General features: G+C 73.8%; 38 protein-coding genes, 7 tRNA genes, 3 pseudogenes and 1 riboswitch (1 of these 49 only partly in view). Of the genes and pseudogenes, 26 read left to right on the forward strand and 22 right to left on the reverse strand.

Annotated features, from left to right (window positions below; translation table 11 throughout):
• Positions 1 to 616: the 5' portion of an RNA polymerase sigma factor SigJ gene (sigJ, locus tag ACFVFR_RS10510; protein ID WP_383699556.1), read on the reverse strand. Its footprint begins 320 nt before the window's first position; only the first 616 of its 936 coding nucleotides appear in the window; the start codon lies at positions 614 to 616; its stop codon lies beyond the left edge, outside the window.
• A 384-nt stretch (positions 617 to 1,000) separates the two neighbouring features.
• On the opposite strand from sigJ, the gene ACFVFR_RS10515 reads away from it, so the two are divergent.
• The 5 genes from ACFVFR_RS10515 to purM all read left to right on the forward strand — a co-directional run bounded on the left by ACFVFR_RS10515 (position 1,001) and on the right by purM (position 7,715).
• Entirely contained in the window at positions 1,001 to 1,474 is a 474-nt protein-coding gene (locus ACFVFR_RS10515) for a carboxymuconolactone decarboxylase family protein (RefSeq protein WP_383699558.1), read from the forward strand.
• 161 nt (positions 1,475 to 1,635) lie between these two features.
• The gene (locus tag ACFVFR_RS10520; protein ID WP_383699560.1) at positions 1,636 to 2,181 is read left to right on the forward strand and encodes a YceI family protein; all 546 of its coding nucleotides are present in this window, start codon (positions 1,636 to 1,638) and stop codon (positions 2,179 to 2,181) included.
• Between the two features lie 863 nt (positions 2,182 to 3,044).
• A complete protein-coding gene (locus tag ACFVFR_RS10525) occupies positions 3,045 to 3,977 on the forward strand; it encodes an aldo/keto reductase (RefSeq protein ID WP_383699562.1) in 933 nt (310 codons plus the stop codon).
• 1,065 nt (positions 3,978 to 5,042) lie between these two features.
• The gene (gene purF, locus ACFVFR_RS10530; RefSeq protein ID WP_383699564.1) at positions 5,043 to 6,599 is read left to right on the forward strand and encodes an amidophosphoribosyltransferase; all 1,557 of its coding nucleotides are present in this window, start codon (positions 5,043 to 5,045) and stop codon (positions 6,597 to 6,599) included.
• A gap of 36 nt (positions 6,600 to 6,635) precedes the next feature.
• Complete coding sequence (purM, locus tag ACFVFR_RS10535) at positions 6,636 to 7,715, forward strand: phosphoribosylformylglycinamidine cyclo-ligase (RefSeq protein ID WP_383699566.1); 1,080 nt, start codon at positions 6,636 to 6,638, stop codon at positions 7,713 to 7,715.
• A gap of 101 nt (positions 7,716 to 7,816) precedes the next feature.
• On the opposite strand, the gene ACFVFR_RS10540 is transcribed toward purM, so the two are convergent.
• Both ACFVFR_RS10540 and ACFVFR_RS10545 read right to left on the reverse strand, forming a co-directional pair.
• Positions 7,817 to 8,065, reverse strand: a complete 249-nt coding sequence (locus tag ACFVFR_RS10540; protein WP_383699568.1) for a DUF3073 domain-containing protein — start codon at positions 8,063 to 8,065, stop codon at positions 7,817 to 7,819.
• Between the two features lie 937 nt (positions 8,066 to 9,002).
• The gene (locus ACFVFR_RS10545; RefSeq protein ID WP_383699570.1) at positions 9,003 to 10,148 is read right to left on the reverse strand and encodes a Leu/Phe/Val dehydrogenase; all 1,146 of its coding nucleotides are present in this window, start codon (positions 10,146 to 10,148) and stop codon (positions 9,003 to 9,005) included.
• 192 nt (positions 10,149 to 10,340) lie between these two features.
• Between ACFVFR_RS10545 and ACFVFR_RS10550 the strand changes: the two genes are divergently transcribed.
• Together ACFVFR_RS10550 and bldC are read left to right on the forward strand one after the other, a co-directional pair.
• Entirely contained in the window at positions 10,341 to 11,177 is an 837-nt protein-coding gene (locus ACFVFR_RS10550; RefSeq protein WP_383699572.1) for a hypothetical protein, read from the forward strand.
• A gap of 555 nt (positions 11,178 to 11,732) precedes the next feature.
• The gene (gene bldC, locus ACFVFR_RS10555; RefSeq protein ID WP_003949541.1) at positions 11,733 to 11,939 is read left to right on the forward strand and encodes a developmental transcriptional regulator BldC; all 207 of its coding nucleotides are present in this window, start codon (positions 11,733 to 11,735) and stop codon (positions 11,937 to 11,939) included.
• Positions 11,940 to 12,477: 538 nt separating this feature from the next.
• Here the strand turns inward: bldC and ACFVFR_RS10560 are convergent.
• The 4 genes and pseudogenes from ACFVFR_RS10560 to ACFVFR_RS10575 all read right to left on the reverse strand — a co-directional run.
• On the reverse strand, positions 12,478 to 12,714 hold the full coding sequence (locus ACFVFR_RS10560) for a DUF6274 family protein (RefSeq protein WP_383699574.1): 237 nt from the start codon (positions 12,712 to 12,714) through the stop codon (positions 12,478 to 12,480).
• Positions 12,715 to 13,390: 676 nt separating this feature from the next.
• Positions 13,391 to 13,465 (reverse strand) — tRNA-Asp (locus ACFVFR_RS10565).
• A 264-nt stretch (positions 13,466 to 13,729) separates the two neighbouring features.
• Positions 13,730 to 17,218 (reverse strand): annotated as a pseudogene (gene hrpA / locus ACFVFR_RS10570) (ATP-dependent RNA helicase HrpA); the annotation flags it as partial.
• 261 nt (positions 17,219 to 17,479) lie between these two features.
• Positions 17,480 to 18,226, reverse strand: a pseudogene (locus tag ACFVFR_RS10575) (DEAD/DEAH box helicase); the annotation flags it as partial.
• 588 nt (positions 18,227 to 18,814) lie between these two features.
• Between ACFVFR_RS10575 and ACFVFR_RS10580 the strand changes: the two are divergent.
• Positions 18,815 to 19,918, forward strand: coding sequence for an ABC transporter permease (locus ACFVFR_RS10580; protein ID WP_383699576.1), 1,104 nt, complete (start codon positions 18,815 to 18,817; stop codon positions 19,916 to 19,918).
• Positions 19,919 to 20,106: 188 nt separating this feature from the next.
• The gene (locus ACFVFR_RS10585; protein WP_383699578.1) at positions 20,107 to 21,033 is read left to right on the forward strand and encodes an NADP-dependent oxidoreductase; all 927 of its coding nucleotides are present in this window, start codon (positions 20,107 to 20,109) and stop codon (positions 21,031 to 21,033) included.
• A 129-nt stretch (positions 21,034 to 21,162) separates the two neighbouring features.
• Here the strand turns inward: ACFVFR_RS10585 and ACFVFR_RS10590 are convergent.
• A tRNA-Phe gene (locus ACFVFR_RS10590) sits at positions 21,163 to 21,236 on the reverse strand.
• A 20-nt stretch (positions 21,237 to 21,256) separates the two neighbouring features.
• A tRNA-Asp gene (locus ACFVFR_RS10595) sits at positions 21,257 to 21,331 on the reverse strand.
• Between the two features lie 409 nt (positions 21,332 to 21,740).
• Between ACFVFR_RS10595 and ACFVFR_RS10600 the strand changes: the two genes are divergently transcribed.
• From ACFVFR_RS10600 to ACFVFR_RS10610, 3 genes are all read left to right on the forward strand, one after another.
• Positions 21,741 to 22,577 carry an alpha/beta fold hydrolase gene (locus ACFVFR_RS10600; protein WP_383699580.1) on the forward strand — a complete coding sequence of 279 codons (837 nt, stop codon included), beginning with the start codon at positions 21,741 to 21,743 and terminating at the stop codon, positions 22,575 to 22,577.
• 70 nt (positions 22,578 to 22,647) lie between these two features.
• Entirely contained in the window at positions 22,648 to 23,235 is a 588-nt protein-coding gene (locus tag ACFVFR_RS10605) for a TetR/AcrR family transcriptional regulator (protein ID WP_383699582.1), read from the forward strand.
• A 94-nt stretch (positions 23,236 to 23,329) separates the two neighbouring features.
• Positions 23,330 to 24,028: a type 1 glutamine amidotransferase domain-containing protein gene (locus ACFVFR_RS10610; protein ID WP_383699584.1), complete on the forward strand. Its 699-nt coding sequence runs from the start codon at positions 23,330 to 23,332 to the stop codon at positions 24,026 to 24,028.
• A 180-nt stretch (positions 24,029 to 24,208) separates the two neighbouring features.
• Here ACFVFR_RS10610 and ACFVFR_RS10615 read toward each other — a convergent pair.
• The 3 genes from ACFVFR_RS10615 to ACFVFR_RS10625 form a co-directional block, all read right to left on the reverse strand.
• Positions 24,209 to 24,282 (reverse strand) — tRNA-Phe (locus tag ACFVFR_RS10615).
• A 23-nt stretch (positions 24,283 to 24,305) separates the two neighbouring features.
• A tRNA-Asp gene (locus ACFVFR_RS10620) sits at positions 24,306 to 24,380 on the reverse strand.
• 427 nt (positions 24,381 to 24,807) lie between these two features.
• Positions 24,808 to 24,883: transfer RNA gene (locus ACFVFR_RS10625), tRNA-Glu, on the reverse strand.
• A gap of 221 nt (positions 24,884 to 25,104) precedes the next feature.
• On the opposite strand from ACFVFR_RS10625, the pseudogene ACFVFR_RS10630 reads away from it, so the two are divergent.
• From ACFVFR_RS10630 to ACFVFR_RS10650, 5 genes and pseudogenes are all read left to right on the forward strand, one after another.
• A pseudogene (locus ACFVFR_RS10630) lies at positions 25,105 to 25,371 on the forward strand (metallopeptidase family protein); the annotation flags it as partial.
• 90 nt (positions 25,372 to 25,461) lie between these two features.
• Entirely contained in the window at positions 25,462 to 25,611 is a 150-nt protein-coding gene (locus ACFVFR_RS10635; protein WP_383699684.1) for a metallopeptidase family protein, read from the forward strand.
• Between the two features lie 302 nt (positions 25,612 to 25,913).
• Positions 25,914 to 26,495 (forward strand): hypothetical protein, encoded by a 582-nt coding sequence (locus ACFVFR_RS10640; RefSeq protein WP_383699586.1) that lies wholly within the window; start codon positions 25,914 to 25,916, stop codon positions 26,493 to 26,495.
• Positions 26,496 to 26,954: 459 nt separating this feature from the next.
• Positions 26,955 to 29,111 (forward strand): DEAD/DEAH box helicase, encoded by a 2,157-nt coding sequence (locus ACFVFR_RS10645; protein ID WP_383699588.1) that lies wholly within the window; start codon positions 26,955 to 26,957, stop codon positions 29,109 to 29,111.
• A gap of 172 nt (positions 29,112 to 29,283) precedes the next feature.
• A tRNA-Lys gene (locus ACFVFR_RS10650) sits at positions 29,284 to 29,356 on the forward strand.
• A gap of 55 nt (positions 29,357 to 29,411) precedes the next feature.
• Here the strand turns inward: ACFVFR_RS10650 and ACFVFR_RS10655 are convergent.
• Positions 29,412 to 29,603 carry a hypothetical protein gene (locus tag ACFVFR_RS10655; RefSeq protein WP_383699590.1) on the reverse strand — a complete coding sequence of 64 codons (192 nt, stop codon included), beginning with the start codon at positions 29,601 to 29,603 and terminating at the stop codon, positions 29,412 to 29,414.
• 370 nt (positions 29,604 to 29,973) lie between these two features.
• On the opposite strand from ACFVFR_RS10655, the gene ACFVFR_RS10660 reads away from it, so the two are divergent.
• The gene (locus tag ACFVFR_RS10660; RefSeq protein ID WP_383699592.1) at positions 29,974 to 30,285 is read left to right on the forward strand and encodes a hypothetical protein; all 312 of its coding nucleotides are present in this window, start codon (positions 29,974 to 29,976) and stop codon (positions 30,283 to 30,285) included.
• A 680-nt stretch (positions 30,286 to 30,965) separates the two neighbouring features.
• On the opposite strand, the gene ACFVFR_RS10665 is transcribed toward ACFVFR_RS10660, so the two are convergent.
• On the reverse strand, positions 30,966 to 31,301 hold the full coding sequence (locus ACFVFR_RS10665) for an ArsR/SmtB family transcription factor (protein ID WP_383699594.1): 336 nt from the start codon (positions 31,299 to 31,301) through the stop codon (positions 30,966 to 30,968).
• A 170-nt stretch (positions 31,302 to 31,471) separates the two neighbouring features.
• Between ACFVFR_RS10665 and ACFVFR_RS10670 the strand changes: the two genes are divergently transcribed.
• Positions 31,472 to 32,614 carry an FAD-dependent monooxygenase gene (locus ACFVFR_RS10670; RefSeq protein WP_383699596.1) on the forward strand — a complete coding sequence of 381 codons (1,143 nt, stop codon included), beginning with the start codon at positions 31,472 to 31,474 and terminating at the stop codon, positions 32,612 to 32,614.
• A gap of 578 nt (positions 32,615 to 33,192) precedes the next feature.
• Here ACFVFR_RS10670 and ACFVFR_RS10675 read toward each other — a convergent pair.
• The 7 genes from ACFVFR_RS10675 to ACFVFR_RS10705 all read right to left on the reverse strand — a co-directional run bounded on the left by ACFVFR_RS10675 (position 33,193) and on the right by ACFVFR_RS10705 (position 38,037).
• Entirely contained in the window at positions 33,193 to 33,735 is a 543-nt protein-coding gene (locus ACFVFR_RS10675) for a DapH/DapD/GlmU-related protein (RefSeq protein ID WP_383699598.1), read from the reverse strand.
• A gap of 425 nt (positions 33,736 to 34,160) precedes the next feature.
• On the reverse strand, positions 34,161 to 34,553 hold the full coding sequence (locus ACFVFR_RS10680) for an SgcJ/EcaC family oxidoreductase (RefSeq protein ID WP_383699600.1): 393 nt from the start codon (positions 34,551 to 34,553) through the stop codon (positions 34,161 to 34,163).
• A 282-nt stretch (positions 34,554 to 34,835) separates the two neighbouring features.
• Entirely contained in the window at positions 34,836 to 35,486 is a 651-nt protein-coding gene (locus ACFVFR_RS10685; protein WP_383699602.1) for a hypothetical protein, read from the reverse strand.
• Positions 35,487 to 35,736: 250 nt separating this feature from the next.
• Positions 35,737 to 36,801 (reverse strand): DUF6286 domain-containing protein, encoded by a 1,065-nt coding sequence (locus tag ACFVFR_RS10690; RefSeq protein ID WP_383699603.1) that lies wholly within the window; start codon positions 36,799 to 36,801, stop codon positions 35,737 to 35,739.
• Entirely contained in the window at positions 36,798 to 37,136 is a 339-nt protein-coding gene (locus ACFVFR_RS10695; protein ID WP_383699605.1) for a hypothetical protein, read from the reverse strand. The genes ACFVFR_RS10690 and ACFVFR_RS10695 overlap by 4 nt, the downstream gene beginning before the upstream one ends.
• Positions 37,133 to 37,354: a hypothetical protein gene (locus ACFVFR_RS10700; protein ID WP_383699607.1), complete on the reverse strand. Its 222-nt coding sequence runs from the start codon at positions 37,352 to 37,354 to the stop codon at positions 37,133 to 37,135. The genes ACFVFR_RS10695 and ACFVFR_RS10700 overlap by 4 nt, the downstream gene beginning before the upstream one ends.
• 188 nt (positions 37,355 to 37,542) lie before the next feature.
• Positions 37,543 to 38,037, reverse strand: coding sequence for an Asp23/Gls24 family envelope stress response protein (locus tag ACFVFR_RS10705; protein ID WP_383699609.1), 495 nt, complete (start codon positions 38,035 to 38,037; stop codon positions 37,543 to 37,545).
• Between the two features lie 404 nt (positions 38,038 to 38,441).
• On the opposite strand from ACFVFR_RS10705, the gene ACFVFR_RS10710 reads away from it, so the two are divergent.
• Positions 38,442 to 39,125 (forward strand): GNAT family N-acetyltransferase, encoded by a 684-nt coding sequence (locus ACFVFR_RS10710; protein ID WP_383699611.1) that lies wholly within the window; start codon positions 38,442 to 38,444, stop codon positions 39,123 to 39,125.
• Between the two features lie 132 nt (positions 39,126 to 39,257).
• Here ACFVFR_RS10710 and ACFVFR_RS10715 read toward each other — a convergent pair whose 3' ends face one another.
• The gene (locus tag ACFVFR_RS10715; protein WP_383699613.1) at positions 39,258 to 39,638 is read right to left on the reverse strand and encodes a winged helix-turn-helix transcriptional regulator; all 381 of its coding nucleotides are present in this window, start codon (positions 39,636 to 39,638) and stop codon (positions 39,258 to 39,260) included.
• 497 nt (positions 39,639 to 40,135) lie between these two features.
• Between ACFVFR_RS10715 and ACFVFR_RS10720 the strand changes: the two genes are divergently transcribed.
• The 6 genes from ACFVFR_RS10720 (at position 40,136) to ACFVFR_RS10745 (ending at position 47,744) form a co-directional block, all read left to right on the forward strand.
• Positions 40,136 to 40,537 carry a RidA family protein gene (locus ACFVFR_RS10720; protein ID WP_383699615.1) on the forward strand — a complete coding sequence of 134 codons (402 nt, stop codon included), beginning with the start codon at positions 40,136 to 40,138 and terminating at the stop codon, positions 40,535 to 40,537.
• A 200-nt stretch (positions 40,538 to 40,737) separates the two neighbouring features.
• The gene (locus tag ACFVFR_RS10725) at positions 40,738 to 42,426 is read left to right on the forward strand and encodes an SGNH/GDSL hydrolase family protein (protein ID WP_383699617.1); all 1,689 of its coding nucleotides are present in this window, start codon (positions 40,738 to 40,740) and stop codon (positions 42,424 to 42,426) included.
• Positions 42,427 to 42,949: 523 nt separating this feature from the next.
• Positions 42,950 to 43,861, forward strand: coding sequence for a DUF6227 family protein (locus ACFVFR_RS10730; RefSeq protein WP_383699619.1), 912 nt, complete (start codon positions 42,950 to 42,952; stop codon positions 43,859 to 43,861).
• A gap of 147 nt (positions 43,862 to 44,008) precedes the next feature.
• A complete protein-coding gene (locus ACFVFR_RS10735) occupies positions 44,009 to 45,178 on the forward strand; it encodes a PP2C family protein-serine/threonine phosphatase (protein ID WP_383699621.1) in 1,170 nt (389 codons plus the stop codon).
• Between the two features lie 146 nt (positions 45,179 to 45,324).
• Positions 45,325 to 45,493: riboswitch (cyclic di-AMP (ydaO/yuaA leader) on the forward strand.
• An 11-nt stretch (positions 45,494 to 45,504) separates the two neighbouring features.
• Positions 45,505 to 46,650 carry a M23 family metallopeptidase gene (locus tag ACFVFR_RS10740; protein ID WP_383699623.1) on the forward strand — a complete coding sequence of 382 codons (1,146 nt, stop codon included), beginning with the start codon at positions 45,505 to 45,507 and terminating at the stop codon, positions 46,648 to 46,650.
• A 128-nt stretch (positions 46,651 to 46,778) separates the two neighbouring features.
• Complete coding sequence (locus tag ACFVFR_RS10745) at positions 46,779 to 47,744, forward strand: aldo/keto reductase (protein WP_383699624.1); 966 nt, start codon at positions 46,779 to 46,781, stop codon at positions 47,742 to 47,744.
• Positions 47,745 to 47,882 lie beyond the last annotated feature (138 nt).

Here is a 47,882-nt window from a genome sequence, read left to right on the forward strand (position 1 = left end):
ACGCCTCCTTGAACTCCCGTACGACATCGGCGCGTTGGGCGGCGGGTGTGGTGTCCGACCGCGAGCCGCGCAGGCGCCGCCGGGCGGAGGAGGCGAGTTGCCGGCAGGCCGCGGGCGTACGGCCCACGATGTCGGCCACCTCCGCGAACGAGTAGCGGAACACGTCGTGCAGGACGAACGCGACCCGCTCGGCCGGCGTCATCGAGTCCAGCACCACCAGGAAGGCCATGTTCACCGACTCGTCCAGTGTGACCCGGTCGGCCGGGTCCGCCGCCCGGCCCCCCGGCCGTCCGTCGGCCCACTCCGCGGGGTCGGGCAGCGGCTCCGGAATCCACTCCCCGACGTAGCGCTCGCGCCGGGCCCGCGCCGAACCGAGCTGGTCCAGGCAGATCCGGCTGGCGACCTTCGTCAGCCAGCCGCCGGGCGAGTCGATGGCCGCCTGCTGCCGGGGCGACATGGCGTACCAGCGGGCGTACGTCTCCTGTACGGCGTCCTCGGCGTCGGCCAGGGAGCCCAGCAGCCGGTACGCGAGGTTGATCAGCTGACGCCGCTCGCTCATGATCGCGCCCAGGCTCGGATCGGGTGCGCCCGCTTCCGACGCGTTCTGGCTGCCCATGTCTCGCCCCACCTTCTCGTCGCGCGTGCCGCGCCCGCGCATTGTCCTTCCCCCTACGACGACGCGGCCGGCCGAAACGTGAGGTGGTGGCGGGGCGTGCGGGTGTCGTGACGGCGGGTTGCCCGGGTGGGAGGTGGCGGGGCGTCGCGCGGGGTGGTGGTCGCGGGCCCCCGGGGCGAGGGGCCGCGGCGTCGGCGGGGGCCCGAGGCCGGGGCGGTGGTGCGGCACGGGTGGGTGGCGGTGGGGCGCGGGGCGCCGGTGGTCGGGGCGGGCGCCTCACATTTCGCGTGGCTGTCTCGTCGGAGAGCTGGGACGCACACGGTCCCGCGTACCGCCGTCGCGCCACCGCGGCGAAACGGCCCAGCAGGAAAGGGAAACAGCGCCATGAGCACACGTTTCGACTTCTTCGGCAACCCGGTCTCCGGCAAGTTCCTCAAGCAGCTCGTCTCGGCGGCCCGACCGCTGGCGGACTCCACGCTGCCGGCGGCGACGCGGGAACTGACCGCGCTGCGCGTCAGCCAGATCAACGGCTGCGGCTTCTGCGTCGACATGCACACCAAGGACGCCGCGCACGCCGGCGAGACGCAGCAGCGCCTCCACCTGGTCGCCGTCTGGCGCGAGGCCACGGTGTTCACCGACGCTGAGCGCGCGGCGCTGGAACTGACGGAGGAGGCCACCCGTATCGCCGACGCGCCCGACGGCGTCAGCGACGAGGTCTGGGCCAACGCCGCCAAGCACTACGACGACGACCAGCTCGGCGCGCTGATCTCGCTCATCTCCGTCATGAACGCCATCAACCGGCTCAACGTCATCACGCGGCGCCCCGCGGGCGACTACCAGCCCGGCCAGTTCGGCTGAGCCCCCCGACGCCGGCCGCCCGAGGCCGGCGACGACGACGGTCGGGCCCGGTGGCCCACGACCCGTGACGGGTCGCTCGCGGTCCGGTGGTCACCGGGCCGGCCGTCCCGGGCGGAAGGCATCCGCCCACCCACCCCCTTCGCGAACTCGGAGTGATCCGCATGCCCATCACCAGCCTCAACGAGCTGACCGGCGACTACGTCCTGGACGTCGCCCACACCCGGATCGGGTTCGTCGCCCGACACACCCTGTCCACGCGGGTGCGCGGGCGGTTCGGGACGTTCGAGGGCAGCGCGTACGTGGACGGCGAGCGCCCCACCCGGTCCACCGTCCGCCTGGTGATCCAGGCCGACGACATCCAGACCCGCAACCGCCAACGCGACGACCTGGTGCGCGCCAAGTTCCTGGATGTCCCCAACCACCCGACCATCACCTTCGCCTCCACCCACATACTCCAGTCCACCGCGTCCCACTACGAGGTCACCGGCGACCTCACCCTGCGCGGCACCACCAGACCAACCCTCCTGACCGTCGAACTCACCGACAGCGACACCGACGCACAGGGCAACCTCTGGGCCACCTTCCAGGGCAGCGCCACCCTCAACCGCAAGGACTGGAACATCAACTGGAACGCCCTGACCTCGGCGACGATCAGCCCGAAGGTGCTGGTGGAGTTCGAGGCCACGGCCATCCGCCGCCCCGCCTGAGCGGGGCCTTCGCGTGAGCGGGACCGACAGGCCGGGGCTCCCCCGGGAGCCCCGGGGCCGCCCCGACCGAGAGCGCCCATGCGGCCGAGAACGCCCCCGCGCGGGCGGGGCGGGGCCTACGCGGTGAGTGGGGCGACCCGCGCGGTGGGTGGGAACGGTCCGCGGGGTGGGTGGGCGCGGGGGTGCCGGGTGATGGTGCGGGCGAGGGCGAGGGCGTGGGTGTGTACGGACACGCGTAGAAAGGTGCGTACGGACACGTAGTGAGGTGGGTGGGTGCGCGGGTGAGCCACGCTCGGAGGGTGGCTCGGCACGGGGGCGACTGGGTTGGCCCGGTGATTGGGGGCGGGGGTAGCGGGGTTGGCCGGGGGCCGGGGGCCGGTGGCCCGGTGGTGGTGTGACCGGGCCGGGTGGCCGGTGGTGGCGTGTCCGGGTTGGCCGGGTGGCTGGGGGCGGGGCGGCCCGGTGTGGGGATAGCCGGGTTGGACGGTGTTCCGGTCCCGGTGGCCGGATGGCGGGGGAGCTGGGTTGGCCCGGCGGCCCGGCGGCGGGGAGGCGGCGAGATGGGCGTACGCCGCGCGGGCCGGGGCCACTTCCTGCTAGTGTCCCGGCCAGCAGACTGAGCCTTCTCGGCGCGGATTCCGATCCCCCGGGGAGGCTTTTCTCATGCCCCGGACCAGCGACGCGAGGCGCGAGCCCCACCCCGCCACCGCCGGGCCCACCAGGCGGGGCACTCCCGCACGCGGCCCCGAACCCGCCTCGCCAGCCCACCGGTTCTCCCCCGCCCCGCCCGGGAGAGCGCTGCCCGCGAACCCTCCCGCCCGCGAGCCCTCCCGCCCGCGGCACCCCGCCACGAGAGAAGAGCCATGCCCACACCGGAACAGCCCGCCACCACCAGCCCGCCGCCCCACCGCGACCCGCCCCCCGGAACGTGGCGGCTTGGCGACCTGACCGTCAACCGCGTCGGGTTCGGCGCGATGCGCCTGACCGGCACCGCGCCCTTCGACCGTGGCGTACCGCGCGACCGCGAGCGGGCGATCGGCGTACTGCGCCAGGCCGTCGACCTGGGTGTGAACCACATCGACACCGCCGCGTTCTACTTCTCCGCGACGCGCTCCGCCAACGAGCTGATCAACCGGGCGCTGGCGCCCTATCCGGACGACCTGGTCATCGCCACCAAGGTCTGGCCGGCCCGCGACCCCTCGGGCGCGTGGTGGTGGGCCACCCCCGACCAACTGCGCGGCCAGGTCGAGGAGAACCTGCGCCAACTCGGCCGCGACCACCTGGACGTGGTGAACCTGCGGGTACCGCCCAGCCGACGCACCGCGTCGATCGGCGACCACTTCGCCGCCCTGGCCGACCTGCGCCAGGCGGGACTCATCCGCCACCTGGGCGTCTCCCACGTCACCACCGAGCAACTGACCGAGGCCCGGGCCATCGCCCCGGTCGTCTGCGTGCAGAACCCGTACGGAATCGACCTGCCGAACCGCGACGAAGCCCTCCTGCGCCGCTGCGGCGAACTCGGCCTGGCCTTCGTCCCCTTCTACGCCCTCGCCGGCCCCGGCCGCGACACCGGCCCCCCGCCCGAGCCCACCGCGCCCCTACGCGCCCTCGCCCACACCCACGGCGCCACCCCCGCCCAGATCCGCCTGGCCTGGACCCTCCACCAGGGCCCCCACGTCCTCCCCATCCCCGGCACCAGCAACCCCACCCACCTCACCCAGAACATGGCCGCCACCGCCCTCACCCTCTCCCCCCAGGACCTGACCCACCTCACCCCCCACCCACCCAGTGCGTGACCGGGACGGTCGAGGCCCGGCCCCGCCCGGCAGACAGCCGGTGGCGGAGACCCACCCAATCCGTGGCCCCGGAACCCCGCACCCGCGGGGACGAGCGGTCCGTCGCGGACGGCGACGCCACGCACCTGGCCCTACCCCCACCCACGCGGGGACGACAGCGCCTCCACCCCGGCCATGCCGTACGACTCGGGGACACCCCCGCACCCGCGGGGACGAGGGGAGTGACCCGTCACCGGGCTCGCCGAGCGCGTGGGCGGCGTGTGCCCATCGCGCCGGGCCCGGCTGCCCGCACGCGAACTCCGCCCCCCCCGCCCAAGAACTCCGCCCCCTCCGGCCCAAGAACTCCGCCCCCTCCGGCCCAAGAACTCCGCCCCCTCCGGCCCAAGAACTCCGACCCCCCGCCCAAGAACGACGCCGGCGACGCCTCGCTCACGGCGCCCTCCCCCCGCCAGCGGGTGGCGTGGCCTGGCGTCCACCTCGGATGAGACACCCTGCCGTGGCTGACGCTGTGGGTTGCTCCTGACACGCAGCGCGAATGCGGCCGGGGTGTCACACCGCTGCCCGACGGCCGTCCGGCGATCGGATGCCGCCGCCGGGTGCTGCGCGCGACACCGACGCGCGGGCCACGCCGACGCGTACGCCACGACCCCGGCCGGCGAGGCCAAGCCCCACCCGGTGGGTCACCCCGCACGAGCCTGACCAGCCGAGTCCTCCGCCCCGACAGCCCTGGCCGGCGAGGCCACGCCCGGTGGGCCACCCCGCGCGAGCCCGACCAGTCGAGCCCTCCGCCCCCGCGCGCCCGGCCGGCGAGGCCACCCCGGCGAGGCCACCCCGGAACAGCCTGCCCACAACGGCCCGGCCCGGCGGGGCCTGATGTGTCCCTCGTCTCATCTGACGCCATCGGGAACGCTTCGGCGGGCGGCTCGTGGCGGCGCGAGCGCGACGTACAGCCCGTGTGAGGGGCCTGTTCCGGTGGTCGAGGGGGCGCCGGTGACAGCGGAGAGTGATGTTTCCCGGCCGGAGTCACCGAACGTATGACTCTCGTCCGCGGGTACAGTGTTCTTTGTGCGTGGTGACGGACTACTCAGCCACGATCTCCTTCCCGGCGAGAAGGGCCCCCAGGACGCTTGCGGCGTCTTCGGTGTCTGGGCTCCCGGCGAAGAGGTCGCCAAACTCACCTATTTCGGGCTGTACGCGCTGCAGCACCGTGGACAGGAGTCCGCGGGCATCGCAGTGAGCAACGGCTCCCAGATTCTCGTCTTCAAGGACATGGGCCTGGTCTCGCAGGTCTTCGACGAAACCTCCCTCGGCTCGCTCCGCGGTCACATCGCCGTGGGCCACGCCCGTTACTCCACCACCGGTGCCTCGGTGTGGGAGAACGCGCAACCCACCTTCCGCGCGACCGCCAGCGGCTCGATCGCGCTCGGCCACAACGGCAACCTGGTCAACACCGCCGAGCTGGCGGAGATGGTCGCCGAGCTGCCCCGCGAGGGCGGCCGGGCCACCCAGGTCGCGGCGACCAACGACACCGACCTGGTCACCGCGCTGCTCGCGGGCCAGGTCGACGAGGACGGCAAGCCGCTGTCCGTCGAGGACGCCGCGCGCCGCGTGCTGCCGAAGGTGCAGGGCGCGTTCAGCCTGGTCTTCATGGACGAGCACACGCTGTACGCCGCCCGTGACCCGCAGGGCATCCGGCCGCTGGTGCTCGGCCGCCTGGAGCGCGGTTGGGTGATCGCCTCCGAGACCGCCGCGCTCGACATCTGCGGTGCCAGCTTCATCCGCGAGATCGAGCCGGGCGAGATGATCGCCGTGGACGAGGACGGACTGCGCTCCTCGCGGTTCGCCGACGCCCGCCCCAAGGGCTGCGTCTTCGAGTACGTCTACCTGGCCCGCCCCGACACCGACATCGCCGGCCGCAACGTCTACCTCTCCCGCGTGGAGATGGGCCGCCGACTGGCCGCCGAAGCGCCGGCCGACGCCGATCTGGTGATAGCGACCCCCGAGTCGGGCACGCCCGCGGCCGTCGGATACGCCGAGGCCAGCGGCATTCCGTACGGATCGGGCCTGGTCAAGAACAGCTACGTGGGCCGTACGTTCATCCAGCCGAGCCAGACCATCCGGCAGCTCGGCATCCGGCTCAAGCTCAACCCGCTCAAGGAAGTCATCCGGGGCAAGCGACTGGTGGTCGTGGACGACTCGATCGTCCGTGGGAACACCCAGCGCGCGCTGGTACGGATGCTGCGCGAGGCCGGGGCCGCCGAGGTGCACATCCGCATCTCCTCGCCGCCCATCAAGTGGCCCTGCTTCTTCGGTATCGACTTCGCCACCCGCGCCGAGCTGATCGCCAACGGGCTCTCCGTCGAGGAGATCGGCAAGTCGCTGGGGGCGGACTCGCTCTCGTACATCTCGATCGACGGGATGATCGAGGCGACCACGATCGACAAGCCGAAGCTGTGCCGCGCCTGCTTCGACGGCGAGTACCCGATGGACCTGCCCGACCCGGAGCTGCTGGGCAAGCACCTCCTGGAGTCGGAGACGGCCGGGGTGGCCAAGCCCGACGCGGACGGCGTCGCGACGCTGACCGCGGGTGTGGGCGGGGCCGACGCGCTGCGTCGCCCGTGACCCGCACCCCCACATCACGATCCGAAGGTTCCAGCCATGCCTGAGACAGTTCCCGTCGGCGGCGGCGCCAGCTACGCCGCCGCGGGTGTCGACATCGAAGCGGGCGACCGCGCCGTCGAGCTGATGAAGGAGTGGGTGAAGAAGGCCACCCGCCCCGAGGTCGTCGGCGGCCTCGGCGGTTTCGCCGGCCTCTTCGACGCCTCCGCGCTCAAGCGCTACGAGCGCCCGCTGCTCGCCTCGGCCACCGACGGCGTGGGCACCAAGGTCGACATCGCCCGCCGCCTGGGCGTCTACGACACCATCGGCCACGACCTGGTCGGCATGGTCGTGGACGACCTGGTGGTGTGCGGCGCCGAGCCGCTGTTCATGACCGACTACATCTGCGTCGGCAAGGTCCACCCGGACCGGGTCGCCGCCATCGTCAAGGGCATCGCCGAGGGCTGTGTGCTCGCCGGCTGCGCCCTGGTCGGCGGCGAGACGGCCGAGCACCCGGGCCTGCTGGGCGCCGACGAGTTCGACGTGGCCGGGGCGGGCACCGGCGTGGTCGAGGCCGACCGGCTGCTGGGCGCCGAGCGCATCCGGCCCGGCGACGTGGCCATCGCCCTGGAGTCCTCCGGACTTCACTCCAACGGGTACTCGCTCGTCCGACACGTGCTGTTCGACCGCGCCGGCTGGAGCCTGGACCGCGAGGTGGCGGAGTTCGGCCGCACGCTGGGCGAGGAACTGCTGGAGCCGACCAGGATCTACGCCCTGGACTGTCTGGCGCTGACCCGCACCACCGAGGTCCACGCGTACTCACACATCACCGGCGGCGGGCTCGCGAACAACCTGGCCCGGGTCATCCCCGACGGGCTGCACGCCACCGTCGACCGCTCGACGTGGACGCCGGACCCGGTGTTCGACGTGGTCGGCCAGGCCGGCTCGGTCGAGCGCGGCGAGCTGGAGAAGACCCTGAACATGGGCGTCGGCATGATCGCGATCGTGCCGCAGGAGTCCGTGGACGTGGCGCTGACCACACTGGCCGACCGGGGCGTGGACGCCTGGGTCGCCGGTGAGGTCACCGAGCGCGGCGACCGCACCGAAGCCGTGACCCTGACCGGTGACTACGCGAGCTGAGGCCAGTGAGGGCAGCACAGAACCCGGTCCGGGGCGGCGGGCCCTGGACCGGGTTGATGTTGGTGCTGTGAACGCCGTAGACGTGCCGTGGACGCGAGACGTCAAGCACGCCGACGGTGAGCTGAAGAGTCCGAGGGCTCATCATCGCCCTCGTCGTTGTAACGATCCGCGTACTCCGCGTACGGATCGTCCTCTTCCAGCTCATCGTCGAGCGGCTCGCTGTTCGGCGGCTGCTTCGTCGTCGATGCGCCTAGCTCGTTGGCCAGGCGTGAGAGATCCGTCCCACCGCTGTTGTACTTCAGCTGGCGGGCGACCTTTGTCTGCTTGGCCTTGGCCCGGCCGCGCCCCATGGCTCGACCCCCTCGGTGACGGGGCTCGACGGCCCCAGAGTCTTGACACGCGTTCATGAGTCGGAGCGGACTCTCGACGGAGAGACCGGTCCGTAGGGCTTCAACGGTACCTGTTTCTCTGGCCATACGGTACGTCGCCCACGGCACGTGCCACCTGGCAGAACCTACGAGGCGCCCCGTCCTCGCTGGTCAGCAGCGATTTTAACGCGTCTTGGGCGCCGACCCGCCGGCGGGCCGTGAGGGATCTCTCCCTCGCGGCCTCCGAGGCGTGCGCTCAGGCGCCGTGGCCGGGTCCCGGGTGCCTTCCGCCGCCCGCCGGTGGCCGCGCGACGGCCCCCGGGTGACGTCGCCGCGACACCCGGCCCAACGCTGGGCGGCCTCCGACCCGCCCGCCCCGCGCCTGGCGGCGGCGCCGAAGGCGGGGCGGATGCCGGATTTCGCCCACTCGGACTCGGCCACCCGAGGCCCACGCGGAGCGGCCTGGCCAGCCGGTCGCGTCCCCTGGGCCCGGGCGGGCGGGCAGGCGAATTCCAGCCGTGTGCGAGCCAGTGGATCGGCCGGGCACGGGCCGGGGCGAGCGGCCGTCGGAGGCCCGTGAGGCTGATGTGAGTGACGAGTCCTCTGTCGCCCAGCGGGCGTGCGGAGGCCACGGAGCCGGCGGGGGCGCGGCGGCCCAGGGGCCTCCGTAGGGCCAACCGGCGCCGGTCGGCGGCGTTCGTCGGGCCTCCGTGAGGAGCGCGGGGCGCTGGTCGGCGGGGCCCGCCGGGAGGGGCGGGCCCCGTGGCGCGCGGGCGGGGCGGCGCCGTAACCGGGGTGTTGTACGGCTGCCGCGTACCCGCGCGCCGGGGTGGGCGAAGGCGGCGGCGGAAGCCACGGCAGGGATGGCGCCGTGGCCCGCGCCCCGCTTCCGCGACGGGGTCGTCCGCCCCGGGCGGGACTAGTCCCGGCGCGCCTCGGCCATCCGCTGCTCGGCGATCCGGTCGGCCGCCTCGGCCGGCGGGATGCCCTCGGACGTGGCGCGATCGAATATGGCCAGCGTCGTGTCGTAGATCTTCGTCGCCTTGGCCTTGGCCCGGTCGAAGTCGAAACCGTGCAGCTCGTCCGCGACCTGGATCACGCCACCGGCGTTCACCACGTAGTCCGGCGCGTACAAGATGCCCCGGTCGGCCAGGTCCTTCTCGATGCCGGGGTGGGCGAGCTGGTTGTTGGCCGCGCCACACACCACCTGGGCGGTCAGGGCCGGCACGCTGACGTCGTCGAGGGCGCCGCCCAGCGCGCAGGGGGCGTAGACGTCGAGCTCTCCGGTGATCAGGTCGCTGGTGCTGTCCACCACCTTGACCTGCGGGAACCGCTCCCGTACGCGGTCGATGGAGGCGCTCTGCACGTCGGTGATCACCACGTCGGCACCGTCCTCGACCAGGTGCGCCACCAGGTGGTGACCGACCTTGCCGACACCGGCGACGCCGACCCGGCGGCCCCGCAGCGTGGGCTCGCCCCACACGTGCTGGGCGGAGGCGCGCATGCCCTGGAAGACACCGAAGGAGGTGAGCACGGAGGAGTCGCCCGCGCCGCCGTTCTCGGGGGAGCGGCCGGTGGTCCAGCGGTTCTCGCGGGCCACCACGTCCATGTCGGTCACGTAGGTGCCGACGTCGCAGGCGGTGACGTAGCGCCCGCCGAGCGAGGCCACGAAGCGGCCGTAGGCCAGCAGCAGTTCCTCGCTCTTGAGGCCGCCCCGCTCGGTGCTGGCCGGGTCGCCGATGATCACGGCCTTGCCGCCGCCGTGCTCCAGGCCGGCGAGGGCGTTCTTGTACGACATGCCGCGCGCGAGGTTGAGCGCGTCCAGGACGGCTTCCTCGTCGGAGGCGTAAGCGTGGAACCGGGTGCCGCCGAGGGCCGGGCCCAGGGCGGTGGAGTGGATGGCGATCACGGCCTTGAGGCCGGTCTCGCGGTCCTGGCAGAGCACGACTTGCTCGTGGCCGCCCTGATCCGACTGGAAGAGCACGGAGAGCGGATCGCTCGCACGCACGGTCGGGCCGTCGACGCTGACGGAAGGACGTACGTCAGTCACGGTGGTGACTCCCATATGTCGCGGGTGAGTGCCCTCCGGGGGGTGGGGGAGGGCCGGACGGCAAGAGCGTAAGACCTGTGACGCCAGAGGTTGGGCACAGTGCGGAGGATCACTCACTCGGGGGCCGTGGGCGTGGGACGATGCGAGCGGCCGTAAGGCGTGGCACGGCGCTCTTCGGTGACGAGTTTCGGCTGTGAGGGAGCGGGCGTGACCTTGGCGTCTTCGGTGATTGTCCCGTACGCGGCGTATCTACGGGTCTATGAGCCGTTGGCCGCATTTCCCGAGCCGGAGCGCAGCCACTGGGCGGAGTACGCGCGCCGGGAGCGCATGCCCAGTGCGCAAGACGAACTGCGGCGTTCGCTGGCGGACCTGCTTCCGGTGCCGCCGGTTCCGGTGCCGGTGCACGAGAGCGACGACGCGTTCGTGGCCACCGTGGACGGCGTCACCTGTGTCTGCCCCTGGCGCACCCGGCTGCGCGGCTGGCTCGCGCTGGAGGAGGTCGCCGAGCAGTTGCCGGGGCCGTTGGTGGACGCCGCCCTGCCGCCGGTGGTGCGCCGCCAGGCGGTGGCCGATTTCGAGCGGTGGCTGGAGCGCAATCCGGACGCCCGGCCGTGGATCCGCAGCGCCACCTGGCACGTGCCGGTGCGCTGGTTCGTCCTGTTCGCCGACGCGGAGCGGGAGTACGCCAAGAACGAGGACGGCCTGCTGCTGCGCTACCGCACGCCGATGGTCGAGGCCCGGCGTCGCGTCGCCCGGGGGCTGAAGGCGCTCAAGGAGGCGCTGGAGGAGGGTCCGTTGATCGACGGCCTGCTGGACGTGGGGCGCTGGCTTGAGGAGTTCCATCCGCGCTCACTGGTGGAGTTGGACTACGGCGGTCTGGTGCACGCGCTGCCCGAGGAGCAGTTGGACGAGGACCACTCGGCCGCGGACGTCGCGGAGGGGCTGGCCGCGCTGCGCAGCGGCGACGGGGCGCGGGCCGGAGTCGCGTATGAGCGTCTGACGGAACGTTGGAGCTCTGTACGGGATCGGCAACGATCTAGCTGAAGTAACGTCACAGACAGCGGTTCAGGGCCGTTACGGGGTGTCGCGTGTGGCGCCGGCGGGTCAAGCTGGGAGCGCTGTCACGAGGAGACGGGCGGCGGCGTGGTCAGATCGGGACGTAGGTCCTGATCCGGGCGATTGCCTCAACCGTGATCTAAAGCACTGAGTTCGGGCCTTGCGGCCATCCCCCATCCTCGTGTCAAAATAGGACAAGGAGTCCACGACGGACTCCGTCCGTCCAACTAAGGGCGGATGTATCGGTATTGCGCTCCTTGGTGGGTCTGGTGACGCGTGGTCCTTCTGTGACTGATCGTCACGGCGGCGTGACTGTCCGCTATGGCATGGTCCATCGGCTTCCGTCGAGGTTGAACACCTGAGAGGGCAATTCCATCGGTTTGGCCGACGTGGCTGGACAGATGGTGTAGTTGTAGTGCCGAGGACAAGCCGTTCGTCCTATAACCGACTCGGCCCGCGTCCGCCATTTCGGGCAACGCGGGTCAAGGTGCAGAATTTAGAGGAAAGAACCGTGATGGTTCGGTTCTCCCGAGGAGGCCGCTCATGACCGCTCGCACCCCTGATGCCGAGCCGCTGCTGACCCCGGCTGAGGTTGCCACGATGTTCCGCGTGGACCCGAAGACGGTCACACGGTGGGCCAAGGCTGGCAAGCTCACGTCCATCCGCACGCTCGGAGGACACCGGCGCTACCGCGAAGCGGAGGTCCGCGCCCTTCTGGCGGGCATTCCGCAGCAGCGCAGCGAAGCCTGAAATAACCGCATAACCGGGCATTTCTGGGTCCCCCAATCCAGAACTCGCCCGTCTCGCTCCACACGACCGGCGTCTGCCCCAACAGGCGCCACGCCTGCGTGACTTGGGCATGTCGTCGATCGCGCTGGACTCCGCCGGGTCCAGCGCGGTCTTTTTTATGCCCGAACGCGCCCGTATCCGACCGCTTCGCGGAGGTCCCGGCCCCCGGCCGGGCATCTGATCGGCCTCTGCGGGCCGCTCGTTCCGCCGGGCCCGGCGGGCGGCAGCCTGCTCCGTCGTGACGGTTCGGGGTGGCATACCGACCGAACCAGCCCGGTTTTGCGGGCTCGCGGTGATACCCGCGCACCGGGGTGCAATTGCACATATTAAATTGAGAGGGTGTAGGCGGGGCGTAAGTTCCCCCGGCGCGGAAACTCTTTCGGTGACTCCCGTCACAGTCCGCCGCACTTGTCTGCTATGCCTCAAGTGCGATATGCGATCCCCGTATTCGGACGCATCCACCCTGTCACCGGACACGGGGCGTACACAGCGCCGTTGGTCATCGCTCCGGGGGACTTTCGTCCCCTGTCGGCCGGGCGGCCCCGGAGGTCCGGCCACGGGTGAACTCCACGCCCCGGGTCGCCGAGGTCGGGTCGGGCTGTCCGGGCTGCTCCAGGGCCAGCCGCAACAGGCGGTGGCAGACCGGGCAGTGCCGGGTCAGGTGCCGGTATCCGGATGCTGCGGAGAGGTGGGCGCGCAGCAGCGCCCTCGTTTCGTGTTTCACCGACGTCGCCATATGCGTACCTCCCGGCCCCCACGGCCTCCCTGACTGGGTACCGCCGGCGCGTGCCGCAGTCAAGGCGCACAGAGGCGCGAACACATGCGGGCCGGTACGTTCCGGTCGGCCGGAGCGCGCCGGTCGGGCCGCGCCGGAGCTGCTGGAAGGCGCTCAGGGAGGTTGCGGAAAGGGTTCCAGAACGCCGCGCGCACGCCCCCACCCCGATCGGCCCCAGGCCCTGCGGCCTCGGCCCGCTCACGCGCGCCCACGGCCCCTCCCGCCCCGCGTGCCCCCTCCGTTTGCCTGCCGGGTCAGCTCCCGCCGAGCGCCCCGTACGGGCCGAGTGGCGGTCTCGCGCGGCGGGCGGCGGGTTACCGCCTGATCGCGCCCGACGCGGGCCGGGGCGGCCGGTGCGGGGCGGCTCCGGCGCGCGGCCTGGGGCGCGGCGCTCCGCGCGGCTCTGGGCGCGTGAGGCGTGCACGGGGCCGGTGTGGCGGGGGCCGCCGCCAGCGGGGGCGCTGAGCCGGTGTGGACGGCGCGCGGCCCGGCGCGGGGCGCGGCGAAATTCGAGGCGCGGCCATATCCGGGGCGCGGCGGAATTCGGGGCGTGGGGGAGCGGTGGGCCTCGGGGTGAGGAGACGACAAAAGCGGTGAGGCCCGCGTCCCTGGGGGACACGGGCCTCACCGCTTACTGCGGTCCTGACGGGATTTGAACCCGCGGCCTCCACCTTGACAGGGTGGCGAGCACTCCAAACTGCTCCACAGGACCTTGCTTTCGCGCCGCGCTGTTGTGCTGCCCGGCTGCGAGACGAGACTCTACAGCAGGTCAGGGGGTGGGGTCGAACCGCGCCCCCGGGCCGTCCCGTGGGCCCCCGCCGACCGCGTCGCGCGGCCCCGCCAAGCGTCCCGCCCACTTCCGTACGCGCCAACGCGCCGCCGCACGCACCCGCCCTCCTGGGCGTACGCCCCGGAGCCGAGCCGGCGCGCGGCCCGAGGTGGGCGGGTCGTGCCGGAGTCCGATCGGGCGGGGGCGTCAGGGCGCCGCGGCGTCCACGGCCTTCACGATGCGCTTGTCGGAGATCGGGTAGGCCGTGCCCAGGGCGTGGGCGAAGTAGCTGACCCGCAGCTCCTCGATCATCCAGCGGATCTCCAGCGCCTCCCGTGGCACGGGCCGCCCCGGGTGCTTGTGCTGGAGCTGTTCGAGCAGCCACAGGTACTCGTCCCGCATCTCGTGCACCTTCGCCATCCGGGTCCGGTCCCGCTCGGCGTGGTGGGGCAACTGCTGGAGCCGCCGGTCGACCGCCACCAGATAGCGCATGAGGTCGGGCAGCCGGCGTACGCCGTGCTCGGTGACGAAGCCCGGTTTGACCAGCTCGGCGAGCTGCTCCTTGACGTCGGTCAGGGAGGGCACCAGCACCATGCTCGTGGTGGCCTTGAGCCGGCGCTCGCACGCCTGCCAGGCGGCGAGCACCTCGCGCACCTTGCTGACCGTGTCCATCGTCACGTCGGTCACGTCCGCGCGGACGGCGTCGAAGAGCTTGCGGAAGGACTCCTCGTCCCAGGCCGGACCACCGCGCGTCGCGATCAGCCGGTCGACGGCGGCTGACACGCAGTCCTCGAAGAGCGCCTGCACGCTGCCGTGCGGGGAGCGGGACAGCGCCAGCTTGGCCCCGTTGTCCAGCTTTCCCTGCGCGAACTTGGCTGGATTTGACGGCAGGTTGAGCAGGATCAGCCGACGGGTGCCCGCCCACATCGCGCGCGCCTGCTCCGGCTCGGTGTCGAAGAGCCGGACCGCCACCGAGGCGCCCTCGTCCACCAGCGCGGGGTACGCCTTGACCGGCTGGCCGCCGCGCCGGGTCTCGAAGGTGCGCGGCAGGCTGCCGATGGTCCAGGCGGTGAGCCCCGAGCGCTGCTCGATGCCCGCGCTCTCCTTCGAGGTGGCGAACACCTTGGTGATCGCGGCCTGCGTCTTGGGCTGGAGGGACGCCCTGAGCGTGATCAGGTCCTTGTCCTCGGCGAGCTTGCGGCGCCGCTCGTCCACCACCCGGAAGGTGATCTTCAGGTGCTCGGGGACCTTCGCCGCGTCCCAGTCCTCCGGGGTGATCTTGATGCCCACCATGCGCTGGAGCTCCCGGCCGAGCGCCTCCGTCAGCGGCCCCTGCGGGGCGCCGCCGCTGAGTCCGGCCGTCGGCGTGACCCGCTCCAGGAAGCGTCGGGCGTAGTCGGGGGCGGGCACGTAGTTGCGGCGGATCGGCTTGGGCAGCGAGCGGATCAGCTCCGTCACCAGGTCCTGGCGGAGCCCCGGGATCTGCCAGTCGAAGCCGTGGGCCTCGACCTGGTTGAGCACCTGGAGCGGGATGTGCACGGTCACGCCGTCCGCGTCCGCGCCCGGCTCGAACTGGTAGGTCACCCGGAACTTCAGCCGGCCCTGCCACCACGTGTCCGGATAGGCGTCCTTGGAGACGCCCTGCGCGCGCTCGTTGATGAGCATCGACTTCTCGAAGCTGAGCAGCTCCGGTTCGTCCCGGCGTTTGTGCTTCCACCAGGAGTCGAAGTGCGCACCCGACACGACGTGTTCGGGCACCCGCTGGTCGTAGAAGTCGAACAGCGTCTCGTCGTCGACCAGGATGTCGCGCCGCCGTGCCCGGTGCTCCAACTCCTCGACCTCGCCGAGCAGCTTGCGGTTGTCGTGGAAGAACTGGTGGTGGGTGCGCCAGTCGCCCTCGACCAGGGCGTTGCGGATGAACAGGTCACGGCTGGTGACCGGGTCGATCCTGCCGTAGTTCACCTTGCGCTGGGCGACGATCGGCACGCCGTACAGCGTCACCCGCTCGTACGCCATGACCGCGGCCTGCTTCTGCTCCCAGTGCGGCTCGCTGTAGGTGTGCTTGACCAGGTGCTGGGCCAGGGGTTCGACCCACTCCGGCTCGATTCTGGCGTTCACCCGCGCCCACAGCCGCGAGGTCTCCACCAGCTCGGCCGACATGATCCACCGGGGCGGCTTCCTGAACAGCGCGGAGCCCGGGAAGACCGCGAACTTGGCGTTGCGCGCGCCCAGGTAGTCGCCCTTGCCGCCGGGCTTGCCGGTGCTCTTGGACTGGCCCTTCTGCCCGGCCTTCGCGGCGTCCTCGGCGGTCTCCTTGAGCCCGATGTGCGAGAGCAGGCCGGCCAGCAGCGACTGGTGCACCTGGTCGGCGGGGATCTCCGTGTCCGTCGCCGAGACCTCGATGTCCATGGACTTGGCGACCGTACGCAACTGGCTGTAGATGTCCTGCCACTCGCGTATCCGCAGGTAGTTCAGGAACTCCGAGCGGCACATGCGGCGGAAGGCGGAGGAGGACAGCGCCTTCTGCTGCTCCCTGACGTAGCGCCACAGGTTCAGCAGCGCCAGGAAGTCGCTGGTCTCGTCCCGGAAGCGGGCGTGCTGCTGGTCGGCCTGCTGCTGCTTGTCGGCGGGGCGCTCGCGCGGGTCCTGGATGGACAGCGCGGCGGCGATGACGATCACCTCGCGCGCGCAGCCGTTGCGGTCGGCGGCCAGGATCATCCGGGCCAGCCGCGGGTCGACCGGGAACTGCGACAGCTTGCGGCCCAGCGGGGTCAGCCGCTGGCCACGGCCCTTGCGGCCGGGTCCGCGCTCGCCGCCCCGGGACTGCCGTCGCTGGCCGCCCCGCCCGGGCTCCCGGTCCTGCTCGCTGTCGTCCTCCGTCGCGCGCCCCTCGTCGGCCTGGCGCCCGCGCTCCTGGTCGGCGGCCCGCTCGGGGGCGCGGTCGGGCTCGCGGTCGCCGTCCGGCCGGTCCGGATCGGTGGCCTGCCGCTGGGCCTCGATGGCGCCCAGCTCGTGCAGCAGGTCGATGCCGTCCTTGATGTTGCGCCGGTCCGGCGGGTCGATGAAGGGGAAACGCTCGATGTCGCCGAGCCCGGCCGCGGTCATCTGGAGGATCACCGAGGCGAGGTTGGTGCGCAGGATCTCGGCGTCGGTGAACTCGGGCCGGGTGAGGAAGTCGTCCTCCGAGTACAGCCGGACGCAGATGCCGTCGCTGGTCCGGCCGCAGCGGCCCTTGCGCTGGTTGGCGCTGGCCTGCGAGATCGGCTCGATGGGCAGCCGCTGCACCTTGGTGCGGTGGCTGTAGCGCGAGATGCGGGCGGTGCCGGGGTCGATGACGTACCGGATGCCGGGGACGGTCAGCGAGGTCTCCGCCACGTTGGTGGCCAGGACGACGCGGCGGCCGGTGTGCCGCTGGAAGACGCGGTGCTGCTCGGCGTGCGAGAGCCGCGCGTACAGCGGCAGGATCTCGGTGTTCCGCAGCTTCTTCTTCTCCAGCGCGTCGGCCGTGTCGCGGATCTCCCGCTCGCCCGAGAGGAAGACGAGGATGTCGCCCTCGCCCTCGCGCTGGAGCTCGTCCACGGCGTCGCAGATGGCCGTGACCTGGTCGCGGTCGCCGTCCTGGCCGCCCTCTTCGAGGAGCGGCCGATAGCGCACCTCGACCGGGTACGTACGGCCGCTGACCTCGATGATCGGCGCGCCGGTGGGCTCGGAGGCGGTGGGCTCGGAGGCGGGCGCCGTCGCGTCGGCGCGGGCGGCGGGTGTCGCGCCGGCGGCGAGGGCGGGGCTGGTCGCGGGCGCCGGGTCGGGCTCGGGCGCCGCGCCGTCGGGCCGGGGGGCGGCGGGGGCCTCGGTGGGTACGTCGGCGGCGCCGGGCGCGGCCTCCGGCGAGCGACGGCCCGCGCCGCGCCGGGGGCGGCCACCACGGGCGTCCCGGCCGGTCCCGGCGCCCGGCGGACTGTCGCCGACCCGGGCGAAGGACGCGAAGTGCCGGGAGAAGCGCTCGGGGTCGATGGTCGCCGAGGTCACGACGACCTTGAGGTCGGGGCGGCGGGGCAGCAACTGCGCCAGGTAGCCGAGGATGAAGTCGATGTTGAGGCTGCGCTCGTGTGCCTCGTCGATGATGATCGTGTCGTACTGGCGCAGTTCGCGGTCGGTCTGGATCTCGGCCAGCAGAATGCCGTCCGTCATCAGCTTGACCAGCGTGTCCCCGCTGACCTGGTCGGTGAAGCGCACCTTCCAGCCGATCGTTTCGCCTAGCTGGGTGCCCAGCTCGTCGGCGATCCGCTCGGCCACCGTACGGGCCGCGATCCGGCGCGGCTGGGTGTGCCCGATGAGCCCGCGCACGCCCCGGCCGAGCTCCATACAGATCTTGGGGATCTGGGTGGTCTTCCCGGAGCCGGTCTCGCCCGCGACGATCACCACCTGGTGGTCGCGGATGGCCGCCAGGATGTCGTCCTTCTTCTGGCTGACCGGCAGCGACTCGGGATAGCTGATCTTCGGGACGGCGGCGCGGCGGTGCGCCACGCGTCGTTCGGCCTGCTCGATCTGGTCGGCGATCTCGGCGAGCACGGCCGCACGGGCCTCGGGCTGGCGAATCCGGCGCGCGCCGTCGAGTCGGCGCCCCAGCCGCTGCTCGTCGCGCAGCATCAGCTCGGGCAGCCGCTCCAGCAGGGCGGGCAGGGCGGGGGCAGGCTGAGTGGACATACGCGACCAAGGATCTCACCTCGCCGAAAGAGCTGGCGAACCATTTGTGCGTCGCCGCTCGCACAGGGCCGAGGAACAGCCACCTTCGGCCGGATCGGGGCCGGCGGGTCCGACGCGCGGACGGCGCTGTCCGGTGGGAGCGGAGCGGTCCGGTGGGGGCGGAGCGGTCCGCTGGGGGCGGTCCGGTGGGAGCGGTACGCCGAGCGCGGCGGGCGTCGCGCCGGGCCGGCTGCGCGGGGTACGGGGCGGGCCTCGCGGGGGACGAGGCGGGCCCCGCGGGGTGCGGGGCGGGCGACTCGGGAGGAATGTCCGTGATGCGTGGCTTAGCGTGACGTCATGGACGACCCGCGTGCACGGCCCGTCCCCGACGACCCCGACCCCGACCCGAACCCAGCCTCGGGCCGCGAGCCAGCCCCGGGCCGCGAGCCAGCCCCGGACCCCCGCCCAGCTCCCGCCCCCGGCCCAGCCCCGGGCCGTGAGCCAGCCCCGGACTCGACCTCGGCCCCGACCCCGCCCCGGCCGGCGGGCGCCCCGAGCCCGCCGCGTGACGCCGCGCCCGAGGCGACACCCGGCCGGCCCACCGGCGAGGTGGCAGGCGGGGCGGCCGGCCCCGCGCCCGGCGGAGCGCACCCCGAGGGGCGGCCGGTCTCGCGCTGGGCGGCGTTCAAGGACTCCCCGTTCTTTCCGGCCACGGTGCTGGTGATCATCCTGGCGGCGGCCGCCGGCCTGTTCGCCGGTTCGTACACCTACGTCATGGCCAACCCGACCCCGCACCACGTGCCGACGGCGGTGGTCGGCGCGAGCGACAGCCCGCGCGGCAGGGCGTTCGTGCGGGGGATGGAGGAGGCTTTGGACGCCTCGCTGGAACTGCGCGAGTACGCGACGTACGCCCAGGCCAAGCGGGCCGTGGACGAGCAGCGGGTGTTCGCCGTGCTGGACGTGCGCCGCCCGCCCCGGAGCCGGCCGGGCGGCGCGGGGGACCGCGTGGAGCTGGACATCTCCAGCGCGTCGGGGGCCTCGGTCGCCGAGGTGTTCGCCAGCGCGGGGCCACGGGTCGGCGCGCGGGTGGGGGTGCCGGTCACGGTGCGCGACATCAAGCCACTCCAGCGGGGCGACCCGCGCGGGCTGGCGATCTTCTACGTGTCGCTCGCGGCGGTGATCATCGGCTTCGTCGGCGCGATCCAGCTCAGCGTGCACGCCCGCTCGCTCGACCCGGCCGAGCGGATCGCCTTCACCGCCGCGTACGCGCTGCTCGGCGGATTCGCCATCGCGGCGGTGGTGGACTGGCTGCTGGGCGCGCTGGAGCTGCCGTTCGTGGAGTCGTGGCTCATCCTGGCGCTGACGCTGTTCGCCTCGGGCATGGTCTTCACGATGTTCAACACCCTCGTCGGCCGCTGGGCCATGCTGCCGACCTGGGGACTGATGGTGTTGCTGGGCAATCCGTCGTCGGGCGGCGCCGTCTCCTGGCCGCTGCTGCCCTCCGTGCTCGGCCACATCGGCCGCTGGCTGCCACCCGGCGCGTCGGTCAACGCCCAGCACACGGCGGTCTACTTCGGCGGCCACCAGCACGCCTTCCCCTTCCTGGTGCTGGCCGGCTGGGCGGTCGTGGCCAGCGCGGTCTTCTGGTTCTGGCGGCATCGCCACCCGGGCGGCCGTGCGGCGCGGGCCCCCGCCGCCGCGCCGGCGGCCTAGCGTGGGCCGCCGCACCGCACGTACCCCGACCCCGCACGTACCCCGACCCCGCACGTACCCCGACCCCGCACGTACCCCGACCCCGCACGTACCCCGACCCCGCACGCACCCCGACCCCACACCGCACACACCCCGCGCCCCCGACCACATGGCCGGGCCGGGGCGACCCCCATGGAGTGAGGAGCACCGTGAAGGCTGTGAGCTACCGCGCGTACGGCGGGCCCGAGGCCCTGGAGTACGGCGACCTGCCCGAACCCAAGGTCGGGCCCGACTCGGTCCTGGTCCAGGTCAGGGCCGCCGCGGTGAACCCGGTGGACTGGAAGGCCCAGGCCGGTCACCTCAACTCGCTGCTGGACGTGACCTTCCCGGTGGTCCCCGGCTGGGACGTGGCCGGCGTCGTGGTCCGGGGCGGCCTGGACACCCCGGAGTTCGCCGAGGGCGACGAGGTCATCGGCTACGTCCGCAAGGACACCCTGTCCGGCGGGACGTTCGCGCAGTACGTGGCGGCCCCGGTGCGCACCCTGGCCCGCAAGCCCGCCCGTCTCACCTTCGAGCAGGCCGCGGGGTTGCCGCTGGCCGGGCTCACTGCGTACCAGGCGCTCACCAAGGCGCTGCGCGTGGGCGAGGGCGACACGCTGCTGGTGCACGCGGCGGCCGGCGGGGTGGGTTCGATGGCCGTGCAGATCGGCCGCCACCTGGGCGCCCGCGTGATCGGCACGGCCAGCCCGCGCGGTCACGACTTCGTACGCTCCCTGGGCGGGGAGCCGGTCAGCTACGGGGACGGGCTGGCCGAGCGGGTGCGGGCGCTGGCCCCCGAGGGTGTGGACGCGGCCTTCGACCTGGTCGGCGGGGACGCGGTCACGGTCTCGGCCGAGCTCACGCGGGACCCGCGCCGCATCGCCTCGATCGTGGACCCCGCGGTGACCCCGCTGGGCGGGCGTTACCTGTGGGTCCGCCCCCACGCGACCGACCTCGCGGCCCTGTCCACCCTGGCCGACGCCGGGGCCCTCACGGTCCCGGTGGCCCAGACCTTCCCCCTGGAGCGCGCCGCCGACGCCCAACGCCTGAGCGCGGAGGGCCACGTGCGCGGCAAGGTGGTCGTGACGGTGGACTGAGCCCCCGACGCGGGCCGTCGCGCACGCGCGGGTACGACGCGGCGGGCGGCGGGCCGCCAAGAGCCGGTCCGCACAGCGATGAGGCCCCGACCGTCAGCCCGGTCGGGACCTCACCGCCGCGCGCCACGGTGGCTGGGGCCGGGATCGAACCGGCGACCTATCGCTTTTCAGGCGATCGCTCGTACCAACTGAGCTACCCAGCCACGCAACCTCGCGGTTGCGGCGGTCCTGACGGGATTTGAACCCGCGGCCTCCACCTTGACAGGGTGGCGAGCACTCCAAACTGCTCCACAGGACCAGGCTCACGTGCGAGCACCAGTCTCGCACACGGTCTCGCGTGCCCCCAACGGGATTCGGGCCCGACACCGTTACGTTCCCGGCTCGCGGAGATGCGCGGGATCCCGGTCGTCACGTCCTTCCGGAGGCCGCGTCGAGCTCGGCCCGCCCGGCCCCGCCCCCGTGCCGACGTGTCAGCGTGGGGAGGCGTGTCGTCACCGCCGCGCGTCCCTCCTCCCCCATCCGCGGGCCTGCCCCCGACGAGGGCGGCTCGACGAGCCCCGGACGCGGCCGGCCGTGGCCGCCGCCGGTCCGTGCGGCGATCTCCCGGCCGACATCGTGGCGGAGGGGGTGGCGCTTCGAGTAGACCGGTCGTATAGTCCTGGTGTCGGAACACGACAGCCACCGAACTCCCGGAAGGGGACGGCATCATGGGGCGTATCACGGTCGGTACGGAGAACAGCGCCGACATCACGCTGCACTACGAGGACAAGGGGGCCGGGCAGCCGGTCGTCCTGATCCACGGCTACCCACTGGACGGCAACTCCTGGGAAGGCCAGGTCCCCGCCCTGCTGGCATCCGGCCACCGGGTCATCACCTACGACCGCCGCGGCTTCGGCAAGTCCAGCCAGCCCGCGACCGGTTACGACTACGACACCTTCGCCGCCGACCTGAACACCCTCATGGAGACCCTCGACCTGCGCGACGCGGTCCTGGTGGGCTTCTCGATGGGCACCGGCGAGGTCGCCCGCTACCTGTCGGTCTACGGCTCCGACCGGGTCGCCAAGGCCGTGTTCCTCGCGTCACTGGAACCGTATCTGGCGATCACCGACGACAATCCCGACGGCGCCGCCCCGCTCTCCTTCTTCGAAGGCGTCTCCGAGGCGGTCAAGGAGGACCGCTACGCCTTCTTCACCAGCTTCTACGCCGACTTCTTCAACCTCGACGAGAACCTGGGCACCCGGGTGAGCGAGGAGGCCGTGCGTCACGCCTGGAACGTCGCGGCGGGCGCGGGCCCGATCGCTTCGGCCGCCGCCCCGTTGACCTGGCCCACCGACTTCCGGGCCGACATCCCCCGGATCGACGTCCCCGCCCTGATCGTGCACGGCACGGGCGACCGCACCCTGCCGGTCGACGCCACCGGACGTCGCTTCGCCAAGGCCCTGCCCGCCGCCAGGTACGTCGAGATCGACGGCGCGCCGCACGGGCTGCTCACCACCCACACCGCCGAGGTCAACGAGATCCTCCTGGACTTCCTCGGCCGTTGACGCGCCGGGCCGAGCCGTGGACGCGGATAATCGTATAGACGACTGGTCTAATGGACGGTAGGGTCGAGGCATGTCAGCCACGCAGGGCGATACTCGCCGCAGCATCCTCGACGTCGCCCAGCAGATCATGTCCCGCAAGGGGTTCTCCGCGGTGGGCATCAACGAGGTCCTCTCCGCGGCCGGGGTGCCGAAGGGGTCGTTCTACCACTTCTTCGCCTCCAAGGACGCCTTCGGTGAGGCCATGATGCGGGCCTACTTCGCCGACTACCTGGCGAACATGGACCGCGTCCTCGCCGAGCCGGGCCTGACCGCGGGGGAGCGGCTGATGAACTACTGGCAGTACTGGCGCGAGACGCAGAGCGTCGACGAGTGCCAGGGCAAGTGCCTGGCCGTCAAGCTCGGCGCGGAGGTCTCCGACCTGTCGGAGGCGATGCGGCTCGCCCTGAAGGAGGGCACCACCGCCATCGTCGACCGCCTGGAACGAATGATCGCGGCCGGCCTGGAAGACGGCTCGGTCGCCGTCGACGGCACCCCGCGCGAGACCGCGCAGGTCCTGTACGACATGTGGCTCGGAGCGAGCGTCATGGCCAAGATCCACCGCGACATCGCCCCGCTGGACACCACGACGACGGTCACCCGTCAACTCCTGCACCTGTAGCACCCGGCCACACCTCAACCCCGAAGACCCGCCCGAACGCCGGCCGTCTGCCGCACCACGTGGAGACGACCGGTCTACTAAAAGGAGTCACGCCATGAAGGTCCTCATCGTTCTCACCTCGCACGACGAACTCGGCACCACCGGCCGCAAGACCGGCTTCTGGTTGGAAGAGCTCGCGGCCCCCTACTACCGCTTCAGGGACGCCGGCGCCGAGGTCACCCTCGCCTCCCCCAAGGGCGGCAGGCCGCCGCTGGACCCGAAGAGCAACGAACCCGCCTCCCAGACCGACCAGACCCACCGCTTCGAGGCCGACGCCGAGGCCATGGCGGCGCTCGCCGACACCGTCCGCCTGGACTCCGTCTCCGCCGACGACTTCGACACCGTCTTCTACCCGGGCGGCCACGGCCCCCTGTGGGACCTGGCCGAAGACCCCACGTCCGTCCGGCTCATCGAATCCATCCTGCGCGCGGGCAAGCCCGCCGCCCTGGTCTGCCACGCCCCCGGCACCCTGCGCCACGCCACCAACCCCGACGGCACCCCCCTCGTCCGGGGTCGGAGGGTCACCGGCTTCACCAACGGCGAGGAGGCCGCGATGGGCCTGACCGACGTCGTCCCCTTCCTCGTCGAGGACGAGTTGAAGCGACTGGGCGCCGACTACGCCAAGGTCGGCGACTGGCAGCCCTACGTCATCACCGACGGCCTGCTCGTCACCGGTCAGAACCCCGCCTCCTCCGGACCCGCCGCCGATGCCCTGCTCACCCTCCTCACCCGGGTAGACGACGCCCGCGCCTAGCTGTACTGATCACGAGCGCTGCCGGGCGCGCGGATGAGTGGCCTCGCGCGCCGGGTGCCCGCACCGGCCCCGGGGCGTGACAGGTCGGCGGACGCCGAAGCGGTCGAGCGTGCTCGATGAGGGAAGGACGGCACAGCGAAGCACGAAAAGGCCCCGATCCGAGGATCGGGGCCTTGGCTGTGGCTGGGGCCGGGGTCGAACCGGCGACCTATCGCTTTTCAGGCGATCGCTCGTACCAACTGAGCTACCCAGCCACGAAGTTCACGAGGAACTTCAGCGGTCCTGACGGGATTTGAACCCGCGGCCTCCACCTTGACAGGGTGGCGAGCACTCCAAACTGCTCCACAGGACCTCGCGCACGGCACACCCGATGGGGAGTGTGTAGTGCTTGGGGATTGGTTCCGGCGCTCACGCCCGAACTGATTGATGACTATACCCGACGAAGGCCGACGAGAAGAAATGAGCAATATGCCCGCTTTGCGGGCGCCGGGTCGCCCGCTGTCCGTTCGGCTGTGGCGCGGGTCCACCCACCGCCGGACCGTCCTTCCGCGCCTGCGTCGGGGTGCGGGGGCACGGGGGGTGGGTCGGGTCGGGGGCGCACCTGGACGGCTGGCGGTACCACCTTGGCGGCGATCGCCTGTCCGTGTTCGCGGCGTCCCGTGTCCCGTCCGCGCCACGCGGCGTACCGCGCGTCGGACCGCCGCTGACGCGGTGCGGACGTCCGCAACACAAAAAGTCCCCCTGGCCGGCGTTTCCGCTGGTCAGGGAGACTGTAAGAGTGGTGCCCCCAACGGGATTCGAACCCGTGCTACCGCCTTGAAAGGGCGGCGTCCTGGGCCACTAGACGATGAGGGCTGATGGCCCACCTGGGCGCCTTCCGGCGCCGTCGGGGACGTGAGAAGCATATGGGATGCCGACGGGGATCGCCAAAACGGTTTCCCGCGCGGTGGGGGCGGGGGTGACCAGGGGCGTCGTGGTGGCGCTCGGGGCCCGGGTGGTTTGGGGTGCGCGGGGGTGTCCGGTGCGCGCGTGGGGCGCGGGCGGGGCGCCTGCCCGACAATGGCCGGGTGCTGGAAATGACGCGCGAGGAGTTCGAGGAACTGGTCGCCGAAGCCCTGGACCGCATTCCGCCCGAGCTGACGCGGCTCATGGACAACGTGGCGGTGTTCGTGGAGGACGAGCCCCCCGCGGACGATCCGGAGCTGCTCGGGCTCTACGAGGGGACGCCGTTGACCGACCGTGGCGAGTGGTACGCGGGCGTGCTGCCGGACCGGATCACCATCTACCGGGGGCCGACGGTGCGGATGTGCGCGCACCACGAGGGTGTGACGCCGGAGGCGGACGGGCCCACGGGGGAGGGTGCGCTGGGAGGGGGCGACGGGTCCGCCGCGCGCGGTGCGCCCGTGGCGGCCGGGGGGTTCGCGGCCGGCGACGTGCCCGCGCCGGGTGGTGAGCCGGCGACCGGTTCGCGGGCGGCCTTCCGGGACGCGGTGCGGGACGAGGTGGCCGTGACCGTGGTCCACGAGGTGGCGCACCACTTCGGCATCGAGGACGAGCGACTGCACGAACTCGGCTGGGGCTAGCGGCCTCTTCGGCCCGGCGGCCGCCGGGGCGGGGCGCTCGCGCCGCGCGGGGAGGGCAGTTGGCCCCGCGTACGCGCTCCGCGCGGGCCGGACGGATTCGGGGGCCGACGGGAGGGCGTGGCCGGTGGGGCGCGTGTCCTGGGTGGGGCGGGGCCAGTTGGGCAGGAGGCCCGCACCGTGCGCCGGAAGGTAGCCCACCCATGCCTGACATGTCCGCCTGTGTTCCCGAGGGCTCCCGAGCTTCTCGCCTCCCCCGTGACTCTCGTGCCACCCACGCCTCACACATGTCCCGGGACGCTCGCGTGCCGCGACCCCTCGCGCGCACGGTGCCGCGTGCCTCGGCGCGCGTCGCGGCCGTGGTGCTGGCCGCGATGGCGTTGGCGGGGTGCATGAGCGTCTCCGAACCGGACCGTACGCGTCCGGCCGGCGGCGAGGGGCGGAGCGGCCAGCCCGACGGGGTGTTGCCCGGCCACGACGGCGGCGCCGTGCTGCCCGACGGGGCCCGCCGGGCGGACGCGCGGCCCCGCCCGGACGGTTCGGGCGACGCCTCGCCGTCGCCCGAACGCGGAGACGACGAGAAGCCGGACAAGCGGCGCGACCCCGACGACGGCGAGGGGCCGGCCGAGCCGGGTAGGGGCGAGAAGGAGCCGTCGCGCACGCCGCCCGCCGCCGATCCGGCGCCCCGGCCCGACGTGCCCGCTCCGACGGCCACGGGTTCGGTGCCGCGCCCCCGGCCGACCACGCCGCGCCCGAGCAGTCCGCCGCCGGAGCCCAGCGTGCCCGTACCGACCGCCGAGCCGACCACCTCGCCACCCCCGACCACGCCGCAACCCACCGAGGGGGCGGGGTCCGCCCCGCAGCCGAGACCCCTGCGGGAGCGGTGAGGCGGCGGGGGCGACGCCCGAGGTCGGGGCGGCGGGACGGCGCCCGGTGCCGTGGTGTCCCGGTGGGACGACGGGCGGGCTGTCGGGTGTGGGGAGGGGCGCGGCCGGGTGGGTGTGACGGGGCTCTCGGCGAGCGGAAAGCCGGGAGCGGCGGGCGCGGTGGGGCTGTTGGGGGCGGGGCCGCGACCGGTGGGGAGGGTGCGGGTGGGTCGGCGACGAGGTGGGTCCGGCGGGGGAGCGCGGGGGCCGGGGGCGGGGATTTGCCTTCCGGGGGGCGGGGTGCGTATGGTGGTAGATCGTTTGATCCCATTTGCCCGGCCGACTTCGGAGAACCTCTCCCGGAGCGCGCCGCGTGGCGCGTTCCTTTCCTTGCCGTGGCTGACCGCATCGAGGCGGTCGTTTGCGAAATCACACGGAGTCTGGGCGCGTGCCGTAACTCCGGAAGGTTTCGCGTTTCGCATGTCCATTTCTGCTGAGCACACCGTCATGCCCGAGGTCACCGAGACCGGCATGATCCCCGAGGACACCGCGGCGACCGCCGCTCCCGAGGCCGTCGTGGCCGAGGTCACCCCCGCCGTCGCCGAGCCGGCCGAGACCGCCGTCGCCGGCGAGTCCGCCGAGGTCAGCGCGTCCCACGCGCAGGGCGAGGAACTCCCCGAGGCGTCCGACGAGGTCGCCGAGGACGCTGAGGACGCCGAGAAGACCATCACCTTCGCCGACCTCGGGCTGCCCGAGCAGGTCGTCCGCAAGCTGAAGCAGAACGGCGTCACCACCCCGTTCCCGATCCAGGCCGCGACCATCCCGGACGCGCTGGCGGGCCAGGACATCCTCGGCCGAGGCCGCACCGGCTCCGGCAAGACCCTCTCCTTTGGCCTCCCGCTGCTGACCCAACTCTCCGGTGGTTTCACGGAGAAGAAGCGTCCCCGTGGCCTGATCCTGACCCCGACCCGCGAGCTCGCGATGCAGGTCTCCGACGCGCTCCAGCCGTACGGCGACGTACTCGGCCTGAAGCTCAAGGTCGTCTGCGGCGGCACCTCGATGGGCAACCAGATCTACGCCCTGGAGCGCGGCGTGGACATCCTGGTCGCCACTCCGGGCCGACTGCGCGACATCATCAACCGCGGCGCCGCCACCCTGGACCGGGTGCAGGTCGCCGTGCTCGACGAGGCCGACCAGATGGCCGACATGGGCTTCCTGCCCGAGGTCACCGAGATCCTGGACCTGGTGCCGACCGGCGGCCAGCGGATGCTGTTCTCCGCGACGCTGGAGAACGAGATCGACACCCTCGTCAAGCGCTACCTGTCCGACCCGATCACGCACGAGGTCGACGCGGCGCAGGGCGCGGTCACGACCATGACGCACCACGTGCTCGTCGTGAAGCCGAAGGACAAGGCGCCGGTCACCGCCGCCATCGCGGCGCGCAAGGGCCGCACCATCATCTTCGTCCGCACCCAGATGGGCGCCGACCGCGTCGCCGAGCAGCTCGTGGACGCCGGTGTGCGCGCCGACGCGCTGCACGGCGGCATGACCCAGGGCGCGCGGACCCGTACGCTGGCCGACTTCAAGGACGGTTACGTCAACGTCCTGGTCGCCACGGACGTCGCGGCGCGCGGCATCCACGTGGACGGCATCGACCTGGTGCTGAACGTGGACCCGGCCGGCGACCACAAGGACTACCTGCACCGCTCCGGCCGTACGGCCCGCGCGGGGCAGAGCGGCACCGTCGTCTCGCTGGCCCTGCCGCACCAGCGCCGGCAGATCTTCCGACTGATGGAGGACGCGGGCGTCGACGCCTCGCGGCACATCGTCGGCGGCGCGGGCGCCTTCGACGACGACGTGGCGCGCATCACCGGCGCCCGCTCCCTCACCGAGGTGCAGGCCGAGTCGGCGGCGAACTCGGCCAAGCAGGCCGAGCGCGATGTCCAGGACCTCACCCGCCAGTTGCAGCAGGTGCAGCGGCGCGCGACCGAGCTGCGTGAGGAGGCCGACCGCCTGCTGGCCCGCGCGGCCCGCGAGCGCGGCGAGGACCCGGCCGCGGCCGTGGCCGCGGCGGCGCCCGCCGACGCCACCCCGGCGGCGGAGCCCGTCGCCGAGGCCGGTGCGCGGGACGGCGACGCGGACGCGCCCGCCGCCCCCGCGGCCGAGGAGCGCGCCGAGCAGCCCGTGGACGCCGCGCCGAGCCGCCCGGAGCAGGAGCGCGGCGGGTACGAGCGCCGCGACGACCGGGGCAACTTCGACCGCCGTGAGCGTCGTGACGAGCGTCCCTCGGGTGGTTTCCGGCGCGATGACCGTCCCTCGGGTGGTTTCCGTCGTGACGAGCGTCCTTCCGGTGGTTTCCGTCGTGACGAGCGTCGGGATGACCGTGGTGGTCGTTCCTTCGACCGTCGTGACGAGCGCCCCTCGGGCGGCTTCCGCCGCGACGAGCGTCCCTCCGGCGGCTTCCGCTCGGACCGCCCGTACAACCGCGACCGTCGTGACGAGCGCCCCTCGGGCGGTCACCGCCCGGCCAACAGCGACCGGCCGCACGGCCGCCGTGACGACCACCGTGGCGGCGCCGCCGGCACCGGTTCCTTCGGCCGCCGCGACGACAAGCCGCGCTGGAAGCGCAACGGCTGATCGATGAGTGACGGGGCGGGGCCCGAACGGCACGGTGGTGTCGTACGGGCCCCGCCCCGTGCGCCCGGCGGGCGCACCGCCACCACGCGCACGGCCTCGTACGACCCCGTGTGGCCCCGAACTCCCCGGGGGCTCGGGGCCCGGCGGACGGCCGGGCTATGCTGCGTGGTGCGGGCCATTAGCTCAATTGGCAGAGCAGTGGACTTTTAATCCATTGGTTCAGGGTTCGAGCCCCTGATGGCCCACCGAACAGGTCTCCGACGTCGTGGCGTTGACCAGCGCGGGAAGGCCCCGGTCCGCTCAGGAGGGCCGGGGCCCCTCGTCGTCTTCGGGCTTCCGCGTGAGCGATGCGTGCGCGGCGGTGTCGGAAGATGCCTGCCGGCGAGCTCTGGGCACCAACACGGCGGCAGGCTCCGTCAGCTCCTGCCTGGTCTCGGCGAACAGCGGCATACAGGGGCCCGTGGTGAGCACGGCCGTGAAGGGCCGCAGCATCTCCTTCGCGTCCCGCGGGCCATCGCCACCACCGGCTGGAGCCTCTCCGAGCCCGCCTGCCACTACGCCCCGGGGGTGCCTGTGGCACTCACCGACTGGCGGAGGCCCGCACACGCCACCGCGGCCCCTGACCCCGCCGAGATCGCACCCCACACCACGAAGTGCTCCCGCCCACGGGCGGGGACGCTTCGCGGTCACCACACTTCCGTCGCGATCAGATGAAGCCCGTACCGAAACCGCTCCTGCGCCCCTCGGGCACTGGCTACAGTGCGAGCCCACCCCCCGTTCCACGCGCTCAAGCGCACTCACCCGGGGGGCAGCCATGTCCGTTCCGCCTCAGCCCAGCTTTCGGCCAGGGAGCTTTCCCAGGATGTTCAACGGCCCCGTGGACAAGGCCCTGTGGATCACTTTGCCTCTCGCCCTCGCCATGTTCGCGCCCTACTATGTGGCCTTCCTGGCCGCCCTACCGTTCGTCATCGCCACGAACAAGCGTGTTGTACGGCCCTGGGTCCCCGGCGCGTACCTGGCATTCGGGCTGGTCATCATCCTGGTCGCGTCGAACAGGCATCCAGCGCTGGACCCCGCGTCCGGGCCTGTCACCCCCCTCATCGTCATCTACTGTGCCGCCGCGGCCACGCACACCGCCTTGCTCGACAGTCCGTCGGTCACCATCGGTAAGTAGCTCGCCGACTCTCCCGCCCGCCGGTGCGCGGCCCTCCACCCATACCCCGGTCTTGGCGTCCCCGCGTGCGGCGAAGGCAGCGAGCCGAACGTCAGAGCCTGCGGGCGGGCCATGCGGAGGCAACTCGCCGACGGGGTTCGAGCCCCTGATGGCCCACCAGGAAGAACCAGGTCGAGAGTCGTTCGGCCTGGAGGGCGGGGACGTTTCGCCCGCCTGGTGGATCACCAGCTGGTCTGATGCTGGCGAGAGGCCAACGGTCACCGTGGCTGCGGCCGGCGGGTGCGGGTCCCGGCCGGGGCGGCGGCTGGGGGCAGTGGTGCGCGACGCGGGCCACGGCCAGATCGTCGGGCGGGCCGAGCACATGAGCGAGCCGGCGCGCTGGCGGAGTGGGCGCGTCCCTCGGCGTCCGCGCTCGCGCGGTCGGCGGGGGCAGCGGGCCCTGTCGGCGCGCCCGCTCCCCGCCGCGGGCGGCCCTCGACCGCGTTCTCAGCCGGCCCGTCGGGTAGCCCCGCCCCGCCCCGGGGCCTCGCTCGCGGGGCGAGTGGTCCCGTGGCCGGTCCGGTCGCGTCGGCGGTGACGCGGCGTACGGCTCGCGGTGTGACAGGCGGTGTCCGCGCGCGGGTGGGTCGGGGGCGCGGCCCTGGAGTCGAGGGGGTGTCGGGCGCGTACCCCATGTGTGGCTAGTGAGGAGCGGAATCGCGCGGAGGTTCTGCCTTCAGGAGGGCGAGCAGCCCGGGGAAGCGCCTTTCGATGTCCGCGCGTCGTAGGCGGATGCCCTTGCGGTTGCCGTAGTCGATCTCGTCGATGAGGCCGGCCTCGCGCAGGACGCGGAAGTGGTGGGTCTGGGTCTGCTTCGAGATCGGAAGGTCGAACGAGTTGCAGCCCCGTTCGGTGTCGCCGTGGTCGGCGACCAACTGCGTCAACACCGAACGGCGGTGCTCGTCGGCGAGGGCGCGGAACACCGCACCCAGATCGAGCGCGTCGGCCTCCGGGCCGACCAGGTTCCTCGCGGGCACGCGGCACCCCCTTCAGGTACGGCTTGAATCGTACCTGAGGGGTGTGCTCCACTGAGGTACGAAAGTTTTCGTACCTGGCGGGGTCGCGCCGCGCCGTGCCGCCGTGCCCTGGAACCGGCCCCGGCACCCCGCCGCAGACCTGGTCATCGACGCCCCGAGAGGTCATCGTCATGAAGAAACCCGAGGTGCTGATCGTCGGTGCCGGAATCGCGGGGCCCGCGGTCGCCTACTGGCTCGCCCGCAACGGCTACCGGCCCACGGTCGTCGAACACGCCCGGCACCTGCGCTCCGGTGGCAGCGCGATCGTCGTGAAGGGGCCCGCGATCCCGGTCGCCGACCACATGGGCATCCTTCCGGGGCTCCGCGAGCTGGCCACCCGCAACCGGTCGCTGACCCTGCTCGACCCCGCCGGCAGGCGCGTCCTGCGACTCCCGCTCGCCTCGGACGGGGCGCGGACGGTCGAGGTGACCCGAGCCGACCTGTCCGAGGTGCTCCACCGGTCGGCGCGGGCCGAGGCCGAGTTCCTGTTCGACGACACGGTCACCGCTCTCGACCAGGACGCGGGTGGGGTCGACGTCACCTTCCGGCGGTCCGCGCCACGGCGCTTCGACCTGGTGGTCGGCGCCGACGGGGCGCACTCCACCGTACGGCGCCTGGTGTTCGGCCCCGAGCGTCGGTTCGCGGGTGACCTGGGCCTGTACAACGCGACCGTGCCGCTGGCACCCGACGCCGTCGAGGACCCGAGCGAGATGACGATGCTGACCGCGCCGAACCGGATGCTGGTCCTCCATCCCTCGCGGACCACCCCGCTCGCGATCTTCACCTTCCGGGCCGCCCGACCGGCACCCCACGACCGCAAGGACCTCGCCCTCCACAAGCGGACCGTGGCCGACGCCTACGCCGACATGCGGTGGCGGGCACCGGAACTCGTGGCGGCCTTCCTCGACCACCCGGCCCCGTTCTTCGACCCCGTGACCACCATCCGGGTGCCCTCCTGGTCGCGCGGACGGGTCGTGCTGCTCGGCGACGCGGCGGCGGCGACCGCCCTGCTGGGTGACGGGTCCAGCATGGCGATGGCGGGCGCGTACGCCCTCGCGGAGGAACTCGCCGCCCACCCCGGCGACCACGCCCGCGCCTTCGCCGCCTACGAGTCGCGGCTCCGCCGCGAGATAGGCCCACGGCAACGACGCGTCGGCCCGCTCTCCAGACTCCTGGTGCCCCGTACCGGGCCGGGCCTCGCGGTGCGCAACGCGGTGGGCCGCGCGGTCGGTCGCACGCGACGGATCACCTCCCGCGAACCCGCGAACCGGTAGACCGCGTCCGCACCCCGACCGGTCAGCGGACGGTGCGGACCTCCGCACCGGCCCTCGGCCGGGTTGGCGCCGCCCCGTCCGCCGCGCCCGGCCCGGTGTGGTGGACCCTCGCCGCCAGGGCGGGCCGGCTGGCGGCGCGTTAGGCTCCGCCGGGCCGGCGGTCACCGTCTCGTGCGTGTCCTCCCAGGTCAGCGTGGTGCGCCGGGATTCGCGACGGGTCGGCCCCGGGCCCGCGAGGGGATGAGTGGCGGTACGACGCCCGCTGCCCTCAGCGCTCTCGCCTCCCGCCGCGTCACGCGGGCGCGCCGCCGGTACGGGGCACTGTCGTGCGCGCTTGGCCCCGCCCCGACGGGCGGGGCCGCGGATCCGGGCCGTCGCGGGCGGGCGCCCTGGCGGGCTCCGCTTCCGTGGTCACCACACGAGCCGATACGACGTCGCCCGCCGCTTCCCGGTCGGCCGGACCGGGCGCGCTCACCGTGCCGAAGGTGGTCTGACCTGCGCCTTCTCCCGTTGGGTCACGGGCACCGGCCGACGCGTCCGCGGCCCCGTCGGCCGGGGCGCCCGCCGTACCCGAAGCGTCACCACTGGCGGTGGACGGTGGCCTTGGCGCCGGTGACCAGGGTGGCCGGGGGGACGTCGTCGGCCACGACCGCGCCGGCGGCCACGACCGCGTCGCGGCCGATGGTGACGCCGGGGAGGATGGTGGCGCCGGCGCCGATCCACACGTTCTCCGCCACGTCGATGGGGGCGCCGGTGAGGTACAGGCGACGCTCGCCGGGGTCGACCGGGTGGCCGCTGGTGATGAAGGTGACCCGGGGGCCGATCATCACGCGCCGCGCGACGCGGATGCCGGCGTAGTCCAGGAACGTGCAGTTCTGGTTGATGAACACCCGCTCGGCCAGGTCGAGGTGGAGCCCGTGGTCGGTGTAGAAGGGCGGGTAGATCGTGACCCCCTCCGGGAGCGGTTTGCCGAGAATCCGGGTGAACAGCTCCGCCTTGCCGGCCTCGTCGTCGAAGGGCAGAACGTTGAGACGGGAGGTGAGTTCGGTGACCTGGCGGACCCGGTCGGCCATGGCCTGGAACTCGGCGCTGTGGATGCGCATCAGACGGTCGCTGGACATGCCACGATCCCTTCCGGCGTACCGGATACCGGCCCCGGTGACGCGATGGCGCCCGCACGGGGGCTGGTGACGGTCGCGGTCGGCGACCGTTCGACACACCGGCGCGCGCCTCGGCAGTAGCGGACAGGCGGCCAACGCCGTTGACCGTACGCCCAGTTGACCGGCCGTCGGCCGGCGCGGGCCCGGGCCCCGTCGCCCGGAGGGGGCACGCCGGCTCCGGTGGTGTGGGGGCCACCCTAGGCCCGGCCGGTTCCGCGTGTGTGGCGGGGGCCGGCCGGGGCGCAGGGGGCGGGCGGGGTGGCGCGCGGTCGGTCTGTCGGCTGGCCGACGGGCCGGCGCGCGCCCGTACGCGGCCGGTGGCCTGGCCGGGCGGCCAGGGCAGGCGGCCAGGGCGGGCCGGCTTCGTGTGGTGTGCCGGGGCCGGGTCAGTCCTCCCGCACCTCGGTGTTCTGGCCGACGCGCAGCAGCCAGGCTCCGTCATCCCGCTTGGTCACGACGTAGAGCGGGGAACCGTGGGTGTCGCCGTCGGCCGAGTGGTAGGTCTGCCGGACCTTGACGGCCGCCACGTCCGGCCGCAGGAACCGGATCTCGGCCACCTCGTAGCTGACCTTGCCGTCCCAGGTGCTGTTGGGCAACACGGCGCGGGTGAACTCGGCGATGGCGTCGAAGTCCGTCAGGACCTTGCCGTGGGCGGTGGTCCACAGGGCCTCGGGGTGGAAGAGCGCCAGGAAGCCTTCGGCGTCCTTGGCGCGCTGGGTGCGTTCGACGGTGGCCACGATCTCCTCGATGGCCCGGATGTCAGCGGTTTCGGTGCTCATGTGGATCACTCTGGAACCTGAAGTGGGGTTGAGGTCAAGGCCCGTCGCCGCCCGGATGGTCGTCGGTGCCCGGGACGGTAGGTGGGCGCGTGGCGCGCCGGCGTCGTGCACGGGGCCGGGTGACCCACGGGCCCGCCGGCGGTCGGTGTTCCGTGGCGGGCCCAGACCCGGGCCGGGCCGGCGGGTACGGGCTGGTGGCGCCACCGTCGGGTCGGCGCGCGGCGGACCGCGTCGGCGAGGTCGGGCCGCGCTGTCCGGGTCCGCTGCCCGGCCCGCCGTCGGTCAGCGGATGCGGCGCGGGGACGGGTTCGCCCCCCGCAGGCGCAGGCCCGAGCGCAGGTGGGGCAGGTCGGCGCTGTGCCGGGCCTGGGCGAGCGGGCCGCCGCACACGGCGGCCAGCACGGCGCGCGGGTCGGCGCCCGCGTCGAGCACCACCGTCATACGGGCGCGGGGGCGGCGCGGGCCGCCGCTGAGGCGGACGCGCGCCCGGCGTACCCCCGGCAGGCCGGCCACCTGCGCGGCCATCACCCGGGACAGCGCCGCGGTGCGCAGTACGGAGCGGCTCGGGGCGGGCGCGGTGAGCCGGGCGTCCCCCGTGGTGTGCGGCGCGGGGCTGGTCAGCGGCAGGTGGCGCGGCTCGCGCGGGCCGGCCTGGGTGAGCAGCCAGCACGCGAGGAGGAGCAGGCCGAGCGTCAGGCAGCCGAGGACGGCGGCCGGCCACCAGTCGCGCTCGCGCAGACCCGTCGAGTCGAGCCAGTCGACGAGTTCGGTACGCGGGTGCCAGCGCGGCCACCAGGAGGGGAGGGCGAACGGCAGCCGGTCGCGGGCGTCGAGCCCGGTCATCGCCACCCAACCTCCCACGGCCAGGGCGGCGAGCCCGAGCAGGGCCAGCAGCGGCCGGTTCAACCAGTGACGTCCGGGGCTGACGTCCATCGTCTCCGTCTCCTTAGGTGGCTGCCGCGCGGGTGGCCGACGCGCGGTGGCACCCGGCTTCCGTCGTACCGGCGCCGCCCGTGCCGCTCGGGCCCGGGGCGGGTGGGGCAGCCGGTTGGCGGCCCGGGTGTGGTCGGTTCGCGGCGGGGAGTGGCTGTCTGTCGGCCGTACGCGACCGGCCTGTGCCCTCGCGTGATCGGCCTGTGGTCGCGGGTGACCGGTGGTGCGTGACCGGTTCGGGGCGACCGGTTCAGGGTTTCGCGCGGTCGTCCCGCTCTGGGCCGTCGGGCCCGGTCGAATCCGCCGAGGGGGACTCGGTGCGCGCGGTGCCGGCCGGGGCGGCCGGCGGGGTGCGGGGTGGCGCGGCGGGCGCGCCGGGGCCGGACGGGACGACGGGCGGGGTGTGAGGGTCGGGCGTGGTGGCTGGTGCGACGCCGGGGGCGGTGGCCTCGCGCCGGGTGTCCCGGGCTGTGTCCCGCGCCGCGTCCCCGGCTTCGTGTCGCGTCGTGTCCTCGGGTGTGTCCCGCGCCGCGTCCCCGGCTTCGTCCCGCGTCGTGTCCCGCGTCGCGCTGGCCGTCGTGTCCGGTGTCGCGGCCGGTGGTGGGCCCTGCTCGTGCGGGGCCGGGGCCGGCGTGTGGGGCACGGTGGTGTCGCGCGGTGCGGGGGCCGGGGTGGCCGGGGGCGTGGTGTGCGGGGAGGGGGGCTTGGGGGCCGGCTGGGGGTGGGGTTGAGTGGCCGCGTCCAGGGTGAGGCGCAGGCGTAGCCGGGGCGGGCGGGCGAGGCCGAGACGGTGGGTCGCGGCGAGCAACTCGGCGCGCAGCGCGGCGCGTACCGCCTCGCCCTCGCCGTACGCCACCGTCGCCCGCACCCGTGCCACGCGCCGGCCGCGCATCCGCACCCGGGCGGCGGTGACCCCGGGGGTGTGCAGGGCCGCGTCCCGGAGGAGGGCCGTGGCGCTGGCCCGGTCGAGTACGGCGCGTACGGCCGGTGCGGGGGGCGCCATCGGGAGCCTGCGCCGGCCGCCGGGCGTCAGGGCCAGCACCATCAGGTACAGGCCGAGGAGCGCCAGGATGCCGGCGGCGGCGATCACCCAGCCGCTGGTGCCGGGGGTGTCGGCCAGCCAGTCCCGGGTGTGGGTGCGCCAGGGCGCGGCCGGGCGGCCGTACTCCATGGCCACCTGGTCGTACAGGAGCATGCCGCAGGCGGCGGAGCCGAGCAGGGCCAGGACGGCGGCCGGGCCGCGCCGGGCCGACCACGGCCGGTGGACCCGGCCGTGGGTCGGCCCGGTCGGCTTGGGTTCGGATGCCGAGCTCACCGCACCTGCCTGCCGTCGGTGGTGGCGGCCTCGGGAAGGTGGAGGTTCTCCACGCGGACGCGGACGCTGGAGACGGGCAGGCCGACGAGGGCCGCGGTGCGGTGCGCGACGTGGTCGTGCACCGCGTGCGTGGTGGCGGGTATGTCGATGGGATAGGGCAGGTCGAGCGCGAGGACCAGGCGGGCCGTTCCGCGCCGGGTGGTGCCGGTGGCGCGGGCGGTGGCCGTGGGGTGGGCCAGGTCGTGCAGGGCCTCGCGGGCCGCCGCGCTGGCGGTGCGGCCGATCACGCGGTCGGCGATGGTGGTGGCGCCTCGTTGGGCTGCGGGAATGGTCACTTGAGCCTGCTGCGTTGGGTGCTCTTGACGCGGGGGGCGGTGCGGTCCTGGGTGGGCCGGGCGAACTGGGTCCAGTGCAGGTCGCCGTCGGCCAGCTTGCCGATCGTGAAGCCGATGGCGCCGAGCGCGGCGACGAGCAGAAAGGCGGTGAACCCGCCGAAGTAGCCGGCGAATCCGAGGGCCATGCCGACCGCGAGGCCCACGATCGCTGTGCTCATGTCCTACTCCTTGGGTGGCGCAGGGGACGGAGGCGTCCCGGTACGCGGGGGCGCCCCGACGCGGGAGCGGGGTCGCCCCACGGTCGCCCCGACGCGGTGCCGGGGCGGGTGGCGGGCCCGGCCCCCGGGGGGCCCGGGGGCGGGGGCCGGCGTGCGGTGCGTGCCGGAAGCGGCTGGTGGGGCGGGGGTTACTGGACGCGGGCCTCGTCGTCGTGGTCGTCGTCGAAGGGCAGGTGGACGTCGATGACGGCGATGTTGACCTCGACGACCTCCAGCCCGGTCATGCGCTCGACGGCGGCGATGACGTTCTCGCGGATGTCGGCGGCGACGTCGGTGATGGGAACGCCGTACTCGACGACGATGTCCAGGTCGATGGCGGTCTGGCGCTCGCCGACCTCCACCTTGACGCCACGGGCGACGTTGGGGCGCCCGCCGGGCACGCGGTCGCGGACGGCGCCCAGGGTGCGGGCGAGGCCGCCGCCGAGGGCGTGCACGCCGGAGACCTCGCGGGCCGCCATGCCGGCGATCTTCTCGACGACGCCGTCGGCGATCGAGGTCTTGCCCCGGGTGGCGGGCTGGCTGTCGGCGCCGGCGGAGTCCGTGAGGGTGGTGGTGCCGGTGGCGGGCTTGGTGTCGCCGGTGCGGGGCTCGTTGATCGCGGGGGTGGCGGTCTTGGTCGACATGGGGTCCTCTCCTCGGAGTCGTGAGGGCCGTGGTGGCGGGCCACGGGGTCGTGGTCCGCTCCGGACGGCCCGGGTGCTGCCGGCTGCTGTCGTGTGTTCTGTTCTCCGCCGCCCGCGACGTGTGTCGGGGGCGCTTCGATGCGTCGTCCTGCCGTGTTCCTGCCGTGTTCGTCTGTCCGTCGCCGTACGTCGGCCTGATGCCCTCGGGGCGGTGGCCGATCGGTGGACGGCGACGAGGACTTGGACCCCCCGCTTCCCCGAACGTCACGCGGGAACCGGAATTTATCCGAATCGGGGCCGCCGTGGCCCCCCGGTCCGAGCATCGGACGCCGGCTTCTTCCCACGGACGCGGTGGGCCACAGCGGCGTAACTCCGGGGAAACAGAGGGTCGGCACAATCCGCCCATGACCGACAGACACCACGTCGAGCGTGCGGAGCGCGCACCCGACCCGGAGATCCCGCACCGCCCGGCGGCGGCCCCGCACCACCCGGGGGACGCGCGCCGCCCGATGGGATCGCCGCACCGTCCGGCGGCTCGGGACGTCGCGCCCCCGTGGGGGACCGGGCTCCGGTACGCGGTCGTCGAGGTGCCCTGGACGCATCCGGACGCCGTCGCGCTGCGAGCGCGGCAGCGGGCCGAGATCGCCGAGATGTACGGCACCGCGGACAGCGAGCCCGGCATCCCGCCGTCCGCCGCCGACAGCGCCGTGTTCGTGGTGGCGTACGCGGCGCGGGAGGCCCACGGGGCGGGCGAGGCCCGGGAGGTGTACGGGGAGGCCGGGTCCGGGGTTGGGTGTGGCGAGCCGGTGGGCTGTGGCGGGTTGCGGGACCTGGGTGGCGGGGTCGGCGAGTTGAAGCGGATGTACGTCGAACCGGGCTGGCGGGGCACGGGAGTCGCCGAGGCGGTGCTCGTCGCGCTGGAGGAGTGGGCGCGCCGGCGCGGGTGGCGCGGTCTGCGGCTGGAGACCGGCGACCGACAGCCGGCCGCCGTGCGCTTCTACGCCCGGTGTGGGTACGAGCGGATACCGAACTTCGGGGCGTACGTGGGTGTGCCGGGCTCGTGGTGCTTCGGGCGCGAGTTGACGTAGCCGGGGCGCGGTCTCGGGCTGGGCGGGGCCGGGCGGAGCCCGAGTGTGGTGCGGGGCCCGAGTGTGGTGCGGCGGCCCGGTGCCGATGGGTGGTGGGGGCGCGGCCGGTGAGGGTGCTGCGGCGGGTGGGGCTCAGGCGTCGAAGCGGTCGCGGGAGGCTTCGATGTGGCCGAGGTAGCGGTGGGTCCAGCCGCACATGCCGTCAACGGTGGCCCGCAGCGCCCGGCCGGGCTCGGTGAGGGTGTACTCGACGCGCGGCGGCACGGTGGGGTGCACCGTCCGCTCGACCAGGCCGTACCGCTCCAGCATGCGCAGGTTCTGAGTGAGCATCTTGTGGCTGATGCCCTCGACCTTCTGGCGCACGGCGCTGAAGCGCAGGGTGCCGTCGCCGAGGGCCTCGATGATCAACAGGGCCCACTTGTTGGCGATGTCGGAGAAGATCTCCCGCGCGAGGGAGTCCACGCGCCGCAGGTCCGCGCCCTCGGGCAGGCCCGTGAGCTGCTCGGTCACCATGAGGTTCCCCCGTCACCAAAAAGTGCGTTCTTCCAGTTCAGTGGCCACTTTCCTACAGTTCCCGAGTAACCGCAAGAGAGCACGGCGCGGTCGGGTCGGGGCGCCGGGGGGCGTGGTCGGCCCGACCCGTGCGGGGTCTACGTCGAGTGGGGTGCACGCTGGGCGGGGCTCGCGTGGGGTGAGGCTCACCCTGCGTGGGGCTGACGTTGGGTGGGGCTCACGCCGCGTGGGGCTGACGTTGGGTGGGGGTTGGCAACCCTGACGTCGCGTAAGGCTGACGCCGCGTGAGTCTCACCTCGGTTGGGGCTCACCTCGGTTGGGGCTCACCCCGTGTGGGGCTCACCCCGCGTGGGGCTCACGCCGCGTGGGGCTCACCTCGGGTGGGGGTTGGCCCGCGTGGGGGCTCCTCCCGCCGCCCCGCCCGGTGGGGTGCTCGCCTCGCGGTCACCGACCATCCGCTCGCACGAGGAACACGAGAGACACGAGGGACACGAACCATGGCCGCGACCGACGTCTTCCACCACCACGTGCCGGCCGAGCACGAGTTCGGCTACGCGCAGGCGATCAGGTCGGGCGATCTGGTCCACGTGTCGGGTCAGCTCGCGTTCGACGCGGCGGGCGCGTTCCGGCACGCGGACGACTTCGAGGCCCAACTCCGGCTGACCCACGCCAACATCGACAAGGTCCTGGCGCACTACGGCGCCGCGCGCCGCCAGGTCGTCTCGCAGCAGCTGTACGTGGTGGACCTGCCGCGCCACGCGGCGGCGACGGCCGCCGGCAACCTGGCGTACTTCGGCGACCACCGGCCGGTCAGCACCGTCGTCGGCGTCGCCGGACTCACCTTCCCGGGCCAGGTCGTCGAGATCAGCCTCGTCGTGGACACCAGGTTGCCCGCCTGAGCGACCGAGGCCGACGCGGTACGGACCGGTGCGGCGCGGTCTGCGCGGAGACCGGTGCCCGGCGTCGGGTGGGGCCGGGGCGGTGGGGCGGACGGGAGGCGCATGGGGGTTGGCCGGAGGCGGGCTCCTTGCCTCCCGAGGTCGGGTGCGGCTTGGCTGGTACTCCGATGGTGGCGGACCCGTGAGAGGTGGGTGCGGCGGTGAGCACGTGGACGACGACGGCCCTGACCAAAGGTGGGCCCGTCGCCCTGCGCGGGGCGCTGGAGGTCGAGGCCACCGCGCGCGGGGTGTTGCCGCACCGGCTGCCCGCCGCCGCGCGGGCCCAGGTCTCCGACGGCTTCTGCGCGCTGGCGGAGGCCCAGCCGTCGGGGGTGCGGCTGGCGTTCCGTACGGAGGCGACGGTCGTGGAACTCGACGTGGTGCCCTTCCCCGGAGCGTCCGCGTCCGGCGCGGCGGACCCCGCGGCCCCGGACGCGGCCGAGCCGCCGGCCTCGCCGGTCGGCCGCGCGGGCGTGTACGACCTCGTCGTGGACGGCCGCCTTACGGCCCGGATCGCGGCCCCACTCGACGCACCCGGTCAACCCCCGGGCGCCCGCCCCGCCGCGTGTTCGGGAGCCGGCCCCGAAACGGCCCCCGAGGCGCCCCGCGCCGTACGGCCCCCGACGCGTCCCGAGGCGCGACACAGGACACGACCCGACGCGAGCCCCGCCCCCTACGTCAGCGGCCCTGACCCCGACGTGAGCCCTGACCTCGACCTCGCCCCCGATGCCGGGCCTGACGCGGGCCCTCACCCTTACGTCAGCCCCGGCCCCGGCCCGGCCTCCGGCGTACGGTCTGACGCGGGCCCTCACCCTTACGTCAGCCCCGGCCCCGGCCCGGCCTCCGGCGTACGGCCTGACGCGGGCCCTCACCCTTACGTCAGCCCCGGCCCCGGCCCGGCCTCCGGCGTACGGCCCGACACGAACCCTCACCCCGACGTGAGCCCCGGCCCCGATGCGGCCCCCGCCCCCGCCCCCGCCCCCGGCGTGCCCGCGCGCGATGGGGTGGTCGCCGTGCGGTTCGAGGGGCTTTCCGGGCGGGAGCAGGACGTGGAGATCTGGCTGCCGCACGCCGCGATCGTGGAACTGGTCGCGCTGCGCGCCGACGCGCCGCTGCGGCCGCCGCGCGCGGTCGGTGTCCCGTCGCCGCGCTGGGTGCACCACGGCAGTTCGATCAGCCAGGGCGCCGGCGCGGCGGGGCCGACCGGGGCCTGGCCGGCCGTGGCCGCCCGGCTGGCCGGCGCGGACCTGGTCAACCTGGGGCTGAGCGGCAACGCGCTGCTCGACCCGTTCACGGCCCGGGCCATCCGGGACGCGCCGGCCGACCTGATCAGCGTGAAGGTGGGCATCAACATCGTCGCGCTCGACGCCTTCCGGCTGCGGACGCTCGGCCCGGCGCTGCACGGTTTCCTGGACACGGTGCGCGAGGGGCACCCGACGGCGCCGCTGCTGGTCGTCTCGCCGCTGCACGCGCCGGTGGTCGAGCGGGTGCCGGGGCCCATGTACCCGGACCCCGACGCGCCGGGCCCGGGCGTCAGCTACCGGGGCTACGGCGACCCGGCCCAGGTCGCCAGCGGGGCGCTCACGCTCACCTCGATCCGTCGCGAGCTCGGCCGCGTGGTGGCCCAGCGGGCCCAGAGCGACCGGCACCTGTACTACCTGGACGGCCTGGCCCTGTACGGCGAGCGCGACTTCGCCGAGTTGCCGCTGCCCGACCAGATCCACCCCGACGACGCCGCCCAGCGCCGCATCGGCGAACGCTTCGCCCACCTCGCCTTCGGCCCCGGCGGCCCGTTCGCCGCCACCGCCACCGCCACCGCCGCCGACCCCGCCACGCCGCACGGGAGCTGAGCCCCCGCGCCCCGTGTCGCCCTAACCGTTCGCCGCCCGGGGCGTACCGGGGCGTCTCGGGGCGTACCGAGGCACCCGCCGCGCCGCGCCGCGTGGCCCGACCGGTCGCGGGAGGCTCGCCAGCGCCCGGTGGCCGGGCGGTACGTCCCCGCCGCCCGATATCAGAGCGGCACCGTGGGTTGCGCGGTGGAGCGTCTATTTCACGTCAGACTTGGGAGCCCGGGCAGGCGACCCGGGGGTGCGGATTTGCGGGTGAGTACGGGCAAATCTCCGGGCGCACGGGGAGCGCAAAGAGCAGCGAGAGCATGCGCCGGCGCATGCGACGCCCGTGGTGGAGCATGACGGGCCGGTCGTGGGGCCGGGGGCGTGGCATGGCGCGTGGGTGGCGCGGAACCGACGCACGAGCGCATCTCACGAACGGCTTCCGGGAAACCCACCGCGCTTGCCGTATTCACTTCGCTACCGTAAGTGGCGAGGGAGTCGCTGGGGGGCGCGGCGTGGCAATGTTCGGGAGGAGAGGGACGTGGGGCACGCACAACCAGGCGGAGAACCTTCCGCCGCGCACCTCGACGGGCTGCTGACCCGGGCTCAAAACGGCTTCGAGATCGACGACGCGCTGGCCGCCAGGTTGCGCGGCGCGCTGATGCACCAGTCCGAGCTGCGCTCCTGCCGCCAGTGCAACGGGCGCTCGGCCCCCGTGGGGTGCAACACCTACCGCCACGTCTTCCTGCTCCCCGACGGCAGCAGCGAGTTGCTGTGGGAGCTGGAGCACAACACCTCGCCGGACACGAAGGCGTGCCCGGCCCCCACGACCGGCGAGCCGCGAGCGGACGCCGAGGCGCGCGGGGAGCGGCGCGTCTCCGCCGGTCAGCCCGGTGCGCGGGGCGAGGCGCCGACCGAGGCCGGCGAGGAGCCGGCCGGCACCTCCCAGGTGTGCTACGAGCTGTACGCAGACGAGCGCTCACTGACGGTCGCCGAGCGGCGGGTGCACGAGCGCATCGGGGGCGCACTGTGGGACGAGCTGGACAGCGCCCCCTTCTGGTTGCCGGAGCAACTACGTACGACGGTGGGGTCGTTCGGGCCGCAGCGAACGTACGCGATCGACGACTCCGCCGACCACGCGCGACGGGTGCTGCGCAGGGCGGAGAACCCGGACCGTCCCGGCGAGGACGTACGCGCCCTGCTGGCCACGGCGTTCGCGCACGACATCGCGCTGGCGACCAAGCCCCGGCTGCGCACGGCCGGCCCGGACACGACCTGGTGCCGGTTCTACGAGCACGCGTTCCTGCTGGTGGGTGGTGGCGAGCTGGTGTTGTGGGAGCTGGAGCACAACCTGACGCCGGACGGCCGGCTGGTGTGTGAGGTGTACCTGGACGAGGCCGCCGCCGAGGGCGCGGCGGACCGGCACGCCCGCGCCCTGGGCGTCGAGCTCTGACCCGGTGCGTACGCCGCGCCCCGGCGTGGCGTACGCCCGCTTGGCCGCCTCCGGGTCGCCCGCCCGCCGCGTGGGCCGGACGCTGGGACGGACGCATCCGGCGGGGCGCTGTGCCGGGTGCGGGCCAGTCGAGAGCGGGAGCGACGCGTGGGGAGTGCTGGGTGGGCCGGTGCGGGCGCGGAGTCGCCACGGGCCGCGCGGGCTCGTCGGATCGCCCGCTGGCTGCCCGCGTTCCTGCTGGTCGGCGGCGTCATCTTCGACGTGCTCATGCCGACGCACTACACGGCCTCGCCGTTCCTGTCGGCCGCGCCGCTGGTCGCCGCCCCGCTGTTCTCGCTGGGCGCGACGTCGGCGGTGGCCGCGACGGCCGCCGTCAGCTCGGTGCTGCTGGCGGTCTTCCACAGCGGCGGCGACCACGCCCTGTCGGTGACCGAGGTCGTCACCGTGTGCACCGTCGCGCTGCTGGCGCTGGCGATCAACCTGGTGGTGCGACGCAACTTCCGCCAACTGGCGACCGTACGCGTCGTCGCCGAGGCCGCGCAGCGCGCCGTGCTGCCCGCGCCCCCGGCCCGTATCGGGCCCCTGAAGGTCGCCGCCCGCTACGTCGCCGCGCAGACCGACGCCCGTATCGGCGGTGACCTGTTCGCGGTGCAGGAGACACCGCACGGCGTGCGGGCGATCATCGGCGACGTACGGGGCAAGGGGCTGGAGGCCGTGGAGGCCGTCGCCGTCGTCATCGGGGCCTTCCGGGAGGCCGCCGAGCAGGAGCCGTCCCTGGAGGGGCTGGCCGACCGGCTGGAGCGGGCGCTGGACCGGGAGGGCGACCGGCGGGTGGGGCTCGACCAGTTCGAGGGGTTCACCACGGCCGTGCTGGTCGAGATCGGGGAGGACGGCGGCGCGCTGCGGCTCGTCAACCGGGGCCACCCGCCGCCCCTGTTGCTGCTGCCCACCGGTCACGTGCGTGAGCTCAGCCCGGACGCCGACGCGCTGCCGCTGGGCATGCGGGACCTGGCCGCCTGGCGGGACACCGTGCAGGAGCTGCCCTTCCCGGCCGGGGCGACGCTGCTGCTGCTCACGGACGGGGTGACCGAGGCGCGCGATGCCAGCGGGCGGTTCTACGAGCCGACGCGGCGCCTGAGCGGCCGGCGCTTCGTGGGCCCGGACGCGCTCCTGGACACGCTGATCGCCGACGTGGGCCGGCACGCCGGTGGGCAGCGGGCCGACGACATGGCGCTGCTGGCGCTGCGGCGGCCGGGACCGCCGGGTCTGGCGGTCGCCCGACGGGCCCGTCGGAGCCCCGACGACTGCGCTGGGTAGCCGATCTTGACCCCTGTGCTGAGGTGGTACCGGCGTGCCGTCGAAGCGGAGCGGGTATTCCCCGGAACAGCTTGGAATCACACCCCGGCCTCTATTAACGTTCGATAACGCAGCGCGGCCGTCACAGCCGCCGCCAGAGGCGGCACCGTGCGCCGTCGCCGAATCCCGTAGGTGCGTCATCGCAGCTCACAGCGGTGCCGTGGCGAGGGAACCGGGGAACCAACCCTTGGGGTGAATCGGGTCGTCCGCGACTCGTAGGAGACCTTCCTGCTCCGAACCCGTCAGCTAACCCGGTAGGCGAGAAGGAAGGAAAGGAGCACGCCTCCGTGGCGTCCAACAGGTCTGCCCTCGACCAGGCTTCCCCCGCGTACGACGACGTCGAGGACCCCGCCGGGCCTCCCTGGGCACCGCCCGGGAGCGAGGCGGGGGACGGCCCCTGGGAGGAGTGGAACCCCACCGCCGAATCCGTCGCCCCCGTCCGTGGCCGGCACCGCGTGGTCAAACAGCGCGGCGGATCGATGGCCCGCAGCGGCGCCGTGCTCGGCGTGGGCGTCATCGCGGCGGTCGGCGCCGGCGGCATGGCCAGCGCCAAGGACCGCCCCCAGCCCCCCATATCGATGCCCGACCTCGGCCCCATCGCCGACCAGGTCAAGGCCGCCCTGCCCGACGCCGACGAACTCCCCGGCGTCGGGCCGCTCGTTTCCGACGGCGGCTCCGACACCGACCAGCGCCAGGCCGCCGAACGGCAGGCCGCGGCCCACGCGCCGTTCAGCCAGGCCGGACTGACGGCCGAGGAGTCCGCGCACGGCACGGCCAACGCGGGCGAGGCGCTGCGGGCCCGCATCCTGCAGCAGGCCGACACCCAGCACAGCGCGGCCGACGCCGCCGAGCGTGAGGCCGCCGAACGGGCCGCGGCACGCGAGGCGGCGGCCGAGGCGTCCCGCAAGAAGGCCGCCGAGGTGGAGAGGGAGCGGGCCGCCGAGGCGGCGGCCAAGCGCGAGGCGGCCGAGGCCGAGGCCCGACGCGCGGCGGCGGCCCAGCGGAAGGCGGAGGCCGAGCGCCGCGCGAAGCTCGCCGCCAGCTACGCCCTGCCCGTCGGCTCGTACACGCTGACGTCCACCTTCGGGCAGGCCGGCGACATGTGGTCGGCCAACCACACCGGGCTGGACTTCGCCGCCCCCACCGGCACGCCGGTGGGGGCGGTGCACGGCGGGACCATCACGCAGGCCGGCTGGGCCGGTTCGTACGGCTACCGGATCGTCCTCACACTCGATGACGGCACCGAGATCTGGTACTGCCATCTGTCGTCCATGACGCGGACCACCGGCACGGTCGGCACGGGCAAGGTCATCGGCCGGGTGGGCGCGACCGGCAACGTGACCGGCCCGCACCTGCACCTGGAGGTGCGCCCCAGCGGTGGCGCGCCGATCGACCCGATGGCCTGGCTCCAGAACCACGGCCTCCAGCCCTAGCCGACGGCACGACCCGGCCCCCGCGCGCGGGGGCCGGGCTCCGCGCGCGGGCCCGGCGCGGCCCGGTCGCCCGCCGGGCCACGGGCCCGGGGGGAATAGCCCTCAGGACCGGCCCGTTGCGCGTGAACATGGCTGATCAACAACAGAGCACGCGCACGCGCCGGATCGGCGACATCGAGGTGTCCCCCCTCGCGCTGGGCGGCAACGTCTTCGGCTGGGGCGCCGACCGGGCCCAGTCCTTCGCCATCCTGGACGCCTACACGGGGGCGGGCGGCAACTTCGTCGACACCGCCGACGTGTACGCGGCCTGGGTGCCGGGAAACTCGGGCGGCGAGTCGGAGACCATCATCGGCGACTGGCTCGCGGCCCGTGGCCGGCGGGACGACGTCGTCATCGCGACCAAGGTGGGCAACGGCGTACCGGAGCGCCCGGGGTTGCGCGCCGAGGTCATCACGGCCGGTGTCGAGGCGTCGTTGCGGCGGCTGCGTACGGATTACATCGACCTGTACTACACGCACTACGACGACGAGTCCCTGCCCGTCGAGGACTTCCTGACCACGCTGGACGGCCTCGTCCGGCAGGGCAAGGTGCGCCAGATCGCGGCCTCCAACATCAGCGCCGCCCGGCTCGCCGAGGCCCTCGACGCCTCCGAGCGCGAGGGCCTGGCCCGCTACGTCGCCCTCCAGCCGCACTACAACCTGGTCTCCCGGGACACCTACGAGGGCGAGTTGGCCCAGGTCGCGGCCCAGCGGGGCGTGGCGACGGTGCCGTACTACGCGCTGGCGGCCGGGTTCCTCACGGGCAAGCACCGGCCCGGCGGCGCGGGGGCGGACACCCTGCGCGGGGAGCGGGTCAGGCAGTACCTGGAGAGCGAGCGCGGGCCACGGGTCCTCGCCGCGCTGGACGAGGTGGCCGCGGCGCACGGCGGCGTCGAGATCGCGACGGTGGCGCTGGCCTGGCTGGCCGCCCAGCCGACCGTCGTGGCGCCGATCGCCAGCGCCCGCACGGTCGAGCAGCTTCCGCCCCTGCTGGCCGTCGCCGACCTCGAACTGACCCCCGCCCAGTTGGCGGCGCTGGACGCGGCCTCGGCCTGAGCCCGCCGAGGGGCCCGGGGCAGGGCGGGGGCCGTGGCGGGGCGGCGGCGGGCGCCCGCCCCGCCACGCCCCCCCCCACCCCCCCCCGCCCGGGCGGGGGGCCGCCCCCCCCGGGGCCCAACAGCGGGCAAAAAACCG

Source organism: Streptomyces sp. NPDC057702 (assembly GCF_042799315.1).
Taxonomy (GTDB): Bacteria; Actinomycetota; Actinomycetes; order Streptomycetales; family Streptomycetaceae; genus Streptomyces.

What these genes read in the sequence shown, in the direction of transcription:
- ACFVFR_RS10710 (WP_383699611.1), top strand. Translation starts at nt 38,442, where the DNA reads ATGACCGACAGACACCACGTCGAGCGTGCGGAGCGCGCACCCGACCCG.
- ACFVFR_RS10700 (WP_383699607.1), bottom strand. Translation starts at nt 37,354, where the DNA reads ATGAGCACAGCGATCGTGGGCCTCGCGGTCGGCATGGCCCTCGGATTC.
- ACFVFR_RS10525 (WP_383699562.1), top strand. Translation starts at nt 3,045, where the DNA reads ATGCCCACACCGGAACAGCCCGCCACCACCAGCCCGCCGCCCCACCGC.
- ACFVFR_RS10545 (WP_383699570.1), bottom strand. Translation starts at nt 10,148, where the DNA reads ATGGGAGTCACCACCGTGACTGACGTACGTCCTTCCGTCAGCGTCGAC.
- bldC (WP_003949541.1), top strand. Translation starts at nt 11,733, where the DNA reads ATGACCGCTCGCACCCCTGATGCCGAGCCGCTGCTGACCCCGGCTGAG.
- ACFVFR_RS10705 (WP_383699609.1), bottom strand. Translation starts at nt 38,037, where the DNA reads ATGTCGACCAAGACCGCCACCCCCGCGATCAACGAGCCCCGCACCGGC.
- ACFVFR_RS10670 (WP_383699596.1), top strand. Translation starts at nt 31,472, where the DNA reads ATGAAGAAACCCGAGGTGCTGATCGTCGGTGCCGGAATCGCGGGGCCC.
- ACFVFR_RS10515 (WP_383699558.1), top strand. Translation starts at nt 1,001, where the DNA reads ATGAGCACACGTTTCGACTTCTTCGGCAACCCGGTCTCCGGCAAGTTC.
- ACFVFR_RS10655 (WP_383699590.1), bottom strand. Translation starts at nt 29,603, where the DNA reads ATGCTGCGGCCCTTCACGGCCGTGCTCACCACGGGCCCCTGTATGCCG.
- ACFVFR_RS10660 (WP_383699592.1), top strand. Translation starts at nt 29,974, where the DNA reads ATGTTCAACGGCCCCGTGGACAAGGCCCTGTGGATCACTTTGCCTCTC.
- purM (WP_383699566.1), top strand. Translation starts at nt 6,636, where the DNA reads ATGCCTGAGACAGTTCCCGTCGGCGGCGGCGCCAGCTACGCCGCCGCG.
- ACFVFR_RS10675 (WP_383699598.1), bottom strand. Translation starts at nt 33,735, where the DNA reads ATGTCCAGCGACCGTCTGATGCGCATCCACAGCGCCGAGTTCCAGGCC.
- ACFVFR_RS10610 (WP_383699584.1), top strand. Translation starts at nt 23,330, where the DNA reads ATGAAGGTCCTCATCGTTCTCACCTCGCACGACGAACTCGGCACCACC.
- ACFVFR_RS10540 (WP_383699568.1), bottom strand. Translation starts at nt 8,065, where the DNA reads ATGGGGCGCGGCCGGGCCAAGGCCAAGCAGACAAAGGTCGCCCGCCAG.
- ACFVFR_RS10560 (WP_383699574.1), bottom strand. Translation starts at nt 12,714, where the DNA reads ATGGCGACGTCGGTGAAACACGAAACGAGGGCGCTGCTGCGCGCCCAC.
- ACFVFR_RS10715 (WP_383699613.1), bottom strand. Translation starts at nt 39,638, where the DNA reads ATGGTGACCGAGCAGCTCACGGGCCTGCCCGAGGGCGCGGACCTGCGG.
- ACFVFR_RS10605 (WP_383699582.1), top strand. Translation starts at nt 22,648, where the DNA reads ATGTCAGCCACGCAGGGCGATACTCGCCGCAGCATCCTCGACGTCGCC.
- ACFVFR_RS10745 (WP_383699624.1), top strand. Translation starts at nt 46,779, where the DNA reads ATGGCTGATCAACAACAGAGCACGCGCACGCGCCGGATCGGCGACATC.
- ACFVFR_RS10720 (WP_383699615.1), top strand. Translation starts at nt 40,136, where the DNA reads ATGGCCGCGACCGACGTCTTCCACCACCACGTGCCGGCCGAGCACGAG.
- ACFVFR_RS10645 (WP_383699588.1), top strand. Translation starts at nt 26,955, where the DNA reads ATGTCCATTTCTGCTGAGCACACCGTCATGCCCGAGGTCACCGAGACC.
- ACFVFR_RS10680 (WP_383699600.1), bottom strand. Translation starts at nt 34,553, where the DNA reads ATGAGCACCGAAACCGCTGACATCCGGGCCATCGAGGAGATCGTGGCC.
- ACFVFR_RS10520 (WP_383699560.1), top strand. Translation starts at nt 1,636, where the DNA reads ATGCCCATCACCAGCCTCAACGAGCTGACCGGCGACTACGTCCTGGAC.
- ACFVFR_RS10600 (WP_383699580.1), top strand. Translation starts at nt 21,741, where the DNA reads ATGGGGCGTATCACGGTCGGTACGGAGAACAGCGCCGACATCACGCTG.
- ACFVFR_RS10685 (WP_383699602.1), bottom strand. Translation starts at nt 35,486, where the DNA reads ATGGACGTCAGCCCCGGACGTCACTGGTTGAACCGGCCGCTGCTGGCC.